Source organism: Lentzea sp. NPDC054927 (assembly GCF_053610285.1).
In genome coordinates this window covers 1-55847 of record NZ_JBSGXZ010000026.1, presented here as the reverse complement: position 1 = coordinate 55847, position 55847 = coordinate 1, and the positions used below count along the sequence as shown (strand labels likewise).

The following is a 55847-nucleotide window of genomic DNA, read 5'->3' as shown; positions in this document are numbered from 1 at the left end:
TTTCCCGGCGATTCGCGACTCCGTGAAATGGCCTTCAGATGATTGACGACTGAACCATGTTCAGGGAGTGGCCCCTTGTGCCACGATGTGCGGCGACCGCACGACCTGGGGGTAGGAGATGCTGTACTTCGGTGGGCTGTTCGGAGTGGTGATGCTGGGCATGACGGTCTTCGCCGTCGTGGACGTGATCACGACCGACGAAGGCTCGGTTCGCAATCTGCCGAAGATGCTGTGGCTTCTTCTGGTCTTGCTGTTCCCGTTGGTGGGCTCGATCGCGTGGTTCGTGGCGGGTCGTCCGGTGGTGGGGGCCGGGCGTGCGCGCTTCGGTGCGTACGAGCGCGAAGCTTCGACTTTTCCGAGTACAACCGGCCGGGGCGGTTCGCGGCCACCAATCCTGACGACGACGAGGAGTTCCTGCGCCGCTGCCGTGAGCGCGCGGAGGAACAACGACGCAAGGGACGCGAGAACCAGTGAGGAAAGTCCTGCTGTTCTTAGTTGTTCTGCTCGCCGGTTGCGGAGGCAACGCGCAGCTGGCGGCCCCGCCGAAGGCGCCGCAAACGTCCACTTCGGACAAACTGGCGCCCGCCGAGTTCCAGGCACGCTGGTGGACGTGGGCCTCCCAGCCCGCGAACTCCAACCCGGTCTCCGACACCTCCGGGCGCTTCTGCATGCGGGAACAGCCGGTCGAGGTGTGGCTGCTCGCCGGTTCCCTCGGTGACGGCCCGGTCGAGCGGCAGTGCCGCGTTCCCGCCTCCAAGCCACTGCTCGCCCCTGTCGTGAACCTCGCGAGCGATGTCGCCGGCTGCGAGACGTTCATGAAGGGCGCGCAGGGCGAGGTGCTGATGGACGGTTCCACGCAGGCGTTGACGAGGGTGTCCGCCACGCCGTTCACCTACGAGGCGCGGGCGGGCAACCCGTTCGGTGCCCAGGTCGGCCGGGTCAATTCGGTCGGGTGCGGTCTGTACGCGTGGATCACCCCGCCCGCGGCCGGTGAGCACGAGCTGGTGATCCGCGGATCGGCCGGCGGCAAGGACGTCGACGTGAAGTACAAGCTGATCGTCGGCTCGGACTGAGCGTCCGCAGGGGAAAATCGTTGTGCGGATCCGGTAACGTGGTCATCGGCGTCGAGCAGACGTGAGGCTGGAGCCGCTCCCCGGCAGTGAGTGGCACGTTCCGCCGCAGTGTTCAGCAACTCCTGCTCGCTGAAGCGAACCGACCACGTAGACGCGTGCACATGCGTCCTTGTCGGCCGAGCCGGGCGGCGGAAACGAGGACTGCTGTCATGGCACGTCTGTCCACGACGGACCAGCTCGCCGATTTGCGGCGCACCTACACGGGCGAGAACCTGTCCCAGGCGGTTCCGGCCGTCCGCGACGGGGAGGTCCTGCTGCCCGACGCGACCACCGAGGCCCAGCGTCAGCTGGAGGCCAAGGTGCTGATCGCGGCGTGCACCGCGGCGAGCATGCTCCAGCTGATGCCGCCCGCGAGCATCGTCAAGCCCGCCCACGCGTTCCGGACGGTGGAACCGGGGGAGACCCTCAAGCTGCACCTCAACGACCACGCTCTCGGCCCGCTGCTGTTCGAACTGCTGCCGCGCACCGAGGCCGGCTTCGGCATGGGCGTCGCAGGCCTCGCGCACCGGCAGTACCGGCGCTCGGCAGAGCTGACCACGGGTGACGCCGCTGTCGTGCTCGCCGGGGTCGACGAGAAGGCGTGGGACCTCGGCATGCGGTACGTGCGCTGGATGCACGACTTCCGCGGCGTCGAGTACGTCGACGGCGGCGGCAACGACGAGGAGATCGCGGAAGCGGCCACTGGGAGCGCTCTACTGCGCCGGGTACACCTGTGGCATGACGCGAGCTGGCTACGAGCACTTCCGCTGGGAACAGGGTGGTTCGTCGAGTGGCCCGGTGGCCCGGAGGAGGGCGAGATCAGGGAGAAGCTCTCCCACCCGCGGTTCGGCACGACCCGCGAGATCACGCTCCGGAGAGCAGAAGCGCCCACCGAGGACGTCGAGGAGGGCATGCGGACCTATCCGTGGCCTGAGGAGTTCGTGTCTGCCGTCACGGCTGGTGAGCCCGATCAGGGACCTCCCCGCCGGTAGACTGCGCTTTCGCCCGCAGGAACGATCGTCAGGAGGACCCCGGTGACCCAGCAGGCTGCCGAGGCCCAAGCCGAAGCCACGCGCAAGGCCCCTCGTGTGCTCGTCGCCGAGGACGAGGCGCTCATCCGTCTCGACCTCGTCGAGATGCTGCGCGAAGAGGGCTACGACGTGGCGGGCGAGGCCGCAGATGGCGAAGAGGCCATCAAGCTCGCGACCGAGCTCAACCCCGACCTGGTCATCCTGGACGTGAAGATGCCCAAGGTCGACGGGATCGAGGCGGCGCAGCAGATCGCGGGCAAGCGGATCGCGCCGGTCGTGATCCTCACCGCGTTCAGCCAGCGCGACCTGGTCGAACGCGCTCGTGACGCCGGTGCGATGGCCTACCTGGTCAAGCCGTTCGCCAAGCGGGACCTGGTGCCCGCGATCGAGCTGGCCATCAGCCGGTTCGGCGAGCTCGCGGCCCTCGAACAGGAGGTCGCCGGGCTCACCGAGCGCCTGGAGACGCGCAAGGTCGTGGAACGGGCCAAGGGCATTCTCATGACCAAGCAGGGTCTGAGCGAGCCGGAGGCGTTCCGGTGGGTGCAGCGCACCGCCATGGACCGCCGCACGACGATGAAGGCCGTCGCAGAGGCCGTCATCGAGAACTTCGGCTGAGTTCCAGCCACACGGAGTCCGTCTGCCGCCCTGGATCCTCAGGGCGCAGGCGGACTTCGACGTTGTGGCTGCCTTTCAGCGAGATCTCCAGCTCGTGCCGGCCACCGGCACCACCCGGCATCGGCAGCGTCGCGACGTGACTGCTGTCGACGTACACCTCAAAGCCCGCTATCGGCGCCACTGAGCGTGCGTGGGCGGCGTCGAGGGTGATCACCAGCGCCGCGTCGTTCGGGGTCACACGGATGAACTCAGCCGTCATCACGGGCAGAACCGGCGCGGGCTCGCCCGGCGCGGCTTCCAGCTTCATCGGCGACCGGCCCGGCACCTCCAGGTAGCTCTCGAGCACCTCGGCCTGCGACGCACCGGGCATGCGCAGCACGAACGGCGTCAGCGCGTCCGGTCCGGCCTGCCCGAGCAGCTCGGCGGGCACGTCCCCGACCAGGGTGAGCTCGCTGTCCTGCGCCCCGGACCAGCCACTCACCTCCGGGCGCAGCGGCAGCCGGGCCGAACCGAGTTGCGCGACCAGGCCGTTCGGATCGCCGCCGTCGCCCAGACGCACCGTTGCTCGTAGTCGCGCCGACGAGGCCCCACGCAACGGTGCGCGCGCCACGCCGATGCCCGGCGCCTCCTCCTCGGGCTCCAGAACGCGCAACGTCCCCGCCACGATCGGTGTCTCGATCACCTCGGGCGCCCACCGGAGCGGTCCGGTGATGCCGACCGCGTCGATTTCCACGCGTCCGGGATAGCTCGGCGGCGGGGTGGCGCTGATCAGAACGCTCGCCTCACGCCACTTGGGCACAACGGGCGAAGTTGCGACCTGTGCGCCGTCTTGCAGAACGCGCACACCGTTACGTGTGAGCACTACTTCGAATCGATGCAGAACGCCCGCACCACGCGTGCCGGGTGACACGGAGTCGTCCACCACCACCCGTATCGCATCAGCGGGAGGTATGGGTCCGACGCGATCCGGTGTTCCCGGGACCAGGTCGAGCACGAGTTTCCCGCGCGGCCCGGCCGCGTCCGTCACGACGGCCACCCGGCCCAGCTCGTCTGATTCGTTCAGCTGAAGCGGTGTCCGTGCGCGCAACACGGCCGTGTCGTTCCCGCACGGCATGTCGATCACCAGCCGACCGCCCGGCCCGGAGCTCGGGTTCACGCAACCAGGGCGGCCGCTCAGGTGGTAGCGGCGTTGCAGCGAACTGTCGTCGAAGTCGTCGAGCCATCCCTTCACCGCCTCCTGCCACACGCCGCCACCAGGTCGTATCTCGGACCTGGCGGCGAGAGAGCGCTGCCCGAACGCGTCCACGGCCCGCACGTCCACCTGTCCGGAACCCGCGATCTCGGGCGACGCGACGAGCTTGCCGAGGACCTCGTAGCCGGCCGCGCCGGTCACGGGCGCCCAGTGGACCCGGCCGTCGCTGCTCCATACGGAGGACGGCGCGTTGAGCGGAGCCGGCTGAGACGGCAACTTGACGAAATCCGCCGCGAACTTCGTCAGCCGAACTGGCTGTGAACTGGGCTTCTTGGCTGCATCATCGGTCTCGCGCAAGACCAGCACCGCGGCGACGAGCACAGCGGCGGCGCCAACGGCCGCGATCACCCGACGACGCGGAGTCATACGTCCAGGTTATGGCAGCCGTCCAAAGAGTGAACGAAGGTTACGGTATGTGACATTGCTTAAGTGAAACATAACGCCGCGTTGCGTTATGGTCACGAGCCCATTGGCTTTGATGACTGGGGTCACAGTCATCGCCTAGGTTCCGGCCATCCCTCAGGAGAGGGTGATGGAGCGGTGCGCGGAGAACTCGCGTTGCCGGGAGCAGGGATAGAGGAGGGACATCACGTGCGTAAGCACTCTGTGAAGTCCGCTGCGATTGTCGGCGCCACGCTGCTTGTCGTCGCAGCCTGTGGCTCGAACAAGAATGAAGGCGGCACTGCGGGGGGCAGCTGCGACACGTCGAAGGGCACCTTGACCGTCGGCGTGGTCGCCCCGCTGTCCGGCAACCTGTCCGCTCTTGGCCTCGGCATCAAGCAGTCCGCCGAGCTCGCCGTGGACGAGGCGAACAAGAAGTGCACGGTCAAGGGTTACAAGCTGAACGTGTCCGCTCAGGACGACGAGGCCAACCCCGCCAAGGGTGCCCAGGCGGCCACCAAGCTGTCGACCGACCCGAACGTCGTCGGCGTCGTCGGCACGCTGAACTCTTCGGTCGCCCAGACCGTGCAGCCGATCCTGAAGGAAAAGAAGATTCCTCAGGTGTCGCCCGCGAACACGAACCCGACGCTGACCAGGGGCAACGACTTCCTGACCGCCCCGAAGCGCCAGTTCGACAACTACTTCCGCGTCTGCACCACCGACGACCTGCAGGGCCCGTACGCGGCCAACTACCTCGTCGAGAAGGCCGGCAAGAAGAAGATCGCCATCATCACCGACGGCAAGACCTACGGTGAGGGTCTCGCCGCGGAGCTGTCGAAGCAGGTCGCCAAGAAGGGCGGCACGATCGTCGGCTCCGAGAAGGTCGGCGAGAAGGACACCGACTTCTCCGGTGTCATCTCCAAGATCAAGGCGCTGGCCCCCGAGGCCGTCTACTACGGCGGTGAGTACCCGGTCGCCGGCCCGCTGTCGAAGCAGATGGCGAGCGCGGGCCTGAACGTTCCGCTGATGGGCGGCGACGGCATCTTCGACCCGAAGTTCATCGAGCTCGGCGGTAAGGAAGGCGACCTCGCCACCTCCGTCGGCGCGCCGACCGAGTCTCTGGCCACGGCCAAGGCGTTCGTCGACGCGTACAAGGCGAAGTTCGGCAAGGAGGACTACGCCGCCTACGGTGCGTTCTCCTACGACGCCGCGAACGCCATCATCGGCGCGCTGGCCAAGACCGTTGACGGCGCTGCCTGGGACGAGTCGAAGCGTGACTCGATGCTGACCAACGTCGGTTCCTACAGCGGCTCCGGCGCCACCGGTGAGGTCAAGTTCGACCAGTACGGCGACAGCACCAACAAGGTTCTGACCGTCTACCAGGTCACCTCTGGCAAGTGGAAGGACGTTCAGACCGGCGAGTTCACCGGCTGACGACTACTGATCACTGATTGAAGCTACGGCGGGGGCGGGCGTTGTTTGCTCGCCCCCGCCGTCTACGGAGGTAGTCGTGTCAGTCCTGCTTCAACAGCTGGCCAACGGGGTCATGCAGGGCGCGTTGATCGCCCTGATCGCCCTCGGGTACACGATGGTGTACGGCATCATCCAGCTGATCAACTTCGCCCACGGCGAGGTTTTCATGGTGGCCTCGTATGGAGGCCTTGCCACGTTCACGCTTCTTCCTGACGACCTCAAGAAGTCGCCTGCCGTGGCCCTGCCGCTCATGTTCGTCGGCGGCATCGTGGTGGCGGTCGTCGTCGCCGTGATCATGGAACGGTTCGCCTACCGGCCGCTGCGCAACGCGCCTCGGCTGGCACCGCTCATCACCGCGCTCGGCGTGTCCGTGTTCCTGCAGGAGGCGGTGCGCGTCTTCTACCCGAACGCCAAGTCGAACCTGCCCTACCCGAACGTCTTCCCCGAGGGCAACCTGTCGCTCGGCCCGGTCAACATCTCGTGGACCGGTGTCCTGCTCGTGGTGCTCTCCGTGGGTCTCGCGGTCATCCTGCAGACCTACATCAACCGCTCGCGCATGGGCCGCGCGATGCGTGCGACCGCGCAGGACCCCGACACCGCGAAGCTGATGGGCGTCAACCCCGACCGCGTGATCGTGCTGACGTTCATCCTCGGCGCCGTGCTCGCCGGCGTCGCGGGCATCCTCTACGGCGGGTTCCTCGGCAACATCAACATCGACATGGGCTTCCAGAACGGCATCTTCGCCTTCACGGCGGCTGTTCTCGGCGGTGTCGGCAGCATCCGGGGCGCGGTCATCGGCGCGTTCATCATCGGTCTGATCAAGACCCTGGCCGGTCAGTACATGCCGGGTGGCACCCAGTACGACTACGTGTGGATCTTCGTCGTGCTGATCCTCGTGCTCGTCTTCCGTCCGCAGGGTCTGTTCGGCGAGCCGGAAAGGGTGCGCGCATGAGCACGAGCACTGTGTCCACCTCTTCTGAATCCGCGGCGGTGGCGAAGCGTTCCGCGCTCGCGCCCCTGGGCAAGCCGTTCGCGGCTGCCGGTGGTGTCCTGGCGATCGTCGCGGCTCTCCTGCCGTGGGTCACGTTCACCCTCAACGACGGCAACTGGCCGGACAAGTCGACGCTGCAGTTCTTCGACGCGCCGTTCGCCGTCACCGGCTTCCGCTGGCACGTCCTGCTGCTCGGCGTCCTCATCCTGGTCGCGACGTTCGCGCCGGTTCCTGCCAAGGGCCGGGTCGTCCGTGCCCTCGGTTGGGGCCTTACGGTCGTGGCGTTCGTCAACGCCGCGTACATCACGGTCAAGGGTGGCGGCCTCGGTGCCATCACGGCCGTTGATGGCGCTACCGCGTTCGGTGCTGTCGTAGGCCTCGTCGCCGGTGTGCTGGCGATCCTGGCCGGTTACGGCATCGGCATCGGGCCGGTGGGCGAGTGGAAGTTCAAGGTCTCCACTCCGATCGCGTACCTGGTGCTGCTGGTGTCGTTCGGCGCGGTGCTCTACGCCGTCGCCGCGATGCTGACCACCGGTGGCGTCGGTTCCGCCAACCCGTACGCGGGTGCGATCTTCCTGTCGTTCCTCGGGTTCGCCGGTGGTCTGATCGGCGCGCTGAGCGGTGTCGGCTTCGTCCGCTGGCTCTCGGCGCTGTCCGAGCAGCACCGCGTGTTCAGCGTGATCGTGCTGGCGGCGTGCGCGTTGCTGCTGCCGTTCACCGACGCGGGCAACGAGTACTGGATGACGGTCGCGGCGAACATCGGCATCTACGCCGCCACCGCGATCGGCCTGAACATCGTCGTCGGTCTCGCGGGTCTGCTCGACCTCGGGTACGTGGCGTTCATGGGCATCGGTGCCCTGGTGGCAGCGAACTTCTCCGGTGCCGCCACCGCGCACTTCGGCATCCACCTGCCGTTCCCGGTCGCCGCGGCGGCCGCGGCCATCGTGGCCGGCATCTTCGGCGCCATCGTCGGTTCGCCAACGCTGCGGGTCCGCGGTGACTACCTGGCGATCGTGACGCTGGCGTTCGGTGAGATCTTCACCCGTTCCGCGCAGAACAACATCGGTGGCATCACCAACGGCTCCAACGCCATCCCGGGCATCCCGCCGCTGTCGCTGTTCGGCGCGGAGTTCAACAAGTCGATCTCGATCGGCGCGCTGAAGCTGCCCGCTGGTGTCCTCTACTACATCCTCATCGTGCTGCTCGTGGCGGCGACGATGGCGGTGTTCGCGAACCTCAAGTTCAGCCGCATCGGCCGTGCCTGGATCGCGATCCGCGAGGACGAGGACGCTGCCCGTGCGATGGGCATCCGCACCGGCAAGATGAAGATCCTCGCGTTCCTCATCGGTGCCACGCTCGCGGGTCTCGCCGGCGCGGTGTTCGCGCACAAGAACGGCACGGTGTCCTACGAGTCGTTCAAGTTCCTCGAGTCGGTCACCCTGCTCGCGGCGGTCATCCTCGGCGGCATGGGCTCGATCCCGGGCGCCGTGCTCGGTGCGGCGCTGCTGTTCGTGCTGCCCGAGAAGCTGCGCGACTTCGAGGACTACCGCCTCATGATCTTCGGCCTCGCGCTGATCCTGATCATGCGGTTCCGGCCGGTCGGCCTGATCCCCGATGCGCACAGGCGCGCCGAGATGGTGGAGCGCGCCGACGAGAACGCCGAAGAGGCGCACGTGGAGGCGAAGAAGGCATGAGCACGCCTGTACTGGAAGCGCGTGACGTCTCGATGGTCTTCGGTGGCCTCAAGGCGTTGAAGGGCGTCACTCTGACGCTCGAAGAAGGCAAGATCGTCGGCCTGATCGGCCCGAACGGTGCGGGGAAGACGACGTTCTTCAACTGCCTGACGGGTCTGTACACGCCGACCACGGGTGAGGTGCTGCTCAAGGGCAACGTCCTGCCCGGCGACCCGGCGAAGGTGACGGACGCGGGCGTGGCCCGCACGTTCCAGAACATCCGCCTGTTCCCCAGCATGAGCGTGCTGGAGAACGTCATGGTCGGCCGGCACGTGCGGATGAAGCAGGGCCCGCTGGCCTCGCTGTTCCACGGCCCCGCCTACCACCGCGGTGAGAGGGCGGCACGCGAGCGGTCGCGGGAGCTGCTTGCGTTCGTCGGCCTGAACAACCTGGACGACGAGCTCTCGCGCAACCTCCCGTACGGCGACCAGCGCCGTCTCGAGATCGCGCGCGCGTTGGCGACGGACCCGGCAGTGCTGCTGCTGGACGAGCCCACGGCCGGCATGAACCCGCAGGAGACGGAAGCGACGCAGCAGCTGATCTTCCGCATCCGCGAGACGGGTGTGTCGGTCGTCGTCATCGAGCACGACATCAAGTTCATCTTCGGGCTGTGCGACACGGTTTCCGTGCTCGTGCAGGGCGAACTGCTCGTCGAGGGCAGCCCCGAGGTCGTGCGGGCGGACCCGCGGGTGGTCGAGGCCTACCTCGGCAAGCCGCCGGAGGAAGTCGAGCACGAGATCGAGGCCGCCGCTGCTTCTGCTGAGGAGGAGCAGGCATGACCGCGCTGCTCGAAGTCCGCAACCTTTCGGTCGCCTACGGCGCCATCGAAGCTGTCCGCGACATCTCGTTCACCGTCGAGGCCGGCCAGATCGTGTCGCTGATCGGCTCGAACGGTGCGGGCAAGACCACGACCCTGCGCACCATCTCGGGTCTGCTGCGTCCGGCGTCCGGCGAAATCCTGTTCCAGGGCAAGCCGATCCACAACGACCCGGCGCACGCGATCCTCGGTGAGGGCATCGCCCACTGCCCCGAGGGCCGCCGGCTCTTCCCGCGGATGACCGTGGAGGAGAACCTGCACCTCGGTGCGTACGTCCGCAAGGACGACGGCGTCGCGTCCGACATGCAGCGCGTGTACGACCTCTTCCCCGTGCTGGGGGAGCGGCGGCACAACAAGGCCGGGCTCTTCTCCGGTGGCGAGCAGCAGATGCTGGCCATCGGCCGCGCGATGATGTCGAAGCCCCGTCTGCTGATGCTCGACGAGCCCTCGATGGGTCTCTCGCCGATCATGACGCAGAAGATCTTCGACACCATCAAGGAACTGCAGTCGCTCGGCACCACCATTCTGCTGGTGGAGCAGAACGCGCTGGCCGCTCTGGCGCTGTCGGACCGCGGGTACGTGATCGACCTTGGCCGCACCACTTTGGACGGTCCGGGGCAGTCGTTGCTGGCTGACCAGCGGGTGCGGGACGCGTACCTGGGTGAGTCGCACTGATTTTTGGTTGTTGTGGGAGCGGGGCGGAGGGATTTTCCTCCGCCCCGCTTTCGTTTGTCGGGGCTGGGGCTGGGGCTGGGGCTGAGGCGGGGGGCCGGGGCCGGGGTTGGCGGTCCTGGCGTGGCGCGGCAGGGGTGGCGGGATTGGCTGTGGCCGCGCGGGGTTGGGTGGTTGGCGGCTCACCGGTGTGCGGGACGTTCGCCGTGGTGGAGCGCGCGGAGTTGGTGGTGAGGAGCGGGGCGGAGGGTGTCCTCCGCCCCGCCGGGGTCAGGTGCGGTCGAAGTCGGCCAGGATGCGGGGGAGCGCCAGCTTGGCGGCTCGGCCGTGGTTCACGTCTGGGCCCAGGTCGATGAGCTTGCTTCGGGCGTGGTGTTGCTTCAGACGGTCGTTGCAGTAGACGGAGGTCTCCAGCAGCGTGTCGCGGTCGCCGGCGGACGAGTAGATCGTCGTCGGGACGGTAGGGCGCCAATCGCAGTAGCTGTCGGCCTCGCGCAGTTTGGTGCGGAGGATGCCGGTTGGGTTCTTGAGGCGTTCCACGTAGGTGGCAGTGAGCAGGTCGGTCATGGTTGCCGGCAGGTGCTGGAAGATCTCCTCGTTGCGGTGCTCGCCGTCGAACAGCGCCTCGATCGACGGGTCGTTGAAGGCCTCGGCCGGGTCGTTGTAGAGGTGGTGGAGGCGGTTCCACGCCACCGTCCAGTACGCCATGTACGCGACGCCGTTGGAGATTTCGCCCTGCAAGGCTTTGGCCACCAGCAGGCTTGGTTTGAAGGGGCCGCCGATCGGGGCCAGGCCGCCCACCTTCAGGTGGGGGTCGGCGCCGCGGTGCAGGGCCTGGCCCAGGGCCATGGTGGCGTGGCCGCCCTGGGAGTGGCCGGTGATCATGATGCGCGGGTCGGGGCGCAGGCCGCGGCGGGCGGCGAACTCGCGGGCTGCGCGTAAGGCGTCGACCGAGGCTGTGACGGTGGACGGGGCGTCCACGTACGGGTGGTAGCCAGGGCCGGTGCCCAGGCCCAGGTAGTCCGGGGCCGTGGTCAAGTAGCCGGCCGAGGCGAAGAGCAGGGCCGCCGCGCGGTCGTTGCCGTCGGCGACAGACGCCACCGAGCCTCGGTAGCCGGTGGTGCCGTGCAGCCAGGTGGCCTGGCGCGGTGACCTGTCGTTGTTGCGGGGTGAGGCGATCAGGGCGCTGGCGGTGGTGGGTCTTCCGGTCGGGTCGATGGTGCGGTACGTGATCCGCTTCGCGTCCACGTCGAATCGGACGCGTGAGGCGTCCAGGTCGTAGTCCCCCAGGTACGTGACCAACTGGGTGGTGTCCATGGTGGACACCGGGACGACGTCGAGGAGTTCGCCGCGCGTCGAGTGCGCGGAAGCCGTGGCCGGCACCAACGAGGCGGCCACGGCAGCGCACAGGACTGCTGCTGTCAGTCGAGTCGTGAAGGTCATGCCTCCACGATGTCGAGGTGATCTTGGTTCGACACTGGGGCTGACCGCAGACTTGGGGTGTGGTTTACCCCAGTGTTCAGGCTCCCGGCGGCTTGGGGCGGAGGATGCACGTGAGGCGCGCGGTGCAGGTGCGCTTGCCGTCCTCGTCCGTCACGACGATCTCGTAGGTCGTGGTGCTGCGGCCGAGGTGGATGGGGCGGGCCACGCCGGTGACCATGCCCTCGCGCGCGGCCCGATGATGGGTGCACGACAGCTCGAGGCCGACGGCGATGGTGCCGAACTGGTGGGCGTGCAGCGCGGACCCGAGGGAACCGAGCTGCTCGGCGAGGACCGCGTTCGCGCCACCGTGCAGCAGGCCGAACGGCTGGCGGTTGCCCTTGACCGGCATGGTGCCGATCATTTCCTGGACATCCCATTGGGTGATTTCGATACCCATGCGGACGTGCAGTTGCTCGTCCGCGAACTCCGCGGGCAGGTCGGGGGTCACGCAGGCTCCAAGGGCTCAAGCAAAACTGTCAGACCTCCACCCTAGACTCGGGCTCGTGACTTCCTCAGACGTGAAACGACTGCTGCTCATCGACGGTCACTCGATGGCCTACCGAGCGTTCTACGCCCTGCCCGCCGAGAACTTCGTCACGAAGACGGGCCAGGTCACGAACGCCGTGTACGGGTTCACGTCCATGTTGATCAACATCCTGCGGGACGAGAAGCCCACGCACGTCGCGGTGGCGTTCGACGTGTCGCGCAAGACGTTCCGCTCCGAGCAGTACCCCGAGTACAAGGCCGGTCGCACCAAGACGCCGGACGAGTTCCGCAGCCAGGTCTCCCTGATCAAGGACGTGCTCGCCACCCTCCAGATCCCCACGATGGAGAAGGAGAACTACGAGGCGGACGACATCATCGCGACCCTGACCACGCAGGCCGTGGCGCAGGGCGTCGAGGTGGAGATCGTCACCGGCGACCGCGACGCGTTCCAGCTGGTCAACGACCAGGTGACGGTGTTGTACCCGGTCAAGGGCGTCTCGGAGATGGGCCGGTTCACGCCCGCATACGTCGAGGAGAAGCACGGCGTGCGGCCCGACCAGTACGCGGACTACGCGGCGGTGCGCGGCGACTCGTCGGACAACCTGCCGAACACCCCCGGTGTCGGCCCGAAGACGATCATCAAGCTGCTCAACCAGTTCGGCGGGCTCAACGAGCTGGTCGACCACATCGACGAGGTGCCCGGCAAGGTCGGCGAGGCCCTGCGCGGCAACCTGGCGAACATCATCATGAACCGCCAGCTCACCGAGCTGATCAAGGACGTCGAGCTGCCGTACACGATCGACGGCCTCGAGGCCCGGCAGTGGGACCGCGACGCCGTGCACCAGCTGTTCGACGAGCTGGAGTTCCGCGTCCTGCGCGACCGTCTCTTCCAGACCCTGACCACGGCGGAGCCCGAGGCCGAGGAGGGCTTCGAGGTCTCCGGCGGCGCCATCCCCGCGGGCACGCTCAAGAAGTGGCTGGACGAGAACGCGCGCAAGACGCGGGTCGGTGTCGCGCTGCGCATCACCACCGACCTGGAGGGCGTCGCGCTGTGCACGGCCACCGGTGAGGGCGGGTACGTCGACGTCACCGAGCTGAACGAGGCCGACGAGCAGGCGCTGGCCGCCTGGCTGGCCGACGAGAGCGTGGCCAAGGCGGGCCACGACCTGAAGCTGCCGTTGCGTCGCGTGCGCGCTCGCGGCTGGAAGCTGCGCGGCCTGACCTCGGACACGGCACTGGCCGCGTACCTGGTGCGTCCCGGCCAGCGTTCGTTCGCCCTCGACGACCTGGCGTTGCGCTACCTCAAGCGCGAGCTGCGCGCCGAGGAGTCCGGCGACGGCCAGCTTTCGCTGCTCACCGACGAGTCCGAGGAAGCCCAGAAGGTCGCGACCAGCACGATCCTGCGCGCGCGGGCCGTCGCCGAGCTCGCCGACCGCCTGGACACCGAGCTCGTCACCATCGGCGGCGCCGACCTGCTGGCGAACCTCGAACTGCCGCTGATGAACGTGCTCGACGAGGTGGAGGCCGTCGGCATCGCGATCGACGTCGAGCACCTGTCGGAGCTGGAGGCGCACTTCGCGGCCGGCGTGAAGCAGGCGGCGCAGGACGCGTACTCGGTGATCGGCAAGGAGATCAACCTCGGCAGCCCGAAGCAGCTGCAGACGGTGCTCTTCGAAGAGCTGAACATGCCGAAGACGAAGAAGACCAAGACCGGCTACACCACGGACGCGGACGCGCTGCAGAACCTCTTCGAGCAGACCGAGCACCCGTTCCTGCAGCACCTGCTCTCGCACCGCGACGTCACGCGGCTGAAGTCCACTGTGGACGGCCTGCTGAAGTCGGTGGCCGACGACGGCCGCATCCACACGACGTTCCACCAGACCATCGCCGCCACGGGCCGGTTGTCCTCGACGGACCCGAACCTGCAGAACATCCCGATCCGCACGGACGAGGGCCGCCGCATCCGCCAGGCCTTCGTCGTCGGCGACGGCTTCGCGGAGCTGATGACCGCGGACTACAGCCAGATCGAGATGCGCATCATGGCCACGCTGTCCGGCGACGAGGGCTTGATCGCGGCGTTCAAGAGCGGCGAGGACCTGCACACCTACGTGGCGTCGCAGGCGTTCTCGATCCCCACCGCCGAGGTGACGGGCGAGATGCGCCGCCGCATCAAGGCCATGTCCTACGGCCTGGCGTACGGCCTGTCGGTGTTCGGTCTCTCGCAGCAGCTCCGCATCCCGACCGAAGAGGCCCGTGAGCAGATGGAGGCCTACTTCGCCCGCTTCGGCGGCGTGCGTGACTACCTCAACGAGATCGTGAAGAAGGCCGGCAAGGACGGCTACACCGAGACCGTCCTGGGCCGCCGCCGCTACCTGCCGGACCTCACCTCCGACAACCGGCAGCGTCGCGAGATGGCCGAGCGCATGGCCCTCAACGCCCCCATCCAGGGCAGCGCCGCGGACATCATCAAGGTGGCCATGCTGGGCGTCTTCCGCGCGCTGGAGGAGTCCGGCCTGCGCTCGCGGATGCTCCTGCAGGTCCACGACGAACTGGTCCTGGAGGTCGCCGACGGCGAGCGCGAGGCCGTGGAGGCCCTGGTGCGCGACCAGATGGGCAACGCCTACCAGCTCCTGGTCCCGCTAGAGGTCTCGGTCGGCGTGGGTCGTTCCTGGGACGACGCCGCTCACTAGACGCAGTCGTCGCCGACGAGCTCCTCGCCCCACCTCAACTTATAACCGCCCCCCGGTCTTGCCGCAAGACCGGGGGCGCCCCTCACAATTCGTGGCCTGACCAGGGGATTGAGGGGTTTCACGATGCGATTTCTGGTGTCCACCAACGACGTGAAAGTCGTTGCGCCGCCGGACTTCGGGGACCTGGTGACCGGCAACGGCATCGACTTCACACCGGCCGGCCCGAACCTGCGCACCGCCACCGCAGTCAAGGTGAAGCCAGAGGACCTGGGCAGGCTGGCCGAGGAGTCGGTGCGGGAGCAGTTCCGGGTCGCGGGGCAGGCGGCGCAGGGGACGGACGTCCTGGTGACGGGCGGTGCGTTGCAGCACGCCACCCGTTCGATCGCGGAAAGCATCAACGCGCACTACGTGTACGCGAGCATCTGCGCGAACACATTGCCTGGGATCAGCAACGCCACATGTTCGCGAGTTCGCGCACTGCTCTCAACACCGAGCGCGCCACGCTCGGCCTTGATCCGATCGACGACGACCGCCCGCCCGCCCCGGAACTGGAGGCGTTCCTCGCGGACGGCGAACCGCCGATCTACTTCGGCCTGGGCAGCATGCGTGGAGCCCAGGACACGGTCCATGAGGCGGTCGAGGCCGCCCGCGTCCTCGGCAAACGGGTTGTGTTGCAACGAGGTTGGGCCGACCTGCAGCTCACCGACGACGCGGCGGACTGCATCGCGATCGGTGAGGTGAACCAACAGGCGTTGTTCCGCCGCGTCGCCGCCGTCGTGCACCACGGTGGCGCCGGCACCACCACAACGGCCGCGGCAGCAGGCACGCCGCAGATCGTGCTGCCTCACATGTACGACCAGTACTACTGGGGCAGCCAGGTCGAGCGACTGAACATCGGCCGGTCGGCGAAAGCGGTGACCAGCGAAGGACTTGCCGAGGCACTCCAGCTCACCGAACAGGCCGCCAAGGTGGCCACCCAGGTGCGCACGGACGGTGCGCGGGTCGCGGCGAAACGGCTGATGGAGCTCTAATCGCCTGATGCGGACGGCGGCAGCGTGGTAATCCAACGGCATGAAGATCCTCGCCGTCGCGTTGCTCCTCGTTGTCGCCGCCTGCACGACCACCAAGGAAGGTGCGCCGACCAGGGAGGCCTGGCTGACGGGCAAGCTGACGTTCCGCGAGGTCAAGAGCGAAGCCCCGACCACGAAACCGTCGTCCGGTTATCCGGCGCCCCAGCAGAAGGCGGACGACCCCGCGGTCCAGACAGCGAGGACGACCAGGCAGAGCAAGGACGACAAGGTCCGCGAGCAAGCGCTCGGCACGTTCGACTGCACTGCGCCGGACCCGTTGGTGGGCAACGACGACGCGGCCGCCCCGCTGGTCACCTGCAACGCCGGTGACGCCAAGTACGACCTCGGCACGGTGTTCCTGGACGGCGACCGCATCACCAAGGCCGAGCCCATGCCGAGCCAGGACGGTGGCCACGTCGTGTCGGTCGAGTTCGACTCGCAGGGCGCGAAGGTGTGGAGCGAATTCACCACCGAGCACGTGGGGAAGCAGGTGGCGATCCTGATCAACGGGCGGGTGCTCAGCGCGCCGATGATCCAGTCGCCGATCACCGGTGGCGCCACGCAGATCTCCGGCAGGTTCACCGCGAAGGAAGCCGCGCAGCTCGCCGCACAGTTGAGCGGAAGGTGAACCGGACCAACTGAGACATACGTGTTGTGGGTGTCCGCGCAAGAGGGAGACCCGCGATGTCTTACCAGGTTGGGCTCGATCTCGGATCCGCAGGCACCACGGTCGCCACCGACCGCGGTGTCACCACCAGCACCGTCCGGCGCCGGCACGCCGCGGCCAGGGAAGTCACGAAGATCCTCGACGACCTCGCGGAACGGCACGGGGAGCCGCCGAGCCGGGTCGCGATGACGCATCCGCTGACCTGGCCGCACGAGTACCTCGAACAGTTCCGCAACGACCTGATCGACGAGGGGCGCGCGGACGTGTTGTTCGTGCCGGCACCGCACGCCGCCGCGATCGCGTTCGACGACAACGCGCAGATGCCGGAGCACAGCACGGTCGCGGTGTTCGACTTCGGCGCCACCGGTTGTGACATCACGTTGCTGCGCAAGCAAAGCGTGTTCCTGCTGACCGGACGGCCGGAGCGGGTCGAGATCGGCGGGTTCGACCTCGACGACCTCGTCGCGGAGCACGTGATCGCGAAGATCCGGGCGCACAGCCCAGAGCTCGTGCGCAGCTGCGTCGAGGCGAAGGAACTGCTCGGCAGCTATCCCGAGGTGCGGATTCCGGTGGTGGTCGACGCCGAGGTCCGCGAGATCAGGCTCAGCAGGCTGGAGTTCGAGTCGATCATCCGGCCGTCCGTCGAACTCGTCGTGGACGCGCTGGAACGCGTCGTTCGCACCGCGGGTCTGTGCGTGCCGGACGTCATCCTGCTCGTCGGCGGGTCGGCACGGATTCCGTTGGTGGTCAAGGAGATCGCGGAACGGCTGCACATCCCGGTGCTGCGGGCACCGGACGGCGCGGCCGCGATGGGCGCGCTGCTCGAGGCCAAGCAGCTGGAACCCGAGCCGTCCGAGGAAACGACCGTCTACGTGCCGGTGCCGCGCGAAGAGGAGAAGTCGAAGCGGCGGATTCCGACCACGCCGTTCATCGCCATGGGACTGCTCGTGGTCATCCTCGGAGGAGGGTGGGCCGCGCACGAGGCCATGGACCGGCCGAAGGTGCAGGTGGAGACCACCAGCGTCGTGCTCAAGCCGCCCGGGACCGCGGAACTGCCCCGGATCAGCGGCTGAGCGCGCGGATCTCCTTCAACGTCCGGTCGATCTCGTCCGGCGTGTTGAGGATCGCGGTGCCGATCCGCGCGTACGGGATTCGGTAGGCAGCCGTGGTGATCTGGATGCGCTTCTGCTCCAGCCGCGCCGCGACCTCGTTGCCGGTCTGCCCGGCGACGTCGAAGCACACCAGGCCCGCGGACATCCGCGGGTCGCGCGGGGTGTGGATGACGACGCCGGGGATCTCGGCGAGCCCGTCCTTGAACCTCGTGGCCAGCTCGGTGATCCGGGCCGCCACGCGGTTGCGGCCGAGGCGTTGCTGGAACTCCACCGCTGCCTTCACCGCGTAGTAGTGCTCGAACGCGTGGAAGCCGCCCGGCCCGAGCAACGCCGTTTCGCTGCGGTTGCTCAGGCTCGGCAGCAGCGGCACGATCTGGTTGCTCACCTGCGGGTTCACCCAGACCATGCCGGTGCCGCGCGGCCCGAACAGCCATTTGTGCGTGCCCGCGACGAACACGTCCGCACCCATTCGCGCCGCGTCGTCGTCGACCGCAGCCAGTCCGTGCACGCCGTCGACGACGAGAAGGCAGCGATCTTCCGGTTTGCGGCCGTTGTTGGCTTCGGCGACGACCTGCGCGCACGCCCGTACCGGCATCTTCACGCCAGTGCTCGACTGCACCCAGGTGACGCCCACGGCCCGTGTCTGCGGTGTGATCGAGTTCCGCAGCCTCGACGCGACCTCGTCCTCGGTGACCTTCGCCGAACTCTCGTAGAGCGTGCCGATCCTGACCTTCGCGCCGACCCGTCCCGCTGCGAGCTGGGCGGCCTGCTGGTGCCACGAGTGGTCCTGGTCGCTGAGCAGCAGCTCCTGGTCCGGGCGCAGTTTCAGGCCGCCGTAGACGATCGAGAGCCCGATGGTCGTGTTGGGCACGAACGCGATGTCGCCGGGGCCGCCGCCGACGTACTGCCCGAGCGCGACGGCGACCTCCTGTGCCTGGCCGGTCATCAGGTCGTGCGAGTTGGCGTCGAGCTTGCGCTTGAAGCTCTCGATCGCGTTGCGGACCTCCCGCGGGTTCGACGCCAGGTAGAACAGCCCCAGGTTGATCAGCGCCGGGTCCAGCCGGAACTCGCGGCGCACGGCACCCCAGTCCACTCCCTGCGCGGCCGACGCGGCGGTCGGCGTGACGGCGAGAAGCCCGGTCCCCACGAGGAAGTCACGACGATCCATGCCTTCCATAGAACCGTTCCCGGACGTCGTTGGACAGCGGTTTCTGGTCCGGAGCGAACGGAATTCCGGTGTTCAGCGCCTTGGCCCCGATCGTGAACAACTCGCCGAGCATGCTCACCCCGATGGACAGCTGCGTCGGCGCGTGCCCGCCGATGAGCAGCCCCAGCCCCACGCTCACGCCCAACGACGTCACCCACACGAGCAAGGTCCACGGCGTGTAGCGCTGCCACAGGTGCCCGTCGCGTTCGAACAGCCTGATCGTCATCCCCCGGAACGCGCCGAACGCGAACCCGGCGAAGAGCGGCAGCAGGTAGATCAGGTGGAACTCCTCCACGGCGCGGATGCCGAAGAACAGCAGGAACGCGGGCGGCGCGAGGAGGTCCCTGGCGTTGAGCGGCTCGCCGATGAACCTGCGCACCAGCACGTACAGCACACCTGCCGCGATCAGCGCATACGTCATTGCATCCCCCTTAGTAGCATGACCCTGCTACTTAAACTAGCAGGGTCATGCTACAAAAGGGAGGTGTCACCTCGAGTCGTCGATCCCGCCGCCCGCCGCCAGGCCGTCGCCGAGGCGGTGTTCCGCGTGGTCGTCCGGGATGGCGTCGAGCAGGCCTCATTGCGCAACGTGGCTGTGGAGGCGGGCCTGGCCATCGGCTCGATCCGGCACTACTTCGACAGCCACGACGACATGATCATCTTCGCCGTCGAAGCCCTGATCCAGTCGATCGACCAGCGCGTCATGGACCACGTGCGGTCGCTAGCGGACCCCACGGACCTCCGTCGCCCGGCCGAACGCGTGCTGTCCGAGGTCCTCCCGCTCGACGACCGCCGGCGCGACGAGGCCGTGCTGTGGCTGGCCTTCGCGACCGCTGCCCGCACCCGGCCGTCACTGTTGCCACATGCCGAACGGCTCTACGACGGGCTGCGCGCGTTGTGCCATCGGGCGCTGACCGTGATGTCCGAGGCCGGCACCGTGGCCGCCGACCTCGACATCGCGCTGGAGACCGACCGGCTGGCGTCCCTGCTGAACGGCCTCACCGTCGACGGCGTGCTGCACCCGGACCGGATGACGCCGGATCTCACGGTGTCGGTGCTGCGCCGGCACCTCGACTCGCTGCGGTAGCTTCCACGACCCAGACCGGCAGTTCGGGCAGGTCGTTGACGCCGGTCAGGACGATGACGTCCCGCTCGAACCTGGTGATCTCCCAGCCTGCGCTTTCCAGTGCGGACCGCAGTTCGGGCTCGGTCACGTCGAACGGGCTTCCCTCGACCGCGAGCGAGGTCAGGTTCAGCAACGCGCCGTCCACTGCCGCGTTCCGCAGGGCCGCAGCCAGGCCTGGGCGCTGTTCTCCCGGCACGCAGTGGATCAACGCGCTCGCCAGCACGGTGTCGAACCGCCCGGTGAACGCCGCCGAGTCGCCCACCACCCACTCGACGTCGTCACCTCGGGTGCGAGCCGTCTCGATCGCGGTGGGCGCGATGTCCACCGCGGTCACCCGCAGCCCGCGCGACGCCAGGAAGATCGCGTTGTCCCCGGTGCCGCACCCCGCGTCCAGCACGTGCCCGCGGAACCGTCCTGCCCTCTCCCACTCCACGACGACCGGCTGGGGCGCCCCGATGTCCCACGGCACGCCGACGTGCGGCATCCCCTCGACCAGTTCGCCGCCCCGGTAGAACTCCTCGAAATCAACCATGCGACCAAGATTGGCGGCACCGGGGCAAATCCATCGGCCACTTGCGCAAATGCGGCGGAATCTGGCACCAACTACCGTCCGACAGGTGGAATCCATCGATCAGAGGCTCGTCCACGCGCTGCAGATCGACGGCCGCGCCCCGTTCGCGAAGATCGCCGGCGTCCTCCGGATCTCCGAGCACACGGCTGCTCGCCGCTACCACCGGCTCAGGGAACGCGGCATCAGGGTGCGGGGCGCGCTCAACCGGTTCCGGCTCGGCCACCACGCGTGGACGCTGCGGCTGCGCTGCACCCCGGATGCCGGGCCGACGCTGGCGCAAGCGCTCGCGCAGCGCCCGGACACCTTCTGGGTGCACCTGATGTCCGGCGGCACCGAGATCTCCTGCCTCCAGCAAGTCGAGAGTCCGGACGAACTGCTGCTGGATCGCCTCCCCAGACGCCTGGTGGACGTGAGCGCCCACAACATCCTGCGCGGCTTCGCGTCGCCCGGCACCTGGCGCGGCATCGCATGCCTCACCGACGAAGAAGTCGCCGCGCTGAAACCGGAGTTCGCACCAGAACCGCCGACCGAGCTCACGGACCTCGACGAAGCGCTGCTCGCCACCCTCGCGGCCGACGGCCGCGCCGGGTACGCCGAGCTCGCGACCAGAGCCGGCACGTCCGAGTCGACCGCCCGCCGACGGGTCGAGCACCTCAGGCGAACCGGGGTCCTGGAGTTGCAACTGGACGCCGACCCCGCCCAGCTGGGCTTCCCCACCCAGGCCAGGCTGTGGATGCGCGTGCAACCCCAGCACCTCAAGGCGGCAGGCGCGGCCCTGTCCACCCATTCCGAGGTGTACTTCGCCGCTGCCACCACGGGCCCGGCGAACCTGGTCGCCAGCGTCACCTGCCGCAGCAGTGGCGACCTCTACCACTACCTGACCGAACGCATCGGCGGACTCGCCGGTGTGCGCGAGTTGGAGACCGCTCCAGTGCTGAGAACGCTGAAACGTGTCGCGATCAACGAGGAATGAGGCATTCTCGTAGCCGCACCGAAATTCACTGGGGGATGGGGGTGTGAGCGTGAGCGCGCTCGTACTGGGGCCGATCGAGGTGTGGGTCGGGGATAGACAGGTCAATCTCGGCGGACCGAAGCCGAGAACGTTGCTGGCCGCGTTGTTGTTGCAACCACGTCAGGTCGTGCCGGTGGAACGGCTGATCGACCTGATCTGGGATGAGTCACCGCCACAGACGGCGGGCGCGTTGGTGCACACCTACGTGTCGTCGTTGCGGCGTGCGGTCGGCCAGTCGCTGGTCACCAGGGCCCGGGGATATCTGCTGGACCTGGACAGCGACGTGGAGCAGTTCACCGAACACCTGGCCACGGCGCGGCAGGCGGAACGGGCGGACGATCCCGCCACGGCGATCACGCACTACCAGCACGGGCTCGCGTTGTGGCGCGGACCCGCGTTGCACGGCGTGGAGGCGCAGTTCGCCCGTGGACACGCGATGGCGCTGGACGAGTCCAGGCTGAGCGCCGAGGAAGGGCTCAGCCGGTGCGAGATCGCGCAGAACCGGGTCGAGGACGCCATCGCGCGGTTGTCCGCGCTGGCGAACGCGCACCCGGCGCGTGAGGACACGCGCGAGCTGTTGATGAGGGCGTTTCATCGCGCTGGACGGCAGGCGGACGCACTCACCGTGTACCGCGACGCCCGCGAGTACCTGCTCGACGAACTCGGCATCGAGCCGGGGGAGAAGCTGCGGGACCTGCAGACGGCGATCCTCAACGGCACGCTCGAGTCCGCGCCGAGGACCGTGATGGTGGTCGCGCCGCCGGTGGTCACCACGCAGCCGGTCGTCCCGCACCACCTGCCGCCCGACATCAGCGACTTCACCGGACGGCAGGAGGCGTTGAAGCAGGTCCTCGCCCTCACCGAGACGCGCGGGGAGAGCACGGCGACACCGACCGTGGTGGTGTCCGGGTTCGGCGGGGCAGGCAAGTCCGCGTTGGCCGTGCACGCCGCGCACCTGTTGCGGAAGGTGTACCCGGACGGGCAGCTGTTCGCGGATCTGCGGGGCGCGGGCCGGGATCTGGAACCGCAGGAGGTGCTCGGGCGGTTCCTCGGGCTGCTCGGCGTTCCCGGCCAGGACCAGCCCTCGGCACCGGACGAGCGGGTCGAGCTCTACCGGCGCACGGTGGCCGAACGGCGGCTGGTGATCGTGCTCGACAACGCCCGCAGCGAGGCGCAGGTCCGGCCGTTGTTACCGGGCAACGTGAACTGCTTCGTGATCATCACCAGCCGCAGCAGGCTCACCGGGCTGGAGGGGGCCGAGCCGATCGAGCTGGGGTTCCTCAGCGACGAGATCAGCGGGGAGATGCTCGGCCGGATCGTCGGCGCCGATCGCATCGGCGCGGAACCCGAAGCGGCGCAACGGATCGCGCGGTTGTGCGGTGGGGTGCCGCTGGCGTTGCGAGCAGCGGGCGCGAAGTTGCTGGCGCGGCCGCACTGGCCGTTGAAGACGCTCGCGAAGAGGTTGTCCGACGAACGGCGAAGGCTCGACGAGCTGGAGATGGGCGACCTCGCGATCCGGTCGTCGCTGAAGCTCAACTACGCCGAACTGGACGCGGACCACCGCAAGGCCTTCCACCTGCTGTCGTTGCTCGACCTGCCGGACTTCGGCGCGTGGGTCGCGGCACCGTTGCTCGACATCTCGCCGTATGACGCGGAAGACGTCGTGGAGCATCTGGTGGATCTACGGCTGGTGGACGTCGCTGGGGTCGACCAGATCGGACGGGTGCGCTACCGGTTTCACGACCTGGTGCAGCTCTTCGGTGCCGAGCAGGCCGCGGACGAACCCGCGACGGAGGCGGTGACGCGCCTGCTGGAGACGTGGCTCGCGCTCGTCGAGACCGGCGTGAAGAAACTGCCGCGGGTGACGCTGGGGCTGCGGCCGCGGCTCCTCACCGAGGTGGAGCCGGATCCGCGGCTCCAGGAGGACGTCGAGGAGGACCCGACCGGCTGGCTGCACTCCGAGACGGACGCGGTGGTGCGGGCCGTCGAACGCGCGCACGACCTCGGCGTCGACGAGCTGACCACGACCGTGATCACGTCGCTGCTGTCGTCGCCTTTCGCGGCACGCAACGAGTTCGGCAACTGGCAGCGCACGCACGAGGTGGCGTTGCGGTCCGCGCGTGAACGCGGCAACCGGCGCGCTGAGGCGGTGTTGCTCGCCGGGCTGGGGCAGTTGCGGTACGAGCAGGACGACTTCGCCGCGGCGCTGGCGAACTTCCAGCAGGCGGCGGACATCGCGGCCGCCATCGACGAACGGGCGACGCTCGCGGTCGCGTACGTCGGCATGGGCACGGTCCGGCGCGACCTGGCGGAGTTCGGCGTGGCCCGCGAGCTGCTCGACCAGGCGATCGCGTTGGGGGACAACGAGGTCGTCGCGGCGGCGAGTTACGGCGTCGGCGCGATCCACTGCGATCACGGCGATCTGGCCGAGGCCGCGCGAGCGTTCGAACGGTGTGTGGCGCTCTACCGGGCCGAGGCGGACAAGCGCGGGGAAGCCTTGGCGTTACGTGGGTTGAGCCTGTGTCACCGGGCGGCGGGGACGTTCGCGATGGCGGTCGAGTTCAGCCGGGAAGCCGAGCAGATCCTGCGCGAGGCCGGGGACGAGCTCGGCGCCACGTACGCGGCTCAGTCGGTGGCGAAAGCGTCGTTGCGCGCGGGCGAACTCGACGACGTCGACGAGCTCCTGGCCGAGTGCCTGGAGGTCTGCACCCGGCAGCGCGACAGGTTCGGTGTCGCGTTGATGACCAGGACGCTGGGCGAGGTCGCGCTGGCGCAGGGCCGAGACGAGGAGGCTGCGGCACTTCTGGAGGACGCGCTGAGCCAGTGGACGACGCTGGGGTTGCCGATCTGGCGCGCACGCACGATGCGCGACCTGGCAGCGGCCGTGCACGACGACGAGATGTGGTTGCGGGCGAAGGAGTTGTTCGCCCGGCTCGGCGCACGTGAGGCCGGCGAACTGGAAGGGCTGAGCGCCGAGGAATGGCGCTCAGCCCTTTAGGTCAGGACAGGCGCGGGGCGTCCACGGCCCAGTACCAGTTGTTGCCGGCGTCGAAGAGCCGCCAGGACACCTTGGCGGTGCGGGCACCCGACGGGACGGCCACGTTCAGCGAGATCTGCTGGACGAGGCCGTTCGCGTCGTGGGTGCGGACGATCTGTTCGGGGCCGCCGTCGAACGACACGGACACCGTGCCGCGCTGCGTGCCCTCCTGCAGGTAGTGCGACACGTACTCCAGCTTCACGCTCGACTTGCCCGTCACGTCGTAGGCGGGTGAGGCGAGCGTCGAGTCGAACTTGCCGCGTGCGGACGGCGAACCCTTGTCGTCCCACTCGTCCGGGTCCGCGACCGCGAAGACGCCACGCGCACGCACGTTCGCCTCACGCGACTGCGACGGAGCCGTGCGGGTCCAGAAGTCGTCGGTGGTGAACGACCAGCCCTGCCACTCCGCGACGCCCTGCGGCATCGAGGACGCCGTGGTCACCGTCCAGCCCGCCGGACCCTGGTGCGTCCAGCCCAGCACCGAAGCCGGCACCCCGGTTTCGTCCTGGCGCGGCTTCAGCGTCGCAGAGTCGAACGGGTCGACCGGCGCGGTGCCGATCGCGCAGCCGTCCAGCGCCGCAGGCACACCGAGGTGCTGCAACGCGGAAGCGGCCACGTCCACCAGCTTCGGCGCCACCGCCGGGCGCGCCGACCCGGTGGAGATCACGAACGTCATCCGCTCCTCCGGCGAGTCACCGCCGTGGCCGCCCGCCGCCGTGTGGCCGTGGTCGGTGGTGATCATGATCAGCCAGTCCTCCGACGCGTACGACGACCGCGACTCGATGGCCTTGACCAGACGGCCGACCTGCGCGTCGTTGGTGCGCATCGCGGCGGCGTACTGCGAGGAGTCCGCACCGCTGTTGTGGCCCGCGATGTCGATCTGGCCGAGGTAGACGAACGACGCGTCAGCCGCGTTGGTGCGAAGGTGCTGCTCCGCGTCAACGGTGATCTTCTCGTCCGAACCGGTGTAGCCGGCGGTGTCGCCGTCCAGCACGTACTTGCGGTCCTGGCCGCCGCGCAGGATCTGGTCGCTGATCGGCTTCCAGTCCACCGCCGCGTACGTCGACAGCGCCGGGTTCGCGGTGTTGGCGCGCTCGAGCCAGCTCGAATACGAAGTGAGGGCGTTGCCGGAGAAGGAGTTGTCCTTGACCTTGTGCTTGTCCGGCCACACGCCGGTGAGGACGGTCGACCAGCCGGGGCCGCTGGAGGTCTGGGCCATGCCCGACCCGTACAACGCGCTGCGGGCGCCGTAACCGCGGTTCAGCAGCGCTTTGATGTTCGGCGTGTCAGCGGACAGCAGCTTGTCGTAGCGGGCACCGTCGAGGCCGATCACGAGGACTTTCGGCGTCTTCGCGGGTGCCGCGACGGCGGCCGGGGAGATCAGCAGCAGGGGCAGAAGCAACGCAAGAGCAGCTCTTGTCATGACAAGCAGACTTGCGGTCTGAAACCGTCTTCAGCAATGGAGTGCGTCTTAAGTTCATCCGGGCTTTGACGGTTGTCAGTACAAGTTCACTGCCTGGCCGTCACCTGCACGTCGCGCGCGGTCAGCTCGACGCCGCACTCAGTGCACTCGACCTTCGCTCGCACGCCGCCGCCGCAGTCGCGGTGGTGCAGGTGGAACGACTCGTCCTCTTCTTCGGGGGCCATCCACTTCTCGCCCCACGTGCGCAGCGCCATCAGCACTGGGTAGAGGTCGCGCCCCTTCTCCGTGAGGCGGTACTCGTGCCGTGTGCGGCCCTCGTGCTGATACGGCACACGCTTGAGCACGTCCTCCTGCAGCAGCACGTTGAGCCGGTCGGTCAGCACGCTGCGCGAGATGTCCATCGTGGACTGGAAGTCCTCGAAGCGGCGGGTCCCCAGGAAGACCTGGCGGAGCAGCAGCAGCGTCCAGCGCTCGCCCAGCAACGCGGCGGGGCGGCCCAGGGTGCAGGGCAGGCTGGCGAAACTCGCGTACGACATGAGCCCAGGATATCCCTTGCGTTCGTTTTTCGAACTCAGCTACAGTTCGGATTCCGAACTCAGAGGGGTCGATCCTCATGCGCGTCACCGAGCTCAACCGCGATACCGCTGGAGAAGCTGTCGACGCGGTGTTCGAAGGACTGTCCGCCCGAAGCCGCTACCTGCGGTTTCACTCGCCAACGCCCCGGCTGACCGCCTCGGCCCGCCGGGTGCTGACCGACGTGGACGGCGAACGGCATGCCGCCGTGTGCGCCCGGATCGGCGGCGACCCGGTCGGCATCGCGAGGTTGATCAAGACCGGCGAGTGCGGTGCCGAGATCGCCGTGGCCGTCGTCGACCTGTGGCAACGCCGTGGCGTCGGGCGCCGGTTGCTGGAGGAACTGACCGCGGTCGCGGCCAGGATGGGCGTCGCGGAACTGCACGGCGACGTGCTGCCGGACAACGAGGGCATGCTCGCCCTGGTGCGCAGGGTGCTGCCCGGCGTGCGGCTGACCAGGGAAATCGACACGATTCAGCTGAGCTACCCGCTGGCGTGGGTGACCGCGGAGATCACGGACGCCGACCTTATAGAGAGCTTGCAGAACATTTAGAGGTCGTGCCGCGACGATGGCCGTGTGACCACCGCACGTTCCGCCGGACGTCTGATCAGCCGCTCCGAGATCGTGGAGCGCGCCTGTTCGTGGTTGCGCGACTCGGTCCCGTACAGCCAGACGAAGTTCCACCAGAACGAGTACGGCATCTACCGCGCCGACTGCTCGGGCTTCGTGTCGATGGCCTGGGGGCTGCCGGGCAAACCGGAGGACCGGTACGGCGGGCTCGACACCCCCGGCCTGGCCGTGGTGAGCAGCCTGATCCCGCCCGCCGAGCTGCGGGCGGGCGACGTGCTCATCCGCGCGGACGGCACCAACCTCACCCGGCACGTCGTGATCTTCGCGGCGTGGGCGGAGGAACCCGGCCGGTACTGGGCGTACGAACAGGCCGGTGGGCAGCGCACCCGGCTGCGCGCCGTCACCTATCCGTACGAGACGGAGCCAGGGCTGTACGTGCCGCGCCGCTACCTCAGCGTCGACGAACCGTGAGTTCGAGGCGGCCGCACGGGCGGAGTTCGCTGCCCGAGCGTTCGGCCGGCTCTTCACGGTTGACCGTCGAGGGCTGCGGCGCCGAGTCCGCGCGAGCACCGGCTCCCCCTCGCCACCAGGTCACCTACGCCGTGCAACCGTTCCGCGACCGCCAGTTCAAGATCGTCGCTGAACCGGGCGATGAGCCCGAAGTCGGTCCGTTCGACCGGACCAAAACTTCACATCATCTTGCTACGGTGACCGGCATGAAGTCGTGGGGGATGTTGGCGGTCGCCGCAGCGGCCATCACGTTCGGCTCGACGCTGGCCATGCCAGACGTCGCGGTCGCTGCTGCCGAGGGCGGGGTGGTCTGCGGAACGTACGAGGCCAACTCCAAGATCACGCGCACTGAGATCCTGGCGCGCTCGCGCACGTGGATCAGCGCCCGTGTGCCGTACAGCCAGGCCGACTGCTTCGGCAACAAGTACGGCGCCTACCGCACCGACTGCTCCGGCTTCGTCTCGATGGCCTGGGGCCTGCGCATCTCCTACACGACCCACATCCTCGAGCAGGTCGCGCACCGCATCGACTGGGCGGACCTCCGTCCCGGTGACGCTCTCAACGACCGCGAGAACCACGTCGCGCTGTTCATCGGCTGGGCGGACGCGGCCAAGACGCGGCCGATCGTGCGCGAGCAGGCAGGGCCGGACGGCAGCCGTCCGGTGCAGCGGGTGTGGAGCGCCAGCACCGCCAAGCGGTACGTGCCGCTGCGCTACAACGGCCTGGTCGAGGCCGGTGGCACCGCCACCAGCGACACCCCGGTCACGGACAAGCCCGTCGTCAACGCCGGCCCGCAGATCTCCAACACCGGTCAGCAGCAGCTGGAGATCTACGCGCGCGCCGCGGACGGCACGATCATCACGAACTTCCACAAGACGAGCCGCTGGAACGGCTGGCAGCAGCTCGGCCCCGAGCTCTTCGGCAGTGACCCGGTCGCGCTGATGAACCCGGAGACGAAGATCGTCGAGGTGTTCGCACGCGGCACCGACGGCATGGTCTACCGCCGCGTCGACGGCAAGTGGGTCGCGCTCGGCGACACGGCCGTCGCGGGCAACCCGGTGCTCAACTGGAACGCCAAGAACAAGGCCGTCGAGGTCTTCGCCCGTGGTGCCGACGGAACCCTGCTGAGCTTCACGGACAAGTGGGCGCCGGTCGGCGACCGCAAGATCCAGGGCGACCCGGCCGTCATGGACAAGGACGTCTACGCGCGTTCCTCCGACGACAAGCTCGTCAAGTGGGACGGCACCTCCTGGCAGGACCAGGGTGACACCAAGATCGTCAGCGACCCGCGCGTCGCCGTCGACCAGGTCTTCGTCCGCAGCGCGTCCGGCAGCGTCGAGCAGTACGCGGCGGGTGTCTGGAAGTCGCTCGGCGGCAAGGGCACCGGCGCGCCGTCGGCGGTGTTCAACTCGACGACCGGCTCGATCGACGTCGTGCAGCTCGGTGAGGGCGGCATTGTCGAGCACTCCCGCGCCACCGCCAACGGCTGGACCACGTGGGCCAAGCTCGGCAACACCAAGGTCTCCGAGGCGCCGAACGCGATGTACCACGCGCAGACGAAGACCGTCGAGGTCTTCGCCCGCACCGACGACGGCAAGCTGATCCGCCGCTTCTACAAGGAGAAGGCGGGCTGGAGCCAGTGGGCGCTGCTGAGTGACCGCGGCATCAGCTGATTGACGAACGAAAAGGGGCGGCGACTCACTCGAGTCGCCGCCCCTTTTTGGTTCCTCAGCAGTGGGTGAAGACGTTCTTCGCTGCTTCCGTGCCCTTGGCCTGGTCGCCCGCGATGGCGGCCGACCTCAGCTCACGTGCCGCGTCACGGCACTGCTGCGACGTCGCCGCGTCCGCCTCGGCCTTCTTCTGCGCGCTCTCGGCCTGCTTCTGCGCGTCCGAGGCCCGCAGTGCGTCGTCCTTGCTGTCCTTGGCCTTCTTCGTGAGGTCCACGGCTTCCCGGTCCTTGGTCTCGATCTGCTTCGTGAGGTCGGCGGAGTGCGCCTTCTCCACGAAGAAGAGCGCGCCGAACGCTCCCGCCGCGCCGAACAGCAGCACGGTGAAGATCGCGAGCACGACCACGCCGGCCCTCTTCGGCTTGGGAGGGACCGGTGCCGGCATCGGCGCGGCGAACTGCTGCGGCGGCGCGAAGGCGGGAGGCGTGTACACCTCGAACTCCGGTCCGGCGGGCTGGACCTCCGGCTGCACGACGGTGTCCGCGGGCCGGACCTCGGGCTGGACTTCCGGCTGCGCCGCGGTGTCCGCAGGCTGCTGCGGGTCGAAAACTGGACTGGTCATGATTCCCCCAAGGAATTGCCCCTTGCGGCTATCATCGCCGCCCGGTCAACGCCGTTACGTGAGGCGTCCCACAGCGTCGATGACCAGGGCGAAGAACCTGTCCACGTCCAGCCCCACGGCCACCCGCGCGTTCGGCTCCCGCCCGAGCCTGCCGTGCAGATCCACCACGGTCGCGCCGCGCGTGAACGTCCCCGTGGTCTCGATTCCCACGAACGCCTCGACGCACGTCACCAGCGTCGGATCGATCACCCGCGCGACCGCCACCGGGTCGTGCAACGGCGGCGCCTCGAACCCGAACACCTCGCGGTAGGTCGCCGCGAAGAACGTCATCAGGTCCCCGCACATGCGTCCCAACGGCCCCAAAGCGTTCAACTGCGCCACCACCGACGGCGTCACCAGCGCCTGATGCGTCACGTTTACCCCGATCATCGTGAGCGGCACACCGCTGTTGAAGACGATCGCGGCCGCCTCCGGGTCGACGTAGATGTTGAACTCCGCGTACGGCGTGGTGTTGCCGCGCTCGGTCGATCCACCCATGAGCACGATCTCGCGCACGGCAGAAGGTCCGTACCGAGTCAGATAGGCAGCCACGTTCGTCAACGCTCCCGTGGCGACCAAGGTGGCCGGCATGTGCGCCTGCATGACGTCGATCGCGTGCTCCTCGACCACGTCGACAGTGATCGAGCCGAACGCCGGGCCGTCCATTCCGGACTCGCCGTGGATGTCCTCCGCCACGTACAGCGGGCGCACCAACGGCCGGGCGCAGCCCCGCGCTATCGGCACCGAAATTCCGGCCGCCGAACAGATCCTTTGCGCGTTTAACGTGACCTTGTCGAGCGTCTGGTTCGCGGCGACGGTCGTGATCGCGCGGAGGTCGATCTCGGGCGAGCCGGCAGCCAGCAAGATCGCGATCGCGTCGTCGTGGCCGGGGTCGCAGTCGAGCACAACAGGGGTGGGCATGGCCCCTTCATACGGGCGTCAACCATTCATGTCCATGAAACGAAAGAAAAGGTTTTCGCGAACCCTTGACGAGGTCAGGGCCGGTGCGGCTAGCGTGTGGAAACCGTTTACCGGGGAGGTTCTGATGGCCCGCAGGCGCTATGCCGTGGTCGGCACGGGATCGCGAGCCGAGCGGCACATCCACGCCATCGCGGTCGAGCACGCCGACACCTGCGAGCTCGTCGCGTTCGCCGACGTGAACCGCACCCGGATGGACGTCCACAACGACCGGCTCGCTGAGCAGGGGGTCGAGCCGGTCCCCACGTACGACGCCGGTGACTTCCTCAAGATGCTCGACGAGCAGCGGGTCGACGTGGTGGTGGTGACCACCGTCGACCGCTTCCACGACACGTACATCGTCGAGGCGCTCGACGCCGGTCGCGACGTCGTGACAGAGAAGCCGATGACGACGGACGTGCCGTCGGCCGGCAAGATCCTGGACGCGGTGCACCGCAACGACGGCAACGTCACCGTCACGTTCAACTACCGCTACAACCCGATCCACGAGAAGGTCCGCGAACTGCTCGCGGACGGCGCTGTCGGCGAGATCGGGTCCGTGCACTTCGAGTGGCTGCTCGACACCCGGCACGGCGCCGACTACTTCCGCCGCTGGCACCGCGACAAGGCCAACTCCGGCGGTCTCATGGTGCACAAGGCGACGCACCACTTCGACCTGCTCAACTGGTGGGTCGGCTCGGTGCCCGAAACCGTGTACGCGCACGGCCGATTGTTCTTCTACGGCGCCGAAAACGGTGAGCGCCACGGTTACGCCCGCGACGACCGGTTCGCGATGAAGCTTGAGCAGAACGACTGGCTCAAGAAGCTCTACCTCGACGCACAGCACGAGGACGGTTACCGCCGCGACCAGAACCCGTTCGAACCCGGTGTGTCCATTGAGGACGACATGTCGGTGCTCGTGCGCTACGCCAGCGGTGCGAACCTGACCTACCACCTCACGGCCTACTCGCCGTGGGAGGGCTACCGGCTGATGGTCAACGGCAGCAAGGGGCGGCTCGAACTGGAGGTCTGCGAGAACTCCTGGGTGTCGAGCCAGAACCCGACGGTGCACGGCGTGAACGCCAACCCGGAGGAGGGGTGGGCGAAGCTCTCCGTGCAGCGCCTGTTCGAGGAACGCGAGGAAATCCCGCTGGAGTACGACCGGGACGGTCACGGTGGCGCGGACCAACGCATGGTCGACGCGCTGTACGGGCCGCCCGGGCAGGAAGACCCGTTGGGACGCAAGGCAACGCACTACGACGGCACGTTCTCGCTGCTGACTGGTTTCGCCGCCAACCGCAGCTTCGAGACCGGGGAACCGGTCCACGTCGTCGACGTCATCGATCTCCGATGAGAGGAAATCTGTGGAAGCGCACAAGGTTGTGGGCTTGGTGCTGGGAGCCGCGCTCGTGGCTTCCGGTTGTGGCGGCGGATCAGCGAGTGACGGCCAGGCCGAGATCAGGTTCATCTGGTGGGGCAACGACGACCGCGCCAAGGTGACGAACGAGGCGGTGAAGCTGTTCGAGAGCCGCAACTCGAACATCAAGGTCGCGACGTCGTTCCAGAACTTCCAGAACTACTTCGAGAAGCTCTCCACCGAGATCGCGGGCGGCAACGCGCCGGACGTGATCCAGATGGACTACCGCTACCTCAACGAGTACGCGGGGCGCAACGTGCTGCTCGACCTCACCCCGTACGTGGGCAAGGAGATCCGCACGGCGGACTGGAACCCCGGCTTCGTCGACAGCGGTAAGCTGGGCGGCAAGCAGGTCGCGATGCCGTTGGCGCAGAACGCCACCACGATCGTCTACGACCCGAAGCTGTTCACCGCGGCGGGCGTCGCCGAACCGAAGATCGGCTGGACCTGGGCCGACTACAAGGAGATCGCGGGCAAGATCCAGGCGAGCACCGGCGGCAAGATCGCGGGTTCCACGGACTTCGGCGGCACCGAGGACGTCTTCGAGACCTGGCTGCGGCAGCGCGGCAAGAAGCTCTATGACGACGGCAAGCTCGGTTACTCCAAGGACGACCTGAAGGCGTTCTGGCAGCTCTCCAAGGACTTCCGCGACGCCAAGGCGACGACTCCGGCGGAGTTGGTGACCACGCTGAACGCCGGCGCCGAGCAGACCCCGATGGGCAAGAAGCTCTCGGCGTCCGAGCACAGCTACGACAGCCTCTACGGCGGTTACAACACTGTGCGCCCTGACGAGCTGAAGCTCGGCCCGTATCCCAGTGACAGCAAGGAAACTCTCGGTTCTTATCGCAAGCCGTCGCAGCTGATCAGCGCCTCGGCCCGCACCAAGAACAAGGACGCGGCGGTCAAGCTGATCGACTTCCTGCTGAACGACCCGGACGCGGGCAAGATCCTCGGCGCGAACCGCGGGCTGCCGGCGAACCTGAAGATCCGCGACGCCGTGGCGCAGAACCTGAGCGGCGCCAACAAGGTGATCTTCGAGTACCAGAAGTCGGTCGACGCGAAGCTCGGTGACGCCCCGCCCGCGCCGCCCAAGGGTGACGGCACGATCTACAAGTTGATGCAGCGCAAACACGAGGAAGTCGTGTTCGGCAAGAAGACCATCGACCAGGCGCTGGACGAGTTCTGGCGCGACGCAGAAGAAGCGCTGAAGTAGCGCCGTGGTGCTCGCCGAGCGGGTCTCTCCCGCACCGGTGAAGTCGGTCGTCGAGGGCGCGCCCCCTCGGCGGCCGAACAACTCGCAGGGCGTCGCGTACCTGTTCCTCGGTCCGTGGCTGCTCGGCGCGATCGGCCTCACCGTCGCACCGATGATCGTGTCGCTGTACCTGTCGTTCACCGACTACGACCTGTTCAACGAACCGCAATGGGTCGGGCTCGACAACTACGCCAAGCTCTTCGGCGACGACCCGCGTTACCTGCAGTCGGTCGGCGTGACGCTCAAGTACGTCGTGTGGTCGGTGCCGTTGAAACTGGTGCTCGCGCTGGCTGTCGCGTTGCTGCTGAACTCGTTGCGCGGCAAGGGACAGGCGTTCTTCCGTTCGGCCTTCTACGCGCCCTCGCTACTGGGCGCCTCGGTCGGCCTGGCGCTGGCGTGGCGGGCGATCTTCGACACCTGGGTCGACACGCCGGACTACGCGTTGATCACCATCGTGCTGCTGTCCGCGTGGCAGTTCGGCGCCCCGATGGTGATCTTCCTGGCCGGGCTGCAGCAGATCCCGCGCGACCTGGTCGACGCGGCCGCGGTGGACGGCGCCGGCTGGTGGCGCCGGCTCTGGTCGATCACGCTGCCGATGCTGTCGCCCGTGCTGTTCTTCAACCTCGTGCTGGAGACGATCCACGCGTTCCAGGCGTTCACGCAGGCGTTCGTGGTGAGCGGCGGGCGCGGGGGACCGGCCGACTCGACGTTGTTCTACACGCTCTACCTGTACGAGCGCGGGTTCACGGAGTTCCGCATGGGATACGCCTCCGCGATGGCGTGGGTGCTGCTGGTGGCGATCGCGCTGATCACCGCGGTGCTGTTCCGGACCTCGCGGTACTGGGTGTTCTACGGGGACGAACGATGAAGCGGGCCGCGACCTTCCTGCTGTGCCTGGCCGCGCTGGCGCTGGTGCTGTACCCGATCGTCTGGCTGATCTCGGCGTCGCTCACCCCGGTCGAGGACCTCGTCGCGAACCTGCGGTCGCTGTTTCCCGGGCGCGTGACCACCGATGGCTACGCGGGTGCGTTGGAGGGCGCGGGCGGTGAGTCGTTCTGGACGTTCCTGGGCAACTCGACGATCGTCGCCTCCGGTGCCGTGATCGGCAACGTCGTGTCGTGCTCGCTGGCGGCCTACGCGTTCGCCCGGCTGCGGTTCCGGCTGTCCGGCCCGCTGTTCGCGTTCGCGCTGGTCACGATCATGCTGCCCGCGCACGTCACGCTGATCCCGCAGTACGTGGTGTTCCAGCGGCTCGACATGATCGACACGTTCGTGCCGCTGATCCTGCCGAAGCTGCTGGCGACCGACGCGTTCTTCGTGTTCCTGATGGTGCAGTTCATGCGCGGCATCCCGTACGAGCTGGACGAGGCCGCGAAGATCGACGGCTGCGGGCCGATCCGCAACTACCGGTACGTGGTGCTGCCGCTGTCCCGCCCGGCCATGGTGACCACGGCGATCTTCACGTTCATCTGGACCTGGAACGACTTCTTCTCGCAGCTGATCTACCTGTCGTCGACCGAGAACTACACGATCCCGATGGGGCTGCGGCTGTTCATCGACCAGACGTCGTCGTCCTCGTACGGGCCCATGTTCGCGATGTCGGTGCTGTCACTGGTGCCGATCGGGCTGTTCTTCCTGGCGTTCCAGCGGTTCCTGGTCGCCGGCGTGGCCACGACGGGGCTGAAGGGATGACCCGCGAACGGCTGGAGGTCCTCGCCGACACCCTGCTGATCGGGGTCTTCGTGTTCGTGGCATCGCTCCCGCTGGTGACCGCGTTCGCCGCCTTCGGGGCGGCGTGCGCCGTCCTGCGGGGCGGTCTTCCGGTCGGGCGGTTCTGGTCACTGCTGCGCGTCCAGTGGCTGCCGGGGGTGGTGTTCGCGGCGCTGGGGTTGGTGCTGGTGGTGGACGTCGTGCTGGTGATGACCGTGCTGCCCGCGCCGCTACCCGTTCGGGGCGCCGTGCTGGCCGCGACGTCCGCCATTGGTGCATGGATCCTGTCGCAAGCGTGTCTTGGTTGGCGCGGCGCATTGAAATTCGCAGCACCTCGGCCGATGCTGATGGCCGCGTTGGTGGTCGCCGGTGTGCTGGTGTGGGCCCTGCCTCCGCTGGCGCTGGTGATCGGCGGACCCCTGGCGCTCGCGGCGGAGTCCACCCGAGAAGGGTGAGAACGATGCGTGTTGCGCTGGTCGGCGCTCGGGGGCACGGGGCGCGGCACGTGGAGAACCTGCTCCGGCTCGGCCACGACGGGGTCGCCACCTTCGTCGGTGTCGTCGACGTGGCGGACGTGGACGTGCCGGTGCCGTCCTATCCGGACCTGCTGTCGCTGGCCGAGGAACTCCACCCCGAGATCGTGGTGATCTCCTCACCGCCTTCGACCCACCGGGATCTCGTTCTCAACGCGTTCGAGTTGGGCTGCGACGTGCTCGTGGAGAAGCCGGCGCTGCTGTCGGTGGCCGACTACGACGAGATCGGCGCGGCCGCCGCGAAGCACGGGCTGGTGTGCCAGGTCGGGTTCCAGTCGCAGGGGCTGGGCTCGTACCGGCGTCTCTGCTCGTTGATCGGCTCCGGCGCGTTGGGGGACATCTCCGGCATCGGTGCCGCGGGGCGTTGGGTGCGCACGGACTCCTACTACGAGCGCGCCACTTGGGCGGGACGGCAGGGCGAGGACGGCACGCTCGTGAACCCGTTCGCACACGCTCTGCAGAACGCCCTGCTGCTCGCCGATGTCGAGGAACGGTCGGACATCGCGGTCGAGCTGGAGCTGTTCCGGTGCCGCGACACGATCACCGCCGACGACACGGCCTGTGTCCGGGTGACGGCCGATGGCGCGCCTCCGGTCGTGGTGGCCACCACGCTGTGCGCCACGACATCGTTGCCACCGGTTGTGCTCGTGCACGGCTCGTTGGGGCAGGCCGTCTGGTGGTACGACGACGACCGGCTGACGGTCAACGACCACAAGATGGCCGTGGCGCCCTCCGTCGACCTGCTGGAGAACCTGATCCGGCACCGCCAGACCGGTGAGCCCCTCGTCGCCCCGCTGGCCGCCGCACGGGCGTTCACGTCGGTCGTCGAGCAGTGCGGCAAGGCCGACGTGCCGCTGCTGCCGGCCCGCCGCGTGGGCGACCGGGTGGTGCTGGACGGCATCGACGAGGTGGTCGTGCGCGCGGCGGAGAAGATCGCGACGTTCGACGAGCTGGGCTGCGGTTTCGGGCGGTAGTCTCCCCGCCGGGTCCGTTGTGTTCGGGGAGTGGCGTTGGACACCTACATCGACTTGAAGGACGTCCGGCTGACCGGTTTCGTCAGCCAGGGCCTCATCGCGCTGGTCGCGGCCGAGTCCGTCTGGGGCACGGTCAACGACTGGCGGGGCGGATCGTCCTCGTGGAGCTTCCTCGCCATCGTGCTGGTCGTGCCCGCGGCTGTGGCGTTCGTCATCTGGTTCCGCGCCGCCACCCACAACGCCGAGGCGATCGCCCTGCACGGCGTGCGCCTCATGCCACAGGTGTGGAAGGCCAGCGACCCCTCACAGCGAGACGTGCCGTTCGACCAGCGCGTGGCGAGCCCGCTCATCAAGCCGTGGCAGTACACGTTCCTGGCAATGGTGATGTGCGACATCCTCGAATCGCTGCTGCTCGACACACGTGCGTACGTGGTGTTCTCGACCCTGTCCACGTTGTGCGCACTGGCCGCAGCCGGCCTCGCCTGCTACCTCATCTGGCGGGTGTCGTGGATGCAACAGAGGTTCGCGGTACCCCCGCGCAAGCGCCGCTGAGTTTGCTAGACTGACTCATTGGTTGCGGTTTTGTGTTCGTGTCTTTGCACGCTCGCCGAACTTCAGTTGCGAGCGCTTCTCCTTCTTCGCGGATGGGGTAGGTCGGCTCACGACCAACCATGGAGCGGCCACACAGTGTGGCCTGCTCTTCAGCATTGAAGGAGCAGTACATGGCAAACGGCACCGTCAAGTGGTTCAACGCCGAAAAGGGCTTCGGCTTCATCGCCCCCGAGGACGGCGGCGCTGACGTCTTCGTCCACTACTCGGCCCTCAACGGCGGCGGCTACCGCAGCCTCGAGGAGAACCAGAAGGTCTCGTTCGACGTCACGCAGGGCCAGAAGGGCCCGCAGGCGACGAACGTCACCGCTCTCTGACGTTCCGAGCTTCACATCGCAGGGTCTCCGGAGTCGCTCCGGAGGCCCTGCGGTCGTTTTCACGGTCGGCGCAGCGGCTCGACGATCCGCCGCATCGCCGGGATCGGCAGTGCCGGGTTCCGGCACGCTTTGTAGAGCACCAGCAGGTTGTGGTCGCCCAGCGCCAGGTCGGTGAGCACACCGGGTGGAGTGTCCGGATCAGCCGCAGGTCTCGCGGCGCGCTCCTCCTCCGAATCCTGGACCTCCCGCGGGGTGTGGTTCGAGCTCGGTTTCTCGATCGGCGATCGCCTTTCCTCGACTGTTCTGCGCACCCACGGGTCCGGGTCGTGGGCGAGTTCGTCCACTAGATCCTCGCTCGTCGCCGGACTCCAGGCGGCGAACGCGCGGATCGCCGGCTCGGGGTCGCGTGCCAGCACCGGCAACCACTGCGGCCCCACCTGATCCACCACATGCCGGCGCACGTAGGAATCCGGATCCTGAACGAGGATCTCCGCCACGCTCTCCGGCAGGTCAGGGCGTCCGGCCACGAGCAGTCGCACCTCCACCTCGTCGTCCCTGACCAGCACTTCCATCAGCTCGACCGGGAGCGGCATCGCTTCCGCCGCCACGCTCCGTTCCGCCGGGCCGTGTGCCGTGGCCAGTTCGCGCACCAGGTCCTCGGACAGGTAGCGCCTGCCCGACGGGTAGCCCAGCGGGGCCACGTCACCGGTGCGGCGCCAGTAGCCGATCAGCAGGCCGACGATCGCGAGGGGGAGCGAGCGGCGTCTGGAGAGGTGCTCCATGACGTCCGGCAGGTCGCTCGACGCCAGCACCAGGAGAACCTCGTCCGGCGCGGACGGGTTCACCGTCAGGCCGAGACAGCGGATCCGTTGCGGATCCCTGGTCGTGATGCCGCGAAAGACCAGCTCTTTCATGTCCGGAGCGTAGCGGCGGAAAGTGTTGTGATCATTGGGTTTTCGCCTAATCTGGCCCGATGCCGTTGCTCGGACCAGCTGATCCGCTGCCGCACGTGCCCCGGCGTGTTCTCGTCGCGGGCAACGCCGGATCGGGCAAGTCGACGCTGTGCCGTCGCATCGCCGATCAGCACGCTCTCCCGCGCGTCGAGCTGGACAGCCTCTACTGGGGTCCACAGTGGACGCCGCGGCCGGAGTTCCTCGCCGAGGTCGCCGCGTTCGTGCGGGAGGACCGCTGGGTCACCGAGTACCAGTACAAGGCGGCGCGGCCCGCGTTGCTGGCTCGGGCGGACACCGTGGTGTGGCTCGATCACCAGTTCCCGGTCGTGATGGGGCGGCTGGTGAGTCGCACGGTCAGACGTCGCGCGGCAGGGGTGGAGTTGTGGAACGGTAACCAGGAGCCGTCGCTGTGGTCGGCGTTCACCGACTCCGAGCACATCCTGCGATGGGGCTGGAAGAGCTACCGGCGCAACCGGGCCAGGGTGCTCGCCCTGGTCGACGACGTCGTGGTCGTGCGGTTGCGCGGGCAGGGGCAGGTGGAGCGGTGGCTCTCGGGACCGCTCGCCTCGGTCGGGGAGGAGCGTGCTCGGTGAGAACGGCGCTGGTGCTCGGCGGTACCGGGATGTTGGCGGGATGTGCGCAGCTGCTGGTGGCGCGCGGGTGGCGGGTGGTGCTGCCGTCGCGGACCCGGCCACTGATGGCCGACGACGCGCCTGGACGGGCGGCGCGGGCGACGATCTCCCGGGGGCACCGGCCTACGTGGGTCAGGGCGGACTGGACCAAGCCGCACGAGCTGGCGTCCGAGGTCGAGTACGAGCTGCAGGGCAAGCCGGTGAACCTGCTGGTCGCGTGGGTGCACGACAACTACCGCGCTGGTGTGCTCAAGGCCGTGCAGCACCTTCTGGCAGACAACGCGCCGGTGGTGGAGGTGCACACCTCGACGCCGGTGCCGGACCCGGTGCTGCCGCACCCGACTCAGCAGGTGTTGCTCGGTCACTTCATGCACGACGCCACACAGCGCACGAGCCGTGCGGTGTCGGAGGCGGTCGAACGGGCGTTGGAGGGACGGGCGCCCTCGCTGCATCACGAGGACGCCCGCTGAAGCCTCAGCCTTGCCGGACCTCGGTCTTCTGGACCTTCGCCCGGCCGATCTCCGCCTGCACCTTGATGCCGGCCGCCACGTCCACGAGCTGGCGGACGACCACGTCCTCGTTGCGGATGTCCTTGATCTTCTGCTTGGTCTTCGTGACGAACTCGAACGCCGTGACCTCCGCCGCCTCGATCTCGGCGACCTTCTGGAAGTCCTTGCTGAAGTCGAGGATCACCTCCGCGTTGTCGAGGATCACCAGCTGGTAGTCCGACGGCACGTCGGAGGCGAAGCCCTTCTTGAACTCGCCGGCGACCTTGATGCCGTCGGCTGTCTCCTCGAAGTCGAGGACGCCGGCGACCGGGGTGAACAGCGCTTCCTGAAAGTCGGCTGTGGCCTTCGCGGGTTCGGGTTCGGCCAGCGCCGCGGGGGCCGTCAGCACGGTGCACGCGAGCAGAGCGACGAGGATGCTTAGCGGTTTCGGCATGTCTTCGTTCGTACCGGCGGTCGTTTAGCTCCGCTCGACCAAAGGTATCGCTCGATCGGGCGTTGAGGTTGTACGCTCCGCGCCGACGTCGGGGGACGTGGGTTTTCTGGGGGAAGTCATGAGTGTTGTCAGGCCCGCGCATGCCATCGGAACGGCGGCTGCGGGAGCGATCGCGATCGCGGTGACCGTCGAGGTCGCGACGACCGCGATGTCGTGGGTCACCGTGTCCGTGGCGGCGGCCGAGATCTCCTATTGGATCTCATTGCTCGTGCACGTCGTGGCCGGTGTGCTGTTCGTCGTGTGGATGAGTCAGGCGCGGCTCAACGCCGACGTCATCACGTCGACGCACCAGGCTCGCTACACCAACATGTGGGTGTTCGTCGGCTGGATCATCCCGCTCGCCAACCTGTTCATCCCGTACGCGGTGATGCAGGACATCTGGCGCGGGTCGGACCGCACGCGGCCCATGGCCGGGCTGAAGCAGCGGCCCGAGAGCGGCCTCGTCAAGGCGTGGTGGCTCTGCTACATCGGCTCGAACCTGATCTCGACGGTGGCAGGCCTGAGCGCCGAGCAGGACGTCGCGATGCTGGCCACGATCGCCGTGCTGGCCTCGATCACGGCCGCGGTGCTCGCCGCCCAGATGATCAAGCGGGTGAACGGGATGCAGGAAGCCGTTCCCGTTCAGGTGGAGGCGTGATGAGCGGCTACATCGATCTGAAGGACGTCCGGATCAGCGGCCACGTGAGCCAGGTGCTGATCGCGGTGGTGGCCGTCGCGTCCGTGATCGGCACGGCGCTCCACCCGAGCGACGGCGACCCGATGTGGGACCTGACGGTGCTGCTGCTGATGGCGCCCGCTGCCGTGGCGTTCGGGATCTGGGTCCGCAACGCCTCGCAGAACGCCAGTGCCATCGCGTTGCGCGAGGTGAAGCAGATGGCGGACATCTGGCGGGCGTCCGACCACGCGCAGCGGGACGTGCCGTTCGAGCAACGGGTGCCGAGCCGGTGGATCAAGCCGTGGCAGTGGACCTTCCTGGCCATGATGGCGTCAGAGGCGGTGGAGGTGTTCCTCGACAGCGGATCCGGCTATCGCGCTGTCGCGGTGGCGTCCGCGGTGCTGGCCGTCGTGGCGGCCGCACTGGCGGCGGTCGTGATCGCACAGGTCACTGCGTTGCAGCGGCCCGAACTGGTGGCTGAGCTCTAACGGGCCGGTCCCAGTCCGCGCACCAGGTGCATGACCGAGTCGCGCACGTCCGCCCGTGACCGCTCCGGCTGGAAGACCTGCCAGTCCAGCGCGATCACGAGCAGCGTGCCGAACAACGCGGCCGACGCGGTGCCGACCTCGACCCCTTCTGGCAGGCGGCCCGCGTCGGACAGGCGCTTCATGTGGCCGCGCACGATCGACACGATGTCGTCGCGCAGCAGTGAGAGGGTGCCGTGCCACTGGCCCGGCGTGCGCCACAGCTCGGAGACCAGCAGCTGGCCGAACGCCGGGTACTCGGCCCAGAAGCCGAGCATCTCGTCGACCAGCGCCTCCAGCGAGTCCTCGGAACCCTCGGCGGACCGCAGCCGGCCCGCGAGGATCTCCACTCCGTGGTGCAGCAGGGCCTCGACCAGGGCGTCCTTCGAGGCGAAGTTGTAGTAGATCGTGCCCTTGGCGACACCTGCCTCCGCGGCGATCTCGTCGACCGTCACCGAGGCCGCGCCCCGTTCGCCGACCAGCTTCAACGCCGCGTCGAAGAGCTTCTGCTTGGTCGCTGTCGTGCGCGCGCTCACAGCACGAGCTCCGGCTTCAGCTTGGACGCTGTCCACACCCGCTGCTTGTAGGCCGCCACGGACGACAAGGCTAGGGCTCCGAGCAGCCAGGCGAGAAGGATCAGCGCATCCTTTCCGACGCTGCCGAGGTCACCGCCGTACATCAGGTGGCGCAGGCCGTCGACCGCGTAGCCCATCGGCAGGCCGTAGTGCAGCGGATACAGCGGCACCGGGATCGTCTGCCACGGGAACGTGCCACCCGCGCTGACCAGCTGCAGGATCAGCAGGATCAGCCCCAGGAACTTGCCGACAGCGCCGAACGCGGCGTTCAGCGCGTGCAGGATCGCCACGAACGTCAGTGACATCAGCACGAGGAACCCGAACGTGCCGAAGGGGTTCGACGGCTCGATGTCCACCACGAACCGCACGACCGTGAACATCACGAGCACCTGCACGACGCCGAGCAACGCACCTGGCAACCAACCACCCAACGCCACTCGCAGCGCGGACTGACCCGCGGCCAGCGCACGGCGTGAGAGCGGGCGCAGCAGCAGGAACAGCACGAACGCGCCGATCCACGTCGCCAGGCCCAGGAAGAACGGGGCGAGGCCGGCGCCGTAGGTGGCGGCCTTCGTCTGGGACAGGCCGCGCACCGCCACCGGGTCACCGATCGCCTGCGCGATGGCCGCCCGGGTCGGGTCGTCCTGGTTCGGGATCTTGTTCACCCCACCTGACAGGCCGTCGTGCAGTTCCGCGGAACCGCTCGCGAGCTTCGTGGCGCCGTCCTTGAGCTGCGGCGTACCGGTCGCGGCCTTCTGCAGGCCGTCGCGGAGCTGCGCGTTGCCGTCGGCGAGCTTCGTCGCGCCGTCGTCGAGCCTGACGACGCCGGCGACCAGGCCGGGCATCTTGGACGAGAGCTGCTCGGCCCCGTCGGCCACCTGGTCCGCGCCGGTCGCGAGCTTGCGCAGGTCACCGGCGGCGCCCTGGACCTTGCCGTTGGCGTCGTCGACGGGCTTGCGGACCTGGCCGAGCGTGGTCAGCACGTTCTGCACCTGGTCCTCGGTGAACCCCAACGCGCGCAAGCGGGCCGCGATGTCGCCGTTGGCCTGGTCGAGCACGCCGACGAGGGCCTGGGCCTTCTTCGCGTACTCCTCGGCCTGGGTCGCGGCGGTCTCGTTGCCGTTCGCGACCTGGCGCGCGCCGTCGGCGATCTTCTTCGCGCCGTCGGGCAACGGTGCGGTCTGCGAACGGAGTTCGTGCGTGCCGTCACGCAGCTGCGCGGCACCGTTGGCGGCCGTCACCGCACCGGTGGACAGCTGCTGGACGCCGCTGTCGAGCTCACCGATCTTGTCCCGCAGCGTGGCGCTGCCGTCCGCGAGCTGCTTGGCGCCGTCGACCGCCTTGGTGGTCTCCTGGCGGATCGTGGAGAAGCCGAGCAGCAGTTTGTCGGCGGCCTCGGTCGAGACCTTCGCCGTGACCGCGCGGCGCACCTCGGAGACGACCTGGTTCGCGATCGTGCTGCCCAGGTAGTTGTTGGCGTCGTTCGTCGTCAGCGTCAGCACGCCCTGGCGCGGCTTGTTCTGCTCCGCGGACGTAAGCGCCTCGGAGAAGTCCTCCGGCAGCGTGAGGGCGAAGATGTACTTGCCCTTGCGCACACCCTCGTCGGCGTCGTCGACGACCTGCCAGTTGAACTTCTTGCCTTTCAGCAGCTCGTCCGCGACGTCCTTGCCAGCGTTGAGGTCCTTCGCGCCCTTGTCCTTCACGACCAGCGCGGCGGGCACGTTGTTGAGGTTCGCGTACGGATCCTTGTTGGCGTACAGGTAAAGCGAGGCGTACAGCAGAGGCACCAGCGCCAGAGCCAGGACGGCGAGCTTGGGGAGCTTGCCGGAGGTGATCCGGCGAAGTTCGTTGAAGGCCATGCGAAGGGCGCTCATGCGGTGATCTCCATCTTGGTGTCGTTGTTGTCCTCACCAAGGCGCGCGTGCGGGATGTCGAGGATGTGAGCGGAGCTGTTCGAGCACAGGGCGACCACAGACCGTTCGGGGGTCACGTAGTCGTGCGCCAAGGCGAACCACTCGCGCGGGTTGGGGTGGTAGCGGTCCGGGCAGTCGAGGACGAGCGCCGTGACGCCAGGGCGTTCGGAGGCCAGTTCGAGCATCACCGCACAACGGGTGTGCGCCGGCACGTGCTCGAAACGCTTGTTGGCGTGCTCGTCGGCGGCGTGCTCGACCAACCAGTCGTGCACCGCCTTCTTGCCGGACGGCATGCCGTTCATCGCGAGCTCCTCGCCGACGACGGCCGCCAGCGACAGCGCGTCCTCCGGCTCGTTCACCTCGGGGGCGTCGACCAGCACGACCTGCTTGCGCAGCGTCTTCGCGTCCGGCGACACCGTGCCCGTCGAGGGCTTCATCCGACCGGACAGCAGCAGGCCGAGCGCGGTGTGACCGGTGCCGGGCTCACCCGCGACCAGGGTCAGCTCGCCGGGCTTCACGGTCAGCGAAGTCGGCCGGAGCAGGGGACCATGTCCCCCGTTGACACCTGCGCGACTTGCGTGGATCTCCACGTCTTTACCTTCCGTTTAAACTGACCGGTCAGTACAAATTCTCCCGCAGACCTCTGCCAACGGCAACTCGGACATAGGTCACCTAAGGGCGGAGGCGGGGCGTACTTCCCACACGGTCCACAGCGGCCGGTAGCCCTGACGCGGCCAGAACACCGAGCTCAGCGGGTTCGGCGGGTTGTAGTAGAGGTACGTGCCGACCGCGCCCATCCGGTGAAGTTCCTGGTGGGCGTGGGCGACGAGCTGCTGGCCGATGCCGCTGCCGCGGGCGCCGGGCAGCACGGAGACGCAGTTCACATAACCCCAGCGGCCGCGCGGCAGCCTCGTGGCCGCGCTGGTGCCCGGTTCGGACGACACGATCGCGCACTCGGCGAGCGCCACCGCGATGCCGTCGCGTTCGGCGAGCCAGATGGGGCTCGCGTTGTTCAGGCGGTCGACGAGCGCGCGTCGTTTGAGGGCCGGTGCCTCCGGGCGGACGATCGTGGAGCCGACGAACGACGAGTACTCCAGCTCCGCGAGCGACAGCTCCAGCACGGTCTCGAGGTCGTGCGGGGTGGCCCGGCGGATCGTGAGCGTGCGGGGGACGTGCGGATGGGGAGTCCGCAGCCTGACCCCGAGCACGGACAGCGGCACCAGGCCGTGGTCGAGGAACGCCCGTGCGGCCTTCGTGTCACGGCTCGGCCAGTGCACGACGCACGCCGTGTCGTCGCCTATCTCCTGCGTGTCGAGGTGTTTGCGCCACCGCTTGAGGAGCGCGTCCATGCCCTGTGTGTCGCCGACCAGCGGCAACAGCTCCCACACCTCCGCCGCCGACCACAGCCGGGTGGTCGAGAGCCGGTCGAACCTCTGGTGGCTGATGACCCCGGCGACGCGCTCGCCGTCCGCCAGCGCCGCCGTGAGGACGTGGCCGTCCGTCGGCGGTTCGGTGGCGGGTGGGAGCAACGGGTCCAGCGCCGCGAAACGAGCTGACTGGGCCGCCACTAGTCCGCGTGCCGAGGTCATGAACGAGGAGGTTACGACGTCAGACGGGTCCGGAAGATCGCGGTGCCGGGGAAGAGCTTGCCGCGCAGCGGGCTCCACTGGCCCCAGTTGCGGGTGTGACCCTTCGGCCACTCGGGCTCGACGAGGTCTTCGACGACGAATCCCGTGCTCGTGAGCGCGCGGACGTAGTCGCCGAGCGTGCGGTGGTGCTCGACGTAGACGGCGTGACCCTCGCCGTCCACCTCTACATAGGGGGTGCGGTCGAAGTACGACTGCGTGACGGTGAGGCCGAGCGGGCCGGGGTCGTCCGGGAAGATCCACCGCATCGGGTGGTTGACCGCGAACACCCACGGCGCGCCGGGGCGCAACACGCGGGCGACCTCGCTGAAGACCTCCCGCACGTCCGCCACGAACGGCACGGCGCCGAACGCGGAGCAGGCGGCGTCGAAGCTCCCGTCGCGGAAGGGCAGTTGATCAGCGCTGGCCTGCACCAGGGGGACGTCGATACCGGTCTTGGCGTTGTTCTCCCGCGCGTGGCGGAGCATGCCCTCGGAGATGTCGAGCGCGGTGACGTTCGCGCCGTTGACCTTGAGCCAACGGGCGCACGGAGCACTGCCGGCGCCGACCTCGAGGATGCGCTGACCAGCGACTTCACCCAGGAATCGGGAGTCCTCTTCTCGCACGCCCTCCGGGCACCAGACGAAGTCCGCCGCACCCAGGAAGTCGCCGTGCGTGTCGTGGTAGTCGTCGGCGTCGGCGTCCCACCAGATGCGGTTCGCCACGCGTGACTCGGCGGCGTCCGCCCCGCGCTTGACGATGCCGGCCGTGCCGAGCGCTTGCTCCGCGCTCGCGTGCTGGTTGGACACACTGCTCCTTCACATGGGGGCTGGTTTGCTTGCTCGTCTCGCGGCCGCGTACGATATCGCGTGCGTAGTGGGTTAGTGCTGCCCATGATCCAGAACCGACGGATTCCAGGTCGCTGCGACGCTGCGCGCGCACCACTACCAGCCAATCAATGCCAATCCGTACCGGAGCCACCTACCTAATGTCCACCGACACCACCACCGCCCCCGTTGCCGCTGCTCCCAAGCAGGTCGCGATCAACGACATCGGGACGGAGGAGGACTTCCTCGCAGCTATCGACAAGACGATCAAGTACTTCAACGATGGCGACATCGTTGAGGGCACCATCGTCAAGGTCGATCGGGACGAGGTCCTGCTCGACATCGGCTACAAGACCGAGGGCGTCATCCCCTCGCGCGAACTGTCGATCAAGCACGACGTCGACCCCAACGAGGTCGTCAAGGTCGGTGACGAGGTCGAGGCGCTTGTTCTCCAGAAGGAGGACAAGGAAGGCCGACTGATCCTCTCCAAGAAGCGCGCTCAGTACGAGCGTGCGTGGGGCACCATCGAGGCGCTCAAGGAGAAGGACGAGCCCGTCAAGGGCACGGTCATCGAGGTCGTCAAGGGTGGTCTCATCCTCGACATCGGCCTCCGCGGCTTCCTCCCCGCCTCGCTCGTCGAGATGCGTCGCGTCCGCGACCTCCAGCCGTACGTCGGCCGTGAGCTCGAGGCGAAGATCATCGAGCTGGACAAGAACCGCAACAACGTGGTCCTGTCCCGCCGCGCGTGGCTCGAGCAGACCCAGTCCGAGGTCCGCAGCGAGTTCCTCAACCAGCTGCAGAAGGGCCAGGTCCGCAAGGGCGTCGTGTCCTCGATCGTCAACTTCGGTGCCTTCGTGGACCTGGGTGGCGTCGACGGCCTCGTGCACGTCTCGGAGCTGTCCTGGAAGCACATCGACCACCCGTCCGAGGTTGTCGAGGTCGGCCAGGAAGTCACCGTCGAGGTTCTCGACGTCGACATGGAGCGCGAGCGCGTCTCCCTCTCGCTGAAGGCGACCCAGGAAGACCCGTGGCGCCAGTTCGCCCGCACCCACGCGATCGCTCAGATCGTGCCGGGCAAGGTCACGAAGCTGGTTCCGTTCGGTGCGTTCGTCCGCGTGGACGAGGGCATCGAGGGCCTGGTCCACATCTCCGAGCTGGCCGAGCGCCACGTCGAGATCCCGGAGCAGGTCGTCCAGGTCGGCGACGACGTCATGGTCAAGGTCATCGACATCGACCTCGACCGTCGCCGCATCTCGCTGTCGCTCAAGCAGGCCAACGAGGGCTTCACGGTCGACACCGAGTTCGACCCGACCCAGTACGGCATGGCCGCCGAGTACGACGACCAGGGCAACTACATCTACCCCGAGGGCTTCGACCCGGAGACCCAGGAGTGGCAGGACGGCTTCGACAAGCAGCGTGAGGAGTGGGAGCGTCAGTACGCTGAGGCCCACACTCGTTACGAGGCCCACATGAAGCAGATCCGCAAGGCTGCTGAGGCTGAGGAAGAGGCGACTGCTGAGGGTGCGGGCAACTACACCTCCGGTGGGGACGCTCCTTCGGCTTCGGTCGGCGCGCCGGCTCAGTCCGGTGGGACGCTCGCCTCGGATGAGCAGCTTGCTGCTCTTCGGGAGAAGCTGTCTGGCGGCATGTGAGTCTGCCGTGTAGGTAGTTAGGCCTGAAGGCCCCCGCACTCCGGTGCGGGGGCCTTTTGCCTGTCCTTGTGGCGTCTGCAAGTACCGCCAACCCGAGATCAACAGGCACTTATCTACTACCAACTGCCTGGGTTATCCACAGGTTCAGGAGCAAGGCAGCACTGCGAGGTTGGGCTGTAGCAGGCTGAGCCGATGGACGAGTGGATTGACGATGTCATTGAGCACGACGGATTGATCTTGCGTGAGCGGGCGCTGCGTGACGGCGTAGATCCCGACCAGATCATGAAGGCGCTGCGGACGGGACGGATTCGACGCGTGCAACGTTGTGTGTACGTGCGCCGAGGATCAGAGTCGGCTCCGTTGGCGTTGGCGAGGGCCGCTGTGCTGAGTTCTGGGGTAGCAGATGCGGTTGCGAGTCATCAGACCGCTGCGCGCGTCCATGGGCTAGCTGTACCTGATGGAAGATGGCCGGAACACGTCACCGTCGCACGCAACGAGCGGCGTATCCGGAGACGCGAGTTGATCTGTCACGGCCGGGCTCTCGCGCAGGGTGACGTCGAACTTCGTGATGGCGTACCCGTGACTAGCGCAGTGCGTTCGTTGCTCGACATGTCTGCTGAAGTGCCCAGGCTCAACGCTGTTTGGGCGATCGATGATGCTGTCCGCCGCGGAGTCGTCTCTCCGCGTCAGATCGCCATGTCGTTGTCGGCGCGTGTCGGAGGACGTGGCGACGGTGTGATCAAGCTGCGGGTGGCTGAGGCGGACGGGCGAGCAGAGTCGATCCTGGAAACCGCTGGCAGACTTGTGCTGAGGGACGCTGGCGTCATGCCGCCGAGCACTCAGTACGAGGTTTTCGACGGCGGTGAGCTCGTAGCGCGCCTCGACGCCGCTTATCCAGAATGCCAACTCGGTATGGAGTTCGACGGCGTTGCTGTGCACAACGCTCCGCGTGCGTTGCATCGAGATCGGCACAGGCAGAACCGCTTGCTGCATCTCGGCTGGACGCTGCTCAGATTCACGTGGTGGGACGTGGTGCACGATCCGGAGGGGTTCGTGGCTGCGGTGCGGCGGGGCTTGAGCGCGAGGGGAGTTGGGTGTAGTTAACGGCGGTTTGACCATGAGTTGGTGGTACTTGCAGACGCCTTTGCTGAACGACTGGGCGTCGCTTGGGGGGTGACCCGTTCACTCTGTGGTGGAGGGCTGAGTCCGTTGTGTAGGTTGACAAACCTATGCGTGGGAACGAGTTCTTCGTGGTGCTGAGCGCGGTTGCGCTGGCTGTGGTGTGTGCGGGTTGCAATGCTGCGGTTCCGCAGACTCAGGCGCCGCCGCCGCAGATCCCGAAGATCACGCCGCCTACTACGCCTTCGCGGGTGCCGTTGATGGTGGATCGGGCGTTGCCGGACGACTGTGAGCTCGTGGTGCCGGTTGAGGTGATGAATGCGACGCTCGGGCAGGAGTTGCCTGGGGAGCCTCGGATCATCATCGGCATCAAGGAGCCTGGGATCGGGCGTACTGGCAAGATCGATTGCTACTACGGGATTCCTGAGAAGAAGAACTTGCCTGAAGCGAAGATCGTCATCGGGTTGTCGACCTATACGGACGACTTGACGGCTCGTACTCGGGTTGGCGAGAGCGTTGAGGCCGAGCGGGCTGAGGGGGCCAAGGTCACTGAGGTTGATGTCGGGAAGCAGAAGGGGACGTTGATCGAGGGCAAGGACGAGCAGCTGCTCATCGGGTACCTCGGCAAGTCGACGTTCGTGGTGCGCAACCGCAACAACTTCATCCCCAAGGAGAAGCTCGTGGCGATCTTGCCGGTACTGGCCCAGCAGTCGATGACGCCGCCGGTCTAACCTGGCGGCATGCTCAGGGTGGGGTTGACCGGGGGAATCGGGTCCGGCAAGTCGACGGTTGCGCGTTTGCTCGCTGCTAACGGTGCGGTGGTCATCGATGCGGACAAGCTTGCGCGTGAGGTGCTGGAGCCTGGGAGTGACGGGCTTCGGGAGGTCGTCAAGGCCTTTGGTGAGGACGTGCTGAACGGGGACGGCACGTTGGACCGGGCTGCGTTGGCTGCCAAGGCGTTTGCTTCTGAGGAGGCTCGGCAGACGCTCAACGGGATCACGCATCCGCGTATTGGGGCGTTGACCGGGCAGCGGATGGCTGAGGCTCCTGAGGACGCGATCGTGGTGCACGACATCCCGTTGCTGGTGGAGCGGGAGATGGCGGCGGCGTATCACCTGGTGATCGTGGTGTATGCGGACGCCGAGACTCGGTTGCGGCGGCTGGTCGGCAGCCGGGGGATGGATCGGGCGGACGCGGAGAAGCGGATTGCCGCGCAGGCCACGGATGAGCAGCGGCGGGCTGTTGCTGACGTGTGGCTGGACAACTCCGGGGAGATTCCGGACGTCACCGGGTTGTGGGATCGGCTGGTGGGGTTCGAGAAGAACGTTCGGACGCAGTCGTATGCGTCCGGGTCGCCGATTGTGGTGCCGTATGACGAGCGGTGGCCTGCGCAGGCTCGGCGGGTGGCACGGCGGATCAGTGTCGCGGCTGGTGGGCGGCGCGTGGAGCACATCGGGTCCACGGCTGTGCCTGGGCTGGCGGCCAAGGACGTGCTGGATTTTCAGCTTGCCGTTGAGGACATGGAGACCGCTGACGGGTTGCAGGACGCGTTGGCGCTGGCCGGGTTTCCGTACGTGGGGCCGTATGAGGACACGCCTCGTGGTGAAGGGGAGTGGAGCAAGCGGTTGCACGCCGGGTCGGATCCTGGGCGGCGGGTGAACCTGCACCTGCGGATCGAGGGTGCTGCCAACTGGCGGTGGGCCGTCGATTTCCGGGACTGGCTGCGGCACGACGGTCAGGCTCGGGAGGAGTACGCGGCGCTCAAGCTCGAGTTGTCCCAGCGGTTCGCGGCCGATGCCGGCGCCTTCGCCTACGGGGAGGCGAAGGAACCGTGGATGGAGGCGGCGGTCGCGCGGGTCGAGGCCTACAGGGGCGGCCAGGCGTCGTAGATGCCGTGCCACGTCAGCCACGAGGTGAGGTTGTGGTTGACGTTGCTGAGTTCTTCGAGGGTGCGGTGGACCGTGCGCAGCGCCTGGTCGGCGTCGCCGGGGCGCAGGACGCGGCCTGCCACGGCGGCGGCGAACTCCTCGCTGCGCACGATGCGGGCCGTGGTGCCGCCGGGGACTGCCAGGCCCAGCAACAGGTCCGTGGTCTGCCAGTGGCGGTGATCGCGCTCGACGCGGACCGCGGACAGCACGCTCGGGCCGCTGCGGGCGTGCCGAGAGCGGGCGCGGTAAGTCGTCAGGCGCACGCCCAGTTCGGGCATCAGCCAGGTGACCTCGGCGTCGGAGAACGGGTCTTCCGGGGTGGGATGCTCGATCCGCAGACCCCACCGTTCGACATCGCACGAACTGAGAGTTCGCGAGCCGCCGGACGAATAGGTTCGCACGCCGGAAATGGTGTCGACGACATCGACCAGCTGAGGTGTAGTGACCGCTCCCACGACGCTGAGGGTAGTCAAATATGTGCTTGGAGTTACACGCCGGGTCGATTCGTTACGTCACGGTCAGATGACGACCACACTCTGTGTATCAACGCCAGCTGGTGGGACAACCTGAAGAGGTGAGCCACCTGACCACATCGTGACCGTGCGCTGAAATGCCGGACACCGCCGAGTAGGTGGTTTCCAGCGCCCACTGCGCGCGTTCCGGAGTGATCAGACTGTGCTGAACTGCGGTGATCAACTCGTCGGTGTCCAGCACGATCACGCTGTGCCCCGTCCGGACGATCAGGTCGAGGTACAGATCGGTGGTTTTCCAGACGCTGCCGACCGCGTTGATCTCCACGACGTCCACGTAGAAGTCGAAGTCGAGCTCGTGGCCGGGGTGCCAGGACTGGCGGGTGACCCTGATGTTGAGCTTGGGCACGAACCAGCTCTCGAAGTGGCTGATCTTCGGATGCCCGGCGAGCGGCCGGAACATGTAGAGACCCGTCGGGGTGAGGCGGTACTCGTCGACGCTCCTCAACAGACCCTTGGGATCTGTGTTGCTCTTGGCGTCCAGGTCGAAGTACTCGATCTTCGGCGGATGGATGTGTGCCACGTCAGCGATACTGCCATCGTTGCGCCGTGCGGCCACTTAGGATGCCGCGCATGTTCGGGATCATCCGCCCCTGCCGCAACAGAATGGGCGTTGAGCTGCGGTCGTCGTGGCTCGCGCACCTGTGCGGGATGTGCCTGTCGTTGCGCGACGAGCACGGTCACCTTTCGCGTCTCGTCACCAACTACGACGGGCTGATGATCTCGGCCGCGGTCGAGGCGCAGTCCGGCGTCTCGCGGCGACCGGCAGGGCCGTGCGCGTTGCGGGGACTGAAGTCCGCGGACGTCGCGATCGGTGACGGTGCGCGGCTGGCGGCGTCGGTGTCGCTGGTGCTGGCGTCGTTGAAGATCCACGACCACGTGGACGACGGGGACGGGCTGGCCGGCCGGCTCGGGTGGGCGGGGCGCGCGGTCGCGCAGCGATGGGCAGCCAAGGGGCTGGGCACGGCCTCCGACCTCGGCTTCGACGCGTCGGTGATGGTGGATTCGGTGCGGCGGCAGCCTCTGGTCGAGGCCGCGGCGGGGCTGGGCAGTTCGGTGCTGGTGGTGACCGAGCCGACCGAGACCGCGACCGGGTTCGCGGTGGCGGAGACGGCGTTCATCGCCGGGAGGCCGCAGAACGCCGAGCCGTTGCGCGAGGTGGGGCGGCTGTTCGGGCGGGTCGCGCACCTGCTCGATGCCGTGGAGGACATGGAAGCGGACCGCGCGGCGGGTGCGTGGAACCCGTTGATCGCCACCGGGACGTCGGTCGCCGAGGCGCATCGGCTGTGCCTGGACGCTCTGACGGGCATCAGGCTGGCGCTGGACGAGGTCGAGTTCACCGACGCACGGCTGGTGCACAAGCTGCTGGTGCACGAGCTGGAGGAGTCGGTCATCCGGGTGTTCGGCCGGGACCGGCACGACGACGGCAGGCGAACCCCGGTGAACCCCGGCCGGGGGCCGTGGGCGTACCCGAGGCTGACCTACCAGCCGCGGCCGCGCGGGTTCTTCGAAGGCTGTGGCGCGTCCCTGTACATGTGCGGGACCTGCCAGTTCTGCTGCCGCGACCCGTTCCCCGGCCCGTGGAGCGACAAGTGGCGCAACAACCCGTTCGACTGCGACGGGTGTGACTGCTGCGACTGCAACTGCTGCCCCTGCGATTAGGGCTCTGACCAGGCCCGATCGGAAATTGTCAGACCCTCGGCGTAACGTGCTTCCCGTGGCTTTCGCAACCGAGCTCCCGCCAGAGGAGAGCACCGTCAAGGCGCACTCCGAGCACCGTCCCGTCGGCGACATCGTCCGCTCCGACGGGCAGTTCCGCGTGGTCAGCGACTACCAGCCGGCCGGTGACCAGCCGGCGGCCATCGACGATCTGGAACGCCGCGTGCGCACCGGCGAGCGCGACGTGGTGCTGCTCGGCGCCACCGGTACGGGCAAGTCGGCGACCACGGCGTGGCTGGTCGAACGGCTGCAGCGCCCCACCCTCGTCATGGCGCCGAACAAGACGCTGGCCGCCCAGCTGGCCAATGAGCTGAAGGAGCTCTTCCCGCACAACGCGGTCGAGTACTTCGTCAGCTACTACGACTACTACCAGCCAGAGGCGTACATCCCGCAGACGGACACGTACATCGAGAAGGACTCCTCGATCAACGAGGACGTCGAGCGGCTGCGCCACTCCGCCACGATGTCGCTGCTCACCCGGCGCGACGTCATCGTGGTCGCCTCGGTGTCCTGCATCTACGGCCTGGGCACGCCCCAGTCGTACCTCGACCGCTCGATCCAGCTGGAGACGGGCGTCGAGGTCGACCGCGACGCGTTCCTGCGCCTGCTCGTCGACGTCCAGTACACCCGCAACGACATGTCGTTCACCCGCGGCTCGTTCCGCGTGCGCGGCGACACGGTCGAGATCATCCCGTCCTACGAGGAGCTCGCCGTCCGCGTCGAGTTCTTCGGCGACGAGATCGACAAGCTCTACTACCTGCACCCGCTCACCGGTGACGTCGTCCGCGAGGTCTCCGAACTCCGGATCTTCCCGGCCACGCACTACGTCGCCGGCCCGGAGCGCATGGAGCGGGCCATCCGCGACATCGAGGCCGAGCTGGAGACGACGCTGGCCCAGATGGAGCGCCAGGGCAAGCTGCTGGAGGCGCAGCGGCTGCGCATGCGCACCTCCTACGACATCGAGATGATGCGGCAGGTCGGGTTCTGCAACGGCATCGAGAACTACTCCCGCCACATCGACGGCCGTGGCGCGGGGACGGCGCCGGCGACCCTGCTGGACTACTTCCCGGACGACTTCCTGATGGTCATCGACGAGTCGCACGTGACCGTGCCGCAGATCGGTGGCATGTACGAGGGCGACGCGTCCCGCAAGCGCAACCTCGTCGAGCACGGGTTCCGGCTGCCGTCCGCGTTGGACAACCGCCCGTTGACCTGGGAGGAGTTCGCCGACCGGATCGGGCAGGTCGTCTACCTGTCCGCGACTCCGGGGCCGTACGAGCTCGGTCAGTCCGGTGGTGAGTTCGTCGAGCAGGTGATCCGGCCTACCGGCCTGATCGACCCGGAGGTCGTCGTGAAGCCGACCGAGGGGCAGATCGACGATCTGGTGCACTCGATCCGGGAGCGGGCGGAGCGGGACGAGCGTGTCCTCGTCACGACTTTGACGAAGAAGATGGCAGAGGATCTGACGGACTACCTGCTCGAGCTGGGGATCCGGGTTCGGTATCTGCACTCCGAGGTGGACACGTTGCGGCGGGTGGAGTTGTTGCGGCAGCTCCGGCTCGGTGAGTACGACGTGTTGATCGGTATCAACCTGCTGCGGGAAGGGCTGGACCTTCCTGAGGTTTCGTTGGTTGCGATCCTCGACGCTGACAAAGAAGGGTTCCTGCGGTCGGGGACTTCGCTTGTTCAGACGATTGGTCGTGCTGCTCGTAACGTGTCCGGTGAGGTCCACATGTATGCGGACCGGATCACCGACTCCATGCGGCATGCGATCGAGGAGACCAATCGGCGGCGGGAGAAGCAGGTCGCTTACAACACTGAGCGCGGGCTTGATCCACAGCCGTTGCGGAAGAAGATCACTGACATTTTGGAGGCTGTGTACTCCGAGGTCGAGGACGAGGTTCCGGTCGGGGGATCTGGGCGGAATCAGTCTCGGGGGAAGCGGGCCAACGGGGAAGGTGGCCGGTCGGCTGGGGTGTTGCAGGCTCATGAGCGGTCTGGGATGGCTCGGTCGGAGTTGGCGGATTTGGTGCAGTCGTTGAGTGATCAGATGATGAATGCGGCTCGGGAGTTGCAGTTCGAGTTGGCGGCTCGGTTGAGGGATGAGATTCAGGATTTGAAGAAGGAGCTGCGGGGGATGGACGCGGCTGGGGTTAAGTGATTGCCTGACGCGGCTTTCGTGGGTGGTTGGGTTGCGTTGGGCGGGTTCCTGCTGCGTGCGTGGGGTGGGGGCTCCGCCCCCTCGCCCCCGACACTCCCAAAAGAGCCCCCTACGCCGTGCGCGGGTTGGTGGCACGCCTGTTGCGTTGGGCGGAGTTGCGTTGCGTTGGTGGTTGCGTTTTGGGTGGTGGGCTCCCCGTCTAGCGCGCCAGAGCGAGCCACACGCGGGGAGGGGGGGGGGCAGCACCAAAAAACAATAGAAGATGAAAAACACCCCCCCCCCCCCCCCAAAAAAGACGGGGGAGTATAAAAAAAAAAAAAC

56 protein-coding genes and 1 pseudogene are annotated in these 55847 nt (G+C 67.8%); 37 read left to right on the top strand and 20 right to left on the bottom strand.

The window, feature by feature from the left end:
• Nucleotides 1-60: 60 nt before the first annotated feature.
• On the bottom strand, nt 61-216 hold the full coding sequence (locus tag ACWGE0_RS28670) for a hypothetical protein (protein ID WP_452264057.1): 156 nt from the start codon (nt 214-216) through the stop codon (nt 61-63).
• Between ACWGE0_RS28670 and ACWGE0_RS28665 the strand changes: the two are divergent.
• The 4 genes and pseudogenes from ACWGE0_RS28665 to ACWGE0_RS28650 all read left to right on the top strand — a co-directional run bounded on the left by ACWGE0_RS28665 (nt 152) and on the right by ACWGE0_RS28650 (nt 2758).
• Nucleotides 152-474: pseudogene (locus tag ACWGE0_RS28665) on the top strand (PLDc N-terminal domain-containing protein). The gene ACWGE0_RS28670 and the pseudogene ACWGE0_RS28665 overlap by 65 nt on opposite strands.
• A complete protein-coding gene (locus ACWGE0_RS28660) occupies nt 471-1073 on the top strand; it encodes a hypothetical protein (protein WP_452263994.1) in 603 nt (200 codons plus the stop codon). The pseudogene ACWGE0_RS28665 and the gene ACWGE0_RS28660 overlap by 4 nt, the downstream one beginning before the upstream one ends.
• Before the next feature lie 209 nt (nt 1074-1282).
• Nucleotides 1283-2104, top strand: a complete 822-nt coding sequence (locus tag ACWGE0_RS28655) for a hypothetical protein (protein WP_452263993.1) — start codon at nt 1283-1285, stop codon at nt 2102-2104.
• Nucleotides 2105-2146: 42 nt separating this feature from the next.
• Complete coding sequence (locus ACWGE0_RS28650; RefSeq protein ID WP_452263992.1) at nt 2147-2758, top strand: ANTAR domain-containing response regulator; 612 nt, start codon at nt 2147-2149, stop codon at nt 2756-2758.
• Here the strand turns inward: ACWGE0_RS28650 and ACWGE0_RS28645 are convergent.
• Nucleotides 2739-4376 carry a hypothetical protein gene (locus ACWGE0_RS28645; protein WP_452263991.1) on the bottom strand — a complete coding sequence of 546 codons (1638 nt, stop codon included), beginning with the start codon at nt 4374-4376 and terminating at the stop codon, nt 2739-2741. The two genes, ACWGE0_RS28650 and ACWGE0_RS28645, sit on opposite strands and share 20 nt — an antisense overlap.
• A 351-nt stretch (nt 4377-4727) precedes the next feature.
• Here ACWGE0_RS28645 and ACWGE0_RS28640 point away from each other — a divergent pair, with 351 nt between their 5' ends.
• From ACWGE0_RS28640 to ACWGE0_RS28620, 5 genes are all read left to right on the top strand, one after another.
• Nucleotides 4728-5825, top strand: a complete 1098-nt coding sequence (locus tag ACWGE0_RS28640) for a branched-chain amino acid ABC transporter substrate-binding protein (RefSeq protein WP_452263990.1) — start codon at nt 4728-4730, stop codon at nt 5823-5825.
• A 76-nt stretch (nt 5826-5901) separates the two neighbouring features.
• Nucleotides 5902-6816, top strand: coding sequence for a branched-chain amino acid ABC transporter permease (locus tag ACWGE0_RS28635; protein WP_319970947.1), 915 nt, complete (start codon nt 5902-5904; stop codon nt 6814-6816).
• On the top strand, nt 6813-8549 hold the full coding sequence (locus tag ACWGE0_RS28630; RefSeq protein WP_452263989.1) for a branched-chain amino acid ABC transporter permease: 1737 nt from the start codon (nt 6813-6815) through the stop codon (nt 8547-8549). Before ACWGE0_RS28635 ends, ACWGE0_RS28630 begins: the two co-directional genes overlap by 4 nt.
• Nucleotides 8546-9367: an ABC transporter ATP-binding protein gene (locus ACWGE0_RS28625; protein WP_452263988.1), complete on the top strand. Its 822-nt coding sequence runs from the start codon at nt 8546-8548 to the stop codon at nt 9365-9367. The genes ACWGE0_RS28630 and ACWGE0_RS28625 overlap by 4 nt, the downstream gene beginning before the upstream one ends.
• Nucleotides 9364-10080 (top strand): ABC transporter ATP-binding protein, encoded by a 717-nt coding sequence (locus ACWGE0_RS28620; protein WP_452263987.1) that lies wholly within the window; start codon nt 9364-9366, stop codon nt 10078-10080. The genes ACWGE0_RS28625 and ACWGE0_RS28620 overlap by 4 nt, the downstream gene beginning before the upstream one ends.
• Before the next feature lie 267 nt (nt 10081-10347).
• Here the strand turns inward: ACWGE0_RS28620 and ACWGE0_RS28615 are convergent, their stop codons facing one another.
• Both ACWGE0_RS28615 and ACWGE0_RS28610 read right to left on the bottom strand, forming a co-directional pair.
• Nucleotides 10348-11520 carry a lipase family protein gene (locus tag ACWGE0_RS28615; protein WP_452263986.1) on the bottom strand — a complete coding sequence of 391 codons (1173 nt, stop codon included), beginning with the start codon at nt 11518-11520 and terminating at the stop codon, nt 10348-10350.
• A 76-nt stretch (nt 11521-11596) separates the two neighbouring features.
• The gene (locus ACWGE0_RS28610) at nt 11597-11956 is read right to left on the bottom strand and encodes a hotdog fold thioesterase (RefSeq protein ID WP_452264054.1); all 360 of its coding nucleotides are present in this window, start codon (nt 11954-11956) and stop codon (nt 11597-11599) included.
• Between ACWGE0_RS28610 and polA the strand changes: the two genes are divergently transcribed.
• The 4 genes from polA to ACWGE0_RS28590 all read left to right on the top strand — a co-directional run bounded on the left by polA (nt 11955) and on the right by ACWGE0_RS28590 (nt 17545).
• Nucleotides 11955-14735 (top strand): DNA polymerase I, encoded by a 2781-nt coding sequence (gene polA / locus ACWGE0_RS28605; protein WP_452263985.1) that lies wholly within the window; start codon nt 11955-11957, stop codon nt 14733-14735. The genes ACWGE0_RS28610 and polA overlap by 2 nt on opposite strands.
• Before the next feature lie 458 nt (nt 14736-15193).
• On the top strand, nt 15194-15766 hold the full coding sequence (locus ACWGE0_RS28600; protein ID WP_452263984.1) for a glycosyltransferase: 573 nt from the start codon (nt 15194-15196) through the stop codon (nt 15764-15766).
• Nucleotides 15767-15806: 40 nt separating this feature from the next.
• Nucleotides 15807-16433, top strand: a complete 627-nt coding sequence (locus tag ACWGE0_RS28595; protein ID WP_452263983.1) for a SecDF P1 head subdomain-containing protein — start codon at nt 15807-15809, stop codon at nt 16431-16433.
• Nucleotides 16434-16489: 56 nt separating this feature from the next.
• Nucleotides 16490-17545: an Hsp70 family protein gene (locus tag ACWGE0_RS28590; RefSeq protein WP_452263982.1), complete on the top strand. Its 1056-nt coding sequence runs from the start codon at nt 16490-16492 to the stop codon at nt 17543-17545.
• Here the strand turns inward: ACWGE0_RS28590 and ACWGE0_RS28585 are convergent.
• Both ACWGE0_RS28585 and ACWGE0_RS28580 read right to left on the bottom strand, forming a co-directional pair.
• Nucleotides 17535-18752, bottom strand: a complete 1218-nt coding sequence (locus ACWGE0_RS28585; protein ID WP_452263981.1) for an aminotransferase class V-fold PLP-dependent enzyme — start codon at nt 18750-18752, stop codon at nt 17535-17537. The genes ACWGE0_RS28590 and ACWGE0_RS28585 overlap by 11 nt on opposite strands.
• Nucleotides 18739-19212, bottom strand: coding sequence for a DUF1453 domain-containing protein (locus ACWGE0_RS28580; RefSeq protein WP_452263980.1), 474 nt, complete (start codon nt 19210-19212; stop codon nt 18739-18741). Before ACWGE0_RS28580 ends, ACWGE0_RS28585 begins: the two co-directional genes overlap by 14 nt.
• A 63-nt stretch (nt 19213-19275) precedes the next feature.
• On the opposite strand from ACWGE0_RS28580, the gene ACWGE0_RS28575 reads away from it, so the two are divergent.
• Nucleotides 19276-19878, top strand: a complete 603-nt coding sequence (locus tag ACWGE0_RS28575) for a TetR/AcrR family transcriptional regulator (RefSeq protein ID WP_452263979.1) — start codon at nt 19276-19278, stop codon at nt 19876-19878.
• Here ACWGE0_RS28575 and ACWGE0_RS28570 read toward each other — a convergent pair.
• Nucleotides 19835-20449 carry a class I SAM-dependent methyltransferase gene (locus ACWGE0_RS28570; protein ID WP_452263978.1) on the bottom strand — a complete coding sequence of 205 codons (615 nt, stop codon included), beginning with the start codon at nt 20447-20449 and terminating at the stop codon, nt 19835-19837. The two genes, ACWGE0_RS28575 and ACWGE0_RS28570, sit on opposite strands and share 44 nt — an antisense overlap.
• Before the next feature lie 85 nt (nt 20450-20534).
• Between ACWGE0_RS28570 and ACWGE0_RS28565 the strand changes: the two genes are divergently transcribed.
• Together ACWGE0_RS28565 and ACWGE0_RS28560 are read left to right on the top strand one after the other, a co-directional pair.
• A complete protein-coding gene (locus ACWGE0_RS28565; protein ID WP_452263977.1) occupies nt 20535-21461 on the top strand; it encodes an Lrp/AsnC family transcriptional regulator in 927 nt (308 codons plus the stop codon).
• Between the two features lie 49 nt (nt 21462-21510).
• Nucleotides 21511-24498, top strand: a complete 2988-nt coding sequence (locus ACWGE0_RS28560; RefSeq protein WP_452263976.1) for an AfsR/SARP family transcriptional regulator — start codon at nt 21511-21513, stop codon at nt 24496-24498.
• 1 nt (nt 24499) lies between these two features.
• On the opposite strand, the gene ACWGE0_RS28555 is transcribed toward ACWGE0_RS28560, so the two are convergent.
• Both ACWGE0_RS28555 and ACWGE0_RS28550 read right to left on the bottom strand, forming a co-directional pair.
• Complete coding sequence (locus tag ACWGE0_RS28555) at nt 24500-25960, bottom strand: alkaline phosphatase family protein (protein ID WP_452263975.1); 1461 nt, start codon at nt 25958-25960, stop codon at nt 24500-24502.
• A gap of 86 nt (nt 25961-26046) precedes the next feature.
• The gene (locus tag ACWGE0_RS28550) at nt 26047-26496 is read right to left on the bottom strand and encodes a winged helix-turn-helix transcriptional regulator (RefSeq protein ID WP_452263974.1); all 450 of its coding nucleotides are present in this window, start codon (nt 26494-26496) and stop codon (nt 26047-26049) included.
• 77 nt (nt 26497-26573) lie between these two features.
• Between ACWGE0_RS28550 and ACWGE0_RS28545 the strand changes: the two genes are divergently transcribed.
• The 3 genes from ACWGE0_RS28545 (at nt 26574) to ACWGE0_RS28535 (ending at nt 29287) form a co-directional block, all read left to right on the top strand.
• A complete protein-coding gene (locus tag ACWGE0_RS28545; protein ID WP_452263973.1) occupies nt 26574-27086 on the top strand; it encodes an N-acetyltransferase family protein in 513 nt (170 codons plus the stop codon).
• A 24-nt stretch (nt 27087-27110) separates the two neighbouring features.
• Nucleotides 27111-27575: a hypothetical protein gene (locus tag ACWGE0_RS28540; protein WP_452263972.1), complete on the top strand. Its 465-nt coding sequence runs from the start codon at nt 27111-27113 to the stop codon at nt 27573-27575.
• A 245-nt stretch (nt 27576-27820) separates the two neighbouring features.
• The gene (locus tag ACWGE0_RS28535; protein WP_452263971.1) at nt 27821-29287 is read left to right on the top strand and encodes a hypothetical protein; all 1467 of its coding nucleotides are present in this window, start codon (nt 27821-27823) and stop codon (nt 29285-29287) included.
• Nucleotides 29288-29342: 55 nt separating this feature from the next.
• On the opposite strand, the gene ACWGE0_RS28530 is transcribed toward ACWGE0_RS28535, so the two are convergent.
• Nucleotides 29343-29903: a hypothetical protein gene (locus tag ACWGE0_RS28530; RefSeq protein WP_452263970.1), complete on the bottom strand. Its 561-nt coding sequence runs from the start codon at nt 29901-29903 to the stop codon at nt 29343-29345.
• A gap of 54 nt (nt 29904-29957) precedes the next feature.
• Entirely contained in the window at nt 29958-30863 is a 906-nt protein-coding gene (locus tag ACWGE0_RS28525; protein WP_452263969.1) for a nucleoside hydrolase, read from the bottom strand.
• A 124-nt stretch (nt 30864-30987) separates the two neighbouring features.
• Here ACWGE0_RS28525 and ACWGE0_RS28520 point away from each other — a divergent pair, with 124 nt between their 5' ends.
• The 8 genes from ACWGE0_RS28520 (at nt 30988) to ACWGE0_RS28485 (ending at nt 37711) form a co-directional block, all read left to right on the top strand.
• On the top strand, nt 30988-32253 hold the full coding sequence (locus tag ACWGE0_RS28520; protein ID WP_452263968.1) for a Gfo/Idh/MocA family protein: 1266 nt from the start codon (nt 30988-30990) through the stop codon (nt 32251-32253).
• Nucleotides 32254-32290: 37 nt separating this feature from the next.
• On the top strand, nt 32291-33529 hold the full coding sequence (locus tag ACWGE0_RS28515) for an ABC transporter substrate-binding protein (protein ID WP_452264053.1): 1239 nt from the start codon (nt 32291-32293) through the stop codon (nt 33527-33529).
• 7 nt (nt 33530-33536) lie between these two features.
• Entirely contained in the window at nt 33537-34436 is a 900-nt protein-coding gene (locus tag ACWGE0_RS28510; protein ID WP_452263967.1) for a carbohydrate ABC transporter permease, read from the top strand.
• A complete protein-coding gene (locus ACWGE0_RS28505; protein WP_452263966.1) occupies nt 34433-35260 on the top strand; it encodes a carbohydrate ABC transporter permease in 828 nt (275 codons plus the stop codon). Before ACWGE0_RS28510 ends, ACWGE0_RS28505 begins: the two co-directional genes overlap by 4 nt.
• Complete coding sequence (locus ACWGE0_RS28500) at nt 35257-35733, top strand: hypothetical protein (RefSeq protein WP_452263965.1); 477 nt, start codon at nt 35257-35259, stop codon at nt 35731-35733. Before ACWGE0_RS28505 ends, ACWGE0_RS28500 begins: the two co-directional genes overlap by 4 nt.
• A 5-nt stretch (nt 35734-35738) precedes the next feature.
• A complete protein-coding gene (locus ACWGE0_RS28495; protein ID WP_452263964.1) occupies nt 35739-36785 on the top strand; it encodes a Gfo/Idh/MocA family protein in 1047 nt (348 codons plus the stop codon).
• A gap of 36 nt (nt 36786-36821) precedes the next feature.
• On the top strand, nt 36822-37337 hold the full coding sequence (locus tag ACWGE0_RS28490) for a hypothetical protein (protein WP_452263963.1): 516 nt from the start codon (nt 36822-36824) through the stop codon (nt 37335-37337).
• Between the two features lie 170 nt (nt 37338-37507).
• Nucleotides 37508-37711, top strand: a complete 204-nt coding sequence (locus ACWGE0_RS28485; protein WP_086665400.1) for a cold-shock protein — start codon at nt 37508-37510, stop codon at nt 37709-37711.
• A gap of 59 nt (nt 37712-37770) precedes the next feature.
• Here the strand turns inward: ACWGE0_RS28485 and ACWGE0_RS28480 are convergent, their stop codons facing one another.
• Nucleotides 37771-38625 (bottom strand): HEAT repeat domain-containing protein, encoded by an 855-nt coding sequence (locus ACWGE0_RS28480; protein WP_452263962.1) that lies wholly within the window; start codon nt 38623-38625, stop codon nt 37771-37773.
• A 59-nt stretch (nt 38626-38684) separates the two neighbouring features.
• Between ACWGE0_RS28480 and ACWGE0_RS28475 the strand changes: the two genes are divergently transcribed.
• Together ACWGE0_RS28475 and ACWGE0_RS28470 are read left to right on the top strand one after the other, a co-directional pair.
• The gene (locus tag ACWGE0_RS28475) at nt 38685-39257 is read left to right on the top strand and encodes an AAA family ATPase (protein ID WP_452263961.1); all 573 of its coding nucleotides are present in this window, start codon (nt 38685-38687) and stop codon (nt 39255-39257) included.
• Nucleotides 39254-39766 (top strand): hypothetical protein, encoded by a 513-nt coding sequence (locus ACWGE0_RS28470; RefSeq protein ID WP_452263960.1) that lies wholly within the window; start codon nt 39254-39256, stop codon nt 39764-39766. Before ACWGE0_RS28475 ends, ACWGE0_RS28470 begins: the two co-directional genes overlap by 4 nt.
• 4 nt (nt 39767-39770) lie before the next feature.
• Here the strand turns inward: ACWGE0_RS28470 and ACWGE0_RS28465 are convergent, their stop codons facing one another.
• Nucleotides 39771-40238, bottom strand: a complete 468-nt coding sequence (locus tag ACWGE0_RS28465; protein ID WP_452263959.1) for a hypothetical protein — start codon at nt 40236-40238, stop codon at nt 39771-39773.
• Between the two features lie 118 nt (nt 40239-40356).
• Here ACWGE0_RS28465 and ACWGE0_RS28460 point away from each other — a divergent pair, with 118 nt between their 5' ends.
• Together ACWGE0_RS28460 and ACWGE0_RS28455 are read left to right on the top strand one after the other, a co-directional pair.
• On the top strand, nt 40357-40935 hold the full coding sequence (locus ACWGE0_RS28460; protein ID WP_452263958.1) for a DUF4328 domain-containing protein: 579 nt from the start codon (nt 40357-40359) through the stop codon (nt 40933-40935).
• Nucleotides 40935-41441: a hypothetical protein gene (locus tag ACWGE0_RS28455; RefSeq protein ID WP_452263957.1), complete on the top strand. Its 507-nt coding sequence runs from the start codon at nt 40935-40937 to the stop codon at nt 41439-41441. The genes ACWGE0_RS28460 and ACWGE0_RS28455 overlap by 1 nt, the downstream gene beginning before the upstream one ends.
• Here ACWGE0_RS28455 and ACWGE0_RS28450 read toward each other — a convergent pair.
• From ACWGE0_RS28450 to ACWGE0_RS28430, 5 genes are all read right to left on the bottom strand, one after another.
• The gene (locus tag ACWGE0_RS28450) at nt 41438-42013 is read right to left on the bottom strand and encodes a TetR/AcrR family transcriptional regulator (RefSeq protein ID WP_452263956.1); all 576 of its coding nucleotides are present in this window, start codon (nt 42011-42013) and stop codon (nt 41438-41440) included. The genes ACWGE0_RS28455 and ACWGE0_RS28450 overlap by 4 nt on opposite strands.
• Nucleotides 42010-43926, bottom strand: coding sequence for a YhgE/Pip family protein (locus ACWGE0_RS28445; protein WP_452263955.1), 1917 nt, complete (start codon nt 43924-43926; stop codon nt 42010-42012). Before ACWGE0_RS28445 ends, ACWGE0_RS28450 begins: the two co-directional genes overlap by 4 nt.
• Nucleotides 43923-44555, bottom strand: a complete 633-nt coding sequence (locus ACWGE0_RS28440; protein ID WP_452263954.1) for an ATP-binding cassette domain-containing protein — start codon at nt 44553-44555, stop codon at nt 43923-43925. The genes ACWGE0_RS28445 and ACWGE0_RS28440 overlap by 4 nt, the downstream gene beginning before the upstream one ends.
• A gap of 78 nt (nt 44556-44633) precedes the next feature.
• The gene (locus ACWGE0_RS28435; RefSeq protein WP_452263953.1) at nt 44634-45554 is read right to left on the bottom strand and encodes an N-acetyltransferase family protein; all 921 of its coding nucleotides are present in this window, start codon (nt 45552-45554) and stop codon (nt 44634-44636) included.
• Between the two features lie 11 nt (nt 45555-45565).
• On the bottom strand, nt 45566-46399 hold the full coding sequence (locus ACWGE0_RS28430; RefSeq protein WP_452263952.1) for a class I SAM-dependent methyltransferase: 834 nt from the start codon (nt 46397-46399) through the stop codon (nt 45566-45568).
• A 179-nt stretch (nt 46400-46578) separates the two neighbouring features.
• Here ACWGE0_RS28430 and rpsA point away from each other — a divergent pair, with 179 nt between their 5' ends.
• From rpsA to coaE, 4 genes are all read left to right on the top strand, one after another.
• Nucleotides 46579-48069 (top strand): 30S ribosomal protein S1, encoded by a 1491-nt coding sequence (rpsA, locus tag ACWGE0_RS28425; protein ID WP_319972286.1) that lies wholly within the window; start codon nt 46579-46581, stop codon nt 48067-48069.
• A 192-nt stretch (nt 48070-48261) separates the two neighbouring features.
• On the top strand, nt 48262-49173 hold the full coding sequence (locus ACWGE0_RS28420; protein ID WP_452263951.1) for a hypothetical protein: 912 nt from the start codon (nt 48262-48264) through the stop codon (nt 49171-49173).
• 146 nt (nt 49174-49319) lie between these two features.
• Nucleotides 49320-49919: a hypothetical protein gene (locus ACWGE0_RS28415; RefSeq protein WP_452263950.1), complete on the top strand. Its 600-nt coding sequence runs from the start codon at nt 49320-49322 to the stop codon at nt 49917-49919.
• A gap of 9 nt (nt 49920-49928) precedes the next feature.
• A complete protein-coding gene (gene coaE, locus ACWGE0_RS28410) occupies nt 49929-51077 on the top strand; it encodes a dephospho-CoA kinase (RefSeq protein ID WP_452263949.1) in 1149 nt (382 codons plus the stop codon).
• Here the strand turns inward: coaE and ACWGE0_RS28405 are convergent.
• Both ACWGE0_RS28405 and ACWGE0_RS28400 read right to left on the bottom strand, forming a co-directional pair.
• Nucleotides 51053-51571: a DUF402 domain-containing protein gene (locus ACWGE0_RS28405; protein WP_166054304.1), complete on the bottom strand. Its 519-nt coding sequence runs from the start codon at nt 51569-51571 to the stop codon at nt 51053-51055. The two genes, coaE and ACWGE0_RS28405, sit on opposite strands and share 25 nt — an antisense overlap.
• 88 nt (nt 51572-51659) lie before the next feature.
• The gene (locus tag ACWGE0_RS28400) at nt 51660-52169 is read right to left on the bottom strand and encodes a DUF402 domain-containing protein (RefSeq protein ID WP_452263948.1); all 510 of its coding nucleotides are present in this window, start codon (nt 52167-52169) and stop codon (nt 51660-51662) included.
• 50 nt (nt 52170-52219) lie between these two features.
• Between ACWGE0_RS28400 and ACWGE0_RS28395 the strand changes: the two genes are divergently transcribed.
• Together ACWGE0_RS28395 and uvrB are read left to right on the top strand one after the other, a co-directional pair.
• Complete coding sequence (locus ACWGE0_RS28395) at nt 52220-53308, top strand: DUF5685 family protein (protein ID WP_452263947.1); 1089 nt, start codon at nt 52220-52222, stop codon at nt 53306-53308.
• Between the two features lie 55 nt (nt 53309-53363).
• The gene (gene uvrB, locus ACWGE0_RS28390) at nt 53364-55526 is read left to right on the top strand and encodes an excinuclease ABC subunit UvrB (protein WP_452263946.1); all 2163 of its coding nucleotides are present in this window, start codon (nt 53364-53366) and stop codon (nt 55524-55526) included.
• Nucleotides 55527-55847 lie beyond the last annotated feature (321 nt).

Bases quoted from the DNA above. Each gene is read 5' to 3' on its own strand.
- ACWGE0_RS28585 (WP_452263981.1), bottom strand. From the start codon at position 18,752: ATGGATCGTCGTGACTTCCTCGTGGGGACCGGGCTTCTCGCCGTCACG.
- ACWGE0_RS28555 (WP_452263975.1), bottom strand. From the start codon at position 25,960: ATGACAAGAGCTGCTCTTGCGTTGCTTCTGCCCCTGCTGCTGATCTCC.
- ACWGE0_RS28465 (WP_452263959.1), bottom strand. From the start codon at position 40,238: ATGCCGAAACCGCTAAGCATCCTCGTCGCTCTGCTCGCGTGCACCGTG.
- ACWGE0_RS28610 (WP_452264054.1), bottom strand. From the start codon at position 11,956: ATGGGTATCGAAATCACCCAATGGGATGTCCAGGAAATGATCGGCACC.
- ACWGE0_RS28500 (WP_452263965.1), top strand. From the start codon at position 35,257: ATGACCCGCGAACGGCTGGAGGTCCTCGCCGACACCCTGCTGATCGGG.
- ACWGE0_RS28580 (WP_452263980.1), bottom strand. From the start codon at position 19,212: ATGACGTATGCGCTGATCGCGGCAGGTGTGCTGTACGTGCTGGTGCGC.
- ACWGE0_RS28600 (WP_452263984.1), top strand. From the start codon at position 15,194: ATGTTCGCGAGTTCGCGCACTGCTCTCAACACCGAGCGCGCCACGCTC.
- ACWGE0_RS28625 (WP_452263988.1), top strand. From the start codon at position 8,546: ATGAGCACGCCTGTACTGGAAGCGCGTGACGTCTCGATGGTCTTCGGT.
- ACWGE0_RS28630 (WP_452263989.1), top strand. From the start codon at position 6,813: ATGAGCACGAGCACTGTGTCCACCTCTTCTGAATCCGCGGCGGTGGCG.
- ACWGE0_RS28520 (WP_452263968.1), top strand. From the start codon at position 30,988: ATGGCCCGCAGGCGCTATGCCGTGGTCGGCACGGGATCGCGAGCCGAG.
- ACWGE0_RS28455 (WP_452263957.1), top strand. From the start codon at position 40,935: ATGAGCGGCTACATCGATCTGAAGGACGTCCGGATCAGCGGCCACGTG.
- polA (WP_452263985.1), top strand. From the start codon at position 11,955: ATGCGGACGTGCAGTTGCTCGTCCGCGAACTCCGCGGGCAGGTCGGGG.
- ACWGE0_RS28460 (WP_452263958.1), top strand. From the start codon at position 40,357: ATGAGTGTTGTCAGGCCCGCGCATGCCATCGGAACGGCGGCTGCGGGA.
- ACWGE0_RS28545 (WP_452263973.1), top strand. From the start codon at position 26,574: ATGCGCGTCACCGAGCTCAACCGCGATACCGCTGGAGAAGCTGTCGAC.
- ACWGE0_RS28480 (WP_452263962.1), bottom strand. From the start codon at position 38,625: ATGAAAGAGCTGGTCTTTCGCGGCATCACGACCAGGGATCCGCAACGG.
- rpsA (WP_319972286.1), top strand. From the start codon at position 46,579: ATGTCCACCGACACCACCACCGCCCCCGTTGCCGCTGCTCCCAAGCAG.
- ACWGE0_RS28435 (WP_452263953.1), bottom strand. From the start codon at position 45,554: ATGACCTCGGCACGCGGACTAGTGGCGGCCCAGTCAGCTCGTTTCGCG.
- ACWGE0_RS28535 (WP_452263971.1), top strand. From the start codon at position 27,821: ATGAAGTCGTGGGGGATGTTGGCGGTCGCCGCAGCGGCCATCACGTTC.
- ACWGE0_RS28420 (WP_452263951.1), top strand. From the start codon at position 48,262: ATGGACGAGTGGATTGACGATGTCATTGAGCACGACGGATTGATCTTG.
- ACWGE0_RS28595 (WP_452263983.1), top strand. From the start codon at position 15,807: ATGAAGATCCTCGCCGTCGCGTTGCTCCTCGTTGTCGCCGCCTGCACG.
- ACWGE0_RS28530 (WP_452263970.1), bottom strand. From the start codon at position 29,903: ATGACCAGTCCAGTTTTCGACCCGCAGCAGCCTGCGGACACCGCGGCG.
- ACWGE0_RS28645 (WP_452263991.1), bottom strand. From the start codon at position 4,376: ATGACTCCGCGTCGTCGGGTGATCGCGGCCGTTGGCGCCGCCGCTGTG.
- ACWGE0_RS28445 (WP_452263955.1), bottom strand. From the start codon at position 43,926: ATGAGCGCCCTTCGCATGGCCTTCAACGAACTTCGCCGGATCACCTCC.
- coaE (WP_452263949.1), top strand. From the start codon at position 49,929: ATGCTCAGGGTGGGGTTGACCGGGGGAATCGGGTCCGGCAAGTCGACG.
- ACWGE0_RS28505 (WP_452263966.1), top strand. From the start codon at position 34,433: ATGAAGCGGGCCGCGACCTTCCTGCTGTGCCTGGCCGCGCTGGCGCTG.
- ACWGE0_RS28495 (WP_452263964.1), top strand. From the start codon at position 35,739: ATGCGTGTTGCGCTGGTCGGCGCTCGGGGGCACGGGGCGCGGCACGTG.
- ACWGE0_RS28475 (WP_452263961.1), top strand. From the start codon at position 38,685: ATGCCGTTGCTCGGACCAGCTGATCCGCTGCCGCACGTGCCCCGGCGT.
- ACWGE0_RS28570 (WP_452263978.1), bottom strand. From the start codon at position 20,449: ATGGTTGATTTCGAGGAGTTCTACCGGGGCGGCGAACTGGTCGAGGGG.
- ACWGE0_RS28615 (WP_452263986.1), bottom strand. From the start codon at position 11,520: ATGACCTTCACGACTCGACTGACAGCAGCAGTCCTGTGCGCTGCCGTG.
- ACWGE0_RS28620 (WP_452263987.1), top strand. From the start codon at position 9,364: ATGACCGCGCTGCTCGAAGTCCGCAACCTTTCGGTCGCCTACGGCGCC.
- ACWGE0_RS28550 (WP_452263974.1), bottom strand. From the start codon at position 26,496: ATGTCGTACGCGAGTTTCGCCAGCCTGCCCTGCACCCTGGGCCGCCCC.
- ACWGE0_RS28655 (WP_452263993.1), top strand. From the start codon at position 1,283: ATGGCACGTCTGTCCACGACGGACCAGCTCGCCGATTTGCGGCGCACC.
- ACWGE0_RS28525 (WP_452263969.1), bottom strand. From the start codon at position 30,863: ATGCCCACCCCTGTTGTGCTCGACTGCGACCCCGGCCACGACGACGCG.
- ACWGE0_RS28590 (WP_452263982.1), top strand. From the start codon at position 16,490: ATGTCTTACCAGGTTGGGCTCGATCTCGGATCCGCAGGCACCACGGTC.
- ACWGE0_RS28395 (WP_452263947.1), top strand. From the start codon at position 52,220: ATGTTCGGGATCATCCGCCCCTGCCGCAACAGAATGGGCGTTGAGCTG.
- ACWGE0_RS28485 (WP_086665400.1), top strand. From the start codon at position 37,508: ATGGCAAACGGCACCGTCAAGTGGTTCAACGCCGAAAAGGGCTTCGGC.